41 protein-coding genes are annotated in these 48,942 nt (G+C 47.6%); 11 read left to right on the plus strand and 30 right to left on the minus strand.

What is annotated here, in order from left to right:
* Window positions 1–50: 50 nt before the first annotated feature.
* Window positions 51–1,421 carry a hypothetical protein gene (locus tag C7R93_RS10055; protein WP_106838679.1) on the minus strand — a complete coding sequence of 457 codons (1,371 nt, stop codon included), beginning with the start codon at window positions 1,419–1,421 and terminating at the stop codon, window positions 51–53.
* Window positions 1,422–1,558: 137 nt separating this feature from the next.
* Between C7R93_RS10055 and C7R93_RS10060 the strand changes: the two genes are divergently transcribed.
* From C7R93_RS10060 to C7R93_RS10075, 5 genes are all read left to right on the plus strand, one after another.
* Complete coding sequence (locus tag C7R93_RS10060) at window positions 1,559–2,443, plus strand: glycosyltransferase family 2 protein (RefSeq protein WP_106838680.1); 885 nt, start codon at window positions 1,559–1,561, stop codon at window positions 2,441–2,443.
* A gap of 108 nt (window positions 2,444–2,551) precedes the next feature.
* Window positions 2,552–3,754: a BMQ_0737 family morphogenetic spore coat protein gene (locus C7R93_RS10065; RefSeq protein WP_106838681.1), complete on the plus strand. Its 1,203-nt coding sequence runs from the start codon at window positions 2,552–2,554 to the stop codon at window positions 3,752–3,754.
* A 162-nt stretch (window positions 3,755–3,916) separates the two neighbouring features.
* Entirely contained in the window at window positions 3,917–8,776 is a 4,860-nt protein-coding gene (locus C7R93_RS10070) for a hypothetical protein (protein ID WP_106838682.1), read from the plus strand.
* Between the two features lie 83 nt (window positions 8,777–8,859).
* Window positions 8,860–9,042 carry a hypothetical protein gene (locus C7R93_RS30610; protein WP_244191497.1) on the plus strand — a complete coding sequence of 61 codons (183 nt, stop codon included), beginning with the start codon at window positions 8,860–8,862 and terminating at the stop codon, window positions 9,040–9,042.
* Window positions 9,008–9,454: a M67 family metallopeptidase gene (locus tag C7R93_RS10075; protein ID WP_244191498.1), complete on the plus strand. Its 447-nt coding sequence runs from the start codon at window positions 9,008–9,010 to the stop codon at window positions 9,452–9,454. The genes C7R93_RS30610 and C7R93_RS10075 overlap by 35 nt, the downstream gene beginning before the upstream one ends.
* A gap of 37 nt (window positions 9,455–9,491) precedes the next feature.
* On the opposite strand, the gene C7R93_RS10080 is transcribed toward C7R93_RS10075, so the two are convergent.
* The 6 genes from C7R93_RS10080 to C7R93_RS10105 all read right to left on the minus strand — a co-directional run bounded on the left by C7R93_RS10080 (window position 9,492) and on the right by C7R93_RS10105 (window position 15,591).
* Window positions 9,492–9,680: a hypothetical protein gene (locus tag C7R93_RS10080; protein ID WP_106838714.1), complete on the minus strand. Its 189-nt coding sequence runs from the start codon at window positions 9,678–9,680 to the stop codon at window positions 9,492–9,494.
* A 16-nt stretch (window positions 9,681–9,696) separates the two neighbouring features.
* Entirely contained in the window at window positions 9,697–9,993 is a 297-nt protein-coding gene (locus C7R93_RS10085) for a ferredoxin family protein (RefSeq protein WP_106838684.1), read from the minus strand.
* A complete protein-coding gene (locus tag C7R93_RS10090) occupies window positions 9,993–11,288 on the minus strand; it encodes an FAD-dependent oxidoreductase (protein WP_106838685.1) in 1,296 nt (431 codons plus the stop codon). The genes C7R93_RS10085 and C7R93_RS10090 overlap by 1 nt, the downstream gene beginning before the upstream one ends.
* Entirely contained in the window at window positions 11,281–12,303 is a 1,023-nt protein-coding gene (locus tag C7R93_RS10095) for an electron transfer flavoprotein subunit alpha/FixB family protein (protein ID WP_106838686.1), read from the minus strand. The genes C7R93_RS10090 and C7R93_RS10095 overlap by 8 nt, the downstream gene beginning before the upstream one ends.
* Entirely contained in the window at window positions 12,300–13,130 is an 831-nt protein-coding gene (locus tag C7R93_RS10100) for an electron transfer flavoprotein subunit beta/FixA family protein (RefSeq protein WP_106838687.1), read from the minus strand. The genes C7R93_RS10095 and C7R93_RS10100 overlap by 4 nt, the downstream gene beginning before the upstream one ends.
* 199 nt (window positions 13,131–13,329) lie before the next feature.
* Window positions 13,330–15,591, minus strand: coding sequence for an immune inhibitor A domain-containing protein (locus tag C7R93_RS10105; protein ID WP_106838688.1), 2,262 nt, complete (start codon window positions 15,589–15,591; stop codon window positions 13,330–13,332).
* Between the two features lie 399 nt (window positions 15,592–15,990).
* Here C7R93_RS10105 and C7R93_RS10110 point away from each other — a divergent pair, with 399 nt between their 5' ends.
* Entirely contained in the window at window positions 15,991–16,749 is a 759-nt protein-coding gene (locus tag C7R93_RS10110) for a TrmB family transcriptional regulator (RefSeq protein WP_106838689.1), read from the plus strand.
* A gap of 124 nt (window positions 16,750–16,873) precedes the next feature.
* The gene (locus C7R93_RS10115; protein ID WP_106838690.1) at window positions 16,874–18,061 is read left to right on the plus strand and encodes an MFS transporter; all 1,188 of its coding nucleotides are present in this window, start codon (window positions 16,874–16,876) and stop codon (window positions 18,059–18,061) included.
* A gap of 77 nt (window positions 18,062–18,138) precedes the next feature.
* Here the strand turns inward: C7R93_RS10115 and C7R93_RS10120 are convergent, their stop codons facing one another.
* Window positions 18,139–19,470, minus strand: a complete 1,332-nt coding sequence (locus tag C7R93_RS10120; RefSeq protein WP_208637811.1) for an ATP-binding protein — start codon at window positions 19,468–19,470, stop codon at window positions 18,139–18,141.
* Window positions 19,471–19,680: 210 nt separating this feature from the next.
* Between C7R93_RS10120 and C7R93_RS10125 the strand changes: the two genes are divergently transcribed.
* A complete protein-coding gene (locus C7R93_RS10125; RefSeq protein WP_106838691.1) occupies window positions 19,681–20,865 on the plus strand; it encodes an amidohydrolase in 1,185 nt (394 codons plus the stop codon).
* Between the two features lie 60 nt (window positions 20,866–20,925).
* Here the strand turns inward: C7R93_RS10125 and C7R93_RS10130 are convergent, their stop codons facing one another.
* The 13 genes from C7R93_RS10130 to C7R93_RS10190 all read right to left on the minus strand — a co-directional run bounded on the left by C7R93_RS10130 (window position 20,926) and on the right by C7R93_RS10190 (window position 34,664).
* Window positions 20,926–22,089, minus strand: coding sequence for an FAD-dependent monooxygenase (locus C7R93_RS10130; RefSeq protein WP_106838692.1), 1,164 nt, complete (start codon window positions 22,087–22,089; stop codon window positions 20,926–20,928).
* 14 nt (window positions 22,090–22,103) lie between these two features.
* Complete coding sequence (gene cysK, locus C7R93_RS10135; RefSeq protein WP_106838693.1) at window positions 22,104–23,018, minus strand: cysteine synthase A; 915 nt, start codon at window positions 23,016–23,018, stop codon at window positions 22,104–22,106.
* Window positions 23,019–23,152: 134 nt separating this feature from the next.
* Window positions 23,153–24,205: a hypothetical protein gene (locus C7R93_RS10140; RefSeq protein WP_106838694.1), complete on the minus strand. Its 1,053-nt coding sequence runs from the start codon at window positions 24,203–24,205 to the stop codon at window positions 23,153–23,155.
* Between the two features lie 125 nt (window positions 24,206–24,330).
* A complete protein-coding gene (locus C7R93_RS10145; RefSeq protein ID WP_106838695.1) occupies window positions 24,331–25,119 on the minus strand; it encodes a hypothetical protein in 789 nt (262 codons plus the stop codon).
* A 161-nt stretch (window positions 25,120–25,280) separates the two neighbouring features.
* The gene (locus C7R93_RS10150) at window positions 25,281–26,267 is read right to left on the minus strand and encodes an ROK family protein (RefSeq protein ID WP_106838696.1); all 987 of its coding nucleotides are present in this window, start codon (window positions 26,265–26,267) and stop codon (window positions 25,281–25,283) included.
* A gap of 27 nt (window positions 26,268–26,294) precedes the next feature.
* Window positions 26,295–27,119, minus strand: coding sequence for a sugar phosphate isomerase/epimerase family protein (locus tag C7R93_RS10155; RefSeq protein WP_106838697.1), 825 nt, complete (start codon window positions 27,117–27,119; stop codon window positions 26,295–26,297).
* Window positions 27,120–27,124: 5 nt separating this feature from the next.
* Window positions 27,125–28,099: a Gfo/Idh/MocA family protein gene (locus C7R93_RS10160; RefSeq protein WP_106838698.1), complete on the minus strand. Its 975-nt coding sequence runs from the start codon at window positions 28,097–28,099 to the stop codon at window positions 27,125–27,127.
* Window positions 28,100–28,114: 15 nt separating this feature from the next.
* Window positions 28,115–29,089: a Gfo/Idh/MocA family protein gene (locus tag C7R93_RS10165; protein WP_106838699.1), complete on the minus strand. Its 975-nt coding sequence runs from the start codon at window positions 29,087–29,089 to the stop codon at window positions 28,115–28,117.
* Window positions 29,090–29,102: 13 nt separating this feature from the next.
* Window positions 29,103–30,092: a Gfo/Idh/MocA family protein gene (locus C7R93_RS10170; RefSeq protein WP_106838700.1), complete on the minus strand. Its 990-nt coding sequence runs from the start codon at window positions 30,090–30,092 to the stop codon at window positions 29,103–29,105.
* Window positions 30,093–30,121: 29 nt separating this feature from the next.
* Window positions 30,122–30,964: a carbohydrate ABC transporter permease gene (locus C7R93_RS10175; RefSeq protein WP_106838701.1), complete on the minus strand. Its 843-nt coding sequence runs from the start codon at window positions 30,962–30,964 to the stop codon at window positions 30,122–30,124.
* Between the two features lie 30 nt (window positions 30,965–30,994).
* On the minus strand, window positions 30,995–31,954 hold the full coding sequence (locus C7R93_RS10180) for a carbohydrate ABC transporter permease (protein ID WP_106838702.1): 960 nt from the start codon (window positions 31,952–31,954) through the stop codon (window positions 30,995–30,997).
* Between the two features lie 71 nt (window positions 31,955–32,025).
* Complete coding sequence (locus C7R93_RS10185) at window positions 32,026–33,306, minus strand: ABC transporter substrate-binding protein (RefSeq protein WP_106838703.1); 1,281 nt, start codon at window positions 33,304–33,306, stop codon at window positions 32,026–32,028.
* A gap of 152 nt (window positions 33,307–33,458) precedes the next feature.
* On the minus strand, window positions 33,459–34,664 hold the full coding sequence (locus C7R93_RS10190) for an ROK family transcriptional regulator (protein WP_106838704.1): 1,206 nt from the start codon (window positions 34,662–34,664) through the stop codon (window positions 33,459–33,461).
* A 152-nt stretch (window positions 34,665–34,816) separates the two neighbouring features.
* Between C7R93_RS10190 and C7R93_RS29935 the strand changes: the two genes are divergently transcribed.
* Complete coding sequence (locus tag C7R93_RS29935; protein WP_146142419.1) at window positions 34,817–35,041, plus strand: hypothetical protein; 225 nt, start codon at window positions 34,817–34,819, stop codon at window positions 35,039–35,041.
* A gap of 35 nt (window positions 35,042–35,076) precedes the next feature.
* Here C7R93_RS29935 and C7R93_RS10195 read toward each other — a convergent pair whose 3' ends face one another.
* The gene (locus tag C7R93_RS10195) at window positions 35,077–36,621 is read right to left on the minus strand and encodes a YcdB/YcdC domain-containing protein (RefSeq protein ID WP_146142420.1); all 1,545 of its coding nucleotides are present in this window, start codon (window positions 36,619–36,621) and stop codon (window positions 35,077–35,079) included.
* Window positions 36,622–36,883: 262 nt separating this feature from the next.
* Here C7R93_RS10195 and C7R93_RS10200 point away from each other — a divergent pair, with 262 nt between their 5' ends.
* Window positions 36,884–37,126 carry a hypothetical protein gene (locus C7R93_RS10200; protein WP_106838706.1) on the plus strand — a complete coding sequence of 81 codons (243 nt, stop codon included), beginning with the start codon at window positions 36,884–36,886 and terminating at the stop codon, window positions 37,124–37,126.
* A 249-nt stretch (window positions 37,127–37,375) separates the two neighbouring features.
* Here C7R93_RS10200 and C7R93_RS10205 read toward each other — a convergent pair whose 3' ends face one another.
* The 8 genes from C7R93_RS10205 to C7R93_RS30920 all read right to left on the minus strand — a co-directional run bounded on the left by C7R93_RS10205 (window position 37,376) and on the right by C7R93_RS30920 (window position 48,251).
* Complete coding sequence (locus C7R93_RS10205) at window positions 37,376–39,601, minus strand: glycosyl hydrolase family 18 protein (protein WP_106838707.1); 2,226 nt, start codon at window positions 39,599–39,601, stop codon at window positions 37,376–37,378.
* A 153-nt stretch (window positions 39,602–39,754) separates the two neighbouring features.
* On the minus strand, window positions 39,755–39,976 hold the full coding sequence (locus tag C7R93_RS10210; RefSeq protein ID WP_003387736.1) for a helix-turn-helix domain-containing protein: 222 nt from the start codon (window positions 39,974–39,976) through the stop codon (window positions 39,755–39,757).
* Between the two features lie 422 nt (window positions 39,977–40,398).
* Entirely contained in the window at window positions 40,399–41,322 is a 924-nt protein-coding gene (locus tag C7R93_RS10215; RefSeq protein ID WP_106838708.1) for an ABC transporter permease, read from the minus strand.
* A gap of 59 nt (window positions 41,323–41,381) precedes the next feature.
* Window positions 41,382–42,305: an ABC transporter permease gene (locus tag C7R93_RS10220; RefSeq protein ID WP_106838709.1), complete on the minus strand. Its 924-nt coding sequence runs from the start codon at window positions 42,303–42,305 to the stop codon at window positions 41,382–41,384.
* A 34-nt stretch (window positions 42,306–42,339) separates the two neighbouring features.
* Window positions 42,340–43,203 carry an ABC transporter permease subunit gene (locus C7R93_RS10225; protein ID WP_106838710.1) on the minus strand — a complete coding sequence of 288 codons (864 nt, stop codon included), beginning with the start codon at window positions 43,201–43,203 and terminating at the stop codon, window positions 42,340–42,342.
* 116 nt (window positions 43,204–43,319) lie between these two features.
* Window positions 43,320–43,778, minus strand: coding sequence for a chemotaxis protein CheX (locus C7R93_RS10230; RefSeq protein WP_012685410.1), 459 nt, complete (start codon window positions 43,776–43,778; stop codon window positions 43,320–43,322).
* Window positions 43,779–44,038: 260 nt separating this feature from the next.
* Window positions 44,039–44,437 (minus strand): hypothetical protein, encoded by a 399-nt coding sequence (locus C7R93_RS10235; protein WP_106838711.1) that lies wholly within the window; start codon window positions 44,435–44,437, stop codon window positions 44,039–44,041.
* A gap of 70 nt (window positions 44,438–44,507) precedes the next feature.
* Window positions 44,508–48,251 carry a S8 family serine peptidase gene (locus C7R93_RS30920; protein ID WP_106838712.1) on the minus strand — a complete coding sequence of 1,248 codons (3,744 nt, stop codon included), beginning with the start codon at window positions 48,249–48,251 and terminating at the stop codon, window positions 44,508–44,510.
* Between the two features lie 189 nt (window positions 48,252–48,440).
* Here C7R93_RS30920 and C7R93_RS10245 point away from each other — a divergent pair, with 189 nt between their 5' ends.
* Window positions 48,441–48,881 carry a MarR family winged helix-turn-helix transcriptional regulator gene (locus C7R93_RS10245; protein WP_106838713.1) on the plus strand — a complete coding sequence of 147 codons (441 nt, stop codon included), beginning with the start codon at window positions 48,441–48,443 and terminating at the stop codon, window positions 48,879–48,881.
* The last annotated feature ends 61 nt before the right edge of the window (window positions 48,882–48,942 follow it).

Here is a 48,942-nt window from a genome sequence, read left to right on the forward strand (position 1 = left end):
CGGAACGGAAAAGCCATCATTTCTGCTGAAATGGTGGCTTTTCTTCCATATTAAAAAGACACAGCGATCCGGTTATTGGCTGAAAAGTGTACCGTCTGATCGTTGCACAGCACGACACCCTCAACGACTATCCCCTTCCCCGCTTCTTGTTTCATAAAAGAAATCTGGAAGTTTTGGAACGCTTCCGTCGATTCCGGGGGAATGGATACAGGCTGGATCGGCGCTATCCAGTATTCCCCTCTCTCCATCGCTTGGGCAAACCAATCGTCTTCTAGGTATTTCCATCCTTTTAAGCCCGATGTACCTTGCACGGCCATCGTCTCTACGAGCTTCGGCGGCAATACCTGCCCTCCCATTTTGATCGAATCGACAGGCGAGACGCGCAGGCAAACGATTGGATTGTTCAGTTCAACGTTCCCCGTATTTTTCACCTGAAGTGTACCAATTAACAGGTACGGCTTCTCAATTGATTCGGAGTGAATCAACGTGTAATCAAAATACACTTCTGCCGATGTACGCAAATCAACGTGTTCAGGCACTTCTTCCACCGGATGAATGGTCACTACTTGTTCCAGCAGTTCTTCTTCTGCCAAGATCAACAGCTCTTCCCGTTCACTGTCTGCTTCACTGTTTGCTTCACTGCTTAATTCACTGTTTGAGTCACTTGCCTCATTAGTCGGCTGGTCACTTTCCTGAATCGTGCTTTGTTCCTCTGCCAATGGCTTTTCGTCTGCCACCTGCTTGCTCTCCTTGTCTGAGGTAAGTAGCATAGTGGAATAAAACAGCTTTAAAATGTTGGGGGGTAAAAACGCCATTGGTTGAATGTGTAATCCATTTTGGAAATACTCTAAAACCCCTGACGCTAAGTGGAGGGCAATTTTTTCCGCATAGACCTTACGATTGTTCACATCCGTATAAAGCGGCAACTGCAACTGAATGTGAACAATCGATGGTTGCTTTTGGTTTTTGAGTACTTTATAGTGACACGGGATTCCTGACTGCTGCATTTCTGTCCGCAAACACTTCACCAAATCTTGCCGCTTTTCATCCTCCGACTGAAAGAAAATCAATCTCGGTTTTTCGAGGGTTCGCATTTCCTTCAAACTGAAACGTATGGCGACATCCGTATTTTTAGCCAGAGCTGAATTGTTTTGGCTTAAGACAACCTCCATACCGCTATCAGAGAGAAATTTTTGAACGTTCCCCAATACCTCCCACTCGTATGCGGTCGCTCCTGAAGATATTCCCGTAAAAAGAACGCAAACTTTTCCTTTCAAGCCCGAATCCAGGTCAACTCTTTTATTCGTCGAATCCCAGTTCAATTGAAAGCCATTTTGCTTGCAAAACAAACGAAACGCTGGCAGTGCCGCGTACGGCATGGTCCCGCCACGTTGACCACTGTAATAGACCTCAACATCCATTCCCATCTCTCCTCACGACACTTTCCTTCAGTCCGCGATATTGTATGAATGCCCAGTGTCCAAAGTGAACATTTTTGGCGATGACTGTTCCGAAGAAGCGCTTTGCGCATACGATGGCTACAGAAAGGAGTGGTCATATGCCCACCTCACAAATGCCCCTGATCTCCATTATCATTCCTGTAAAAAATGAGGGGGACAATGTGCGTTCTACCATCACTTCCCTTTTGAATACAAGAACCACGTATCCGTATGAAGTGATTGTAGTCGATGATGCCTCAACTGATAACGGTTGTCATTTTTTACAAGGCCAAGGACAAAATGAAAAAATAAAATTAATCACTACAGAAGGCATTGGTGCAGCAGCAGCACGAAACCTGGGCGTGAATCATGCCCGCGGCAACTACTTCATTTTTTGCGATGCGCATCTGTCTTTTGAAAACTTTTGGATCGATCGCATGATGGAGCTCATTCTTACAAAAAAAGCAGATGGCGTTGCTCCCGGAATTGCTTCCATGACGGAGCCACATAAAATTGGATATGGGCAAAATCTGAATCAAAAGCTCGAGATTACCTGGTATCCAAAGCCATCAGGCCCGGCACCAGTTGCGATATTGCCAGGGGGATGCTTCCTGGTCACCAGAGAGGCTTTTATGAAGGTCGGGGGTTTTGATCGCGGTTTTCGCATATGGGGTTTTGAAGATATCGAGTTTTCCATCAAAATGTGGCTGTTTGGATATACGTGTATGATCCAGCCATCCGTAAAAATTTTGCATTTATTTAGGCAAGCTCACCCTTACACAGTTGCACATGAGCACATTTATTACAATATGCTTCGAATGGCGTACAGCCATTTTAACGAACAGCGGATTGAGGCAGCGAAAAAACTTGTGCTCTACGCAAATGCGAGTGAAATTGCGGATGATGTGCTTACGTGCGGGGCTGCCGCTCAGCGAGTTCGATACAATGCCCAAAGAAAATTCGACGACAATTGGTACTTTCAAAAATTTCAAATTCCGTTCTGATAAGATAGTGACCTAAAAAATAGGCGCATGCTCAACATGCCAAACTCCCGTTGCCCACATAGTATGTAACTGCAAAGCAAACTCCCTAGGAAAGGAAGGATTCTTACGGTGAAACATCACGTGAAGCCCATTATGGGTCGCCAGCTCCCTACACCGACGCCTACAGCAACTCCTCCTATACCGAACAACCTGCAGGAAGAGTGCATTCGCGTCAACAAGGTGTATGACTGGGTAGTATTAGCGAACAGCTACCGAAACAAGATTGCCCTTCCCGACGATTGTCAAGCTCTGGTAGACGCTGCCATTCGTGCAGGGCAAGATATCACGATCTCCTGCGTTGAACCTGTTGCTCCAGGTCCTACTTGCAAAGTCGTCAGTATTCGCCGCGAGAACATTACAGTCAACGGGACCACTGTTCGGGTCGGGGTCGTTCGCTTCGTGTTCGGAGCCACTGTGCTCGTTCGCGTTTTCGCAGATGGAACACCTCTCTGCGAATTCACAACAACAGTGCAATTCGATCAGGAAGTTGTTCTCTGCCTGCCTGAACCACTCGATGAGGACAATATCCTGTGCCGAATCAGTGCTTTCGAGTGCTCACCGACTGGTACCGTTCTCCTCGGTGGCATGGTTCAACTCGACGTCATTGTCTGCGTAGAAATCCAGGTAGAAGCAGAAGTGAAGCTGGAAGTATTGGCAAAATTCTGCGCTCCGCGTCCAAACAATATTCCAATTCCATCGCCAACGCCATCTTTCCGTTGCCCGCCGATCACATTCCCGCCACAATGCCCACCAATCTTCCCAGTACGCAACTGCGATTGCCAGGCGTCCGTCAACGCATTGATACCAAACATCTCTATCTCCATTGGTATCCCACTCACCATTGCCGTCGGTACTATCCAGCTCCTCGCAGATATCTGCCCAAGTTGCGATCCATCCAGCAGCTCGTTTACCTTTAACTTCTTTGATGCTCTCCTGCCTGATGTCCTTGGCGATCAAAGCTTCAGCTTCTCGCCAACGACCATCAGCTCTCCGACATGCATTACCGTACTGCCTATCCTGCCAATCGTGACAGGTCTGATCGTAACAGGTACTGGTGTACGGACATTCACAGCAACAGGTGCACAAGAAACGATGACTTACTCTCTGACACTCGCCGAAACTGGACTCGGCCTGCCAGACGTAATCATTCTGACACTCACCGACGTTAATGGTGTCCTCGTCTTCAGCGCCACAATCACAGTCGTTCCAGACGAACAATTGCTGGTTGCTGATTGCATCACGTTCGGGGATATTGTCATTACCTCTCCGTAATAAAAAAATATTCGTTTCCAATCAGGCGGGAGAAGACCAACACTTCTCCCGTTTTTTCTATCGTTTTTCTATAGATAATCAGTCACGACAATACAGGCACCAATTCCCAACCCGTACATATGTCTATATGGGAATGCCAGACGGAAAAAGGAGGACAACACTGTGTACAAAAGGAGAATCTCCAATGCGAACAAGTCGAAAGAAAACGAGAAGCTCCTCCTGCTAAAAAAACAAGCACACTACTACGAAGAGAAAGCAAACCAACTCATGCAAGAAGTGTGGCACCTACAAAAGCAGATAGAGGAAACGTCCCAAAAAAACGAAGCATACAGAGAGCACCTTGAACACTTGAATCAGACCCTCCACGATTTGGACAGCAAAGGGACAGAATGGAAGCAGCGCTTGAACGATTCACAAGACATGCTACAAAAAATGAAGGGCAAGCTCGACTACTGCGAGCATCTCCTGAAACAGCGCGAAAATGCCATAACCGACCATCAGGAAACAGAGGCAAAACTAAAAAATTCAATCGACAGCTTGCAAACCGAGATCAGAGAGCAACGAAAAGGTCCACGGTTGGAAGAAATCATGTCCAAACATCAAGCGCAGGAATCACACTTACGCGAGCACATTGAATTACTCCAACGTCGAGTACAGAGCTACGAACAAAAAGAGGCACAATGGCAAACAACGTTACACGAGCAAGATCAGCAGCAGCAAAGTCAAATCGAGGAGCTCCTACATGAACGCCAGCAGCATTTAGACAAGATCGCACATCTGGAGCAGCAACAGCTTACGTGGAAAAAAGCTTTGGATAATGTGAATAAAGAGTTTGAGTGTGCGCAGATGAGTCAACAGGAGCAACTATTCAAAATTGAATCTTTGAATCAGCAATTGGATGACGCACGGGCACGAGAAGAGCAGACACTCTCTGACCTACAGCAGTTTTCAGAAGCAAGCGCAAAATGGAATCAGCGGGAGCAAGAACTACAAGTGCGGGAGGAAGAACTACAGGTGCGGGAGCAAAACCTCTACGCATTTGAGCATAGTCTCCAGACGCAGGAGCAGGAACTTCAGGGTATGGAGCAAGAGTTGCAGGGGCAAAGCCAAGAACTGCATTCCCTAGCGTGCAGCCTACGGACGAAAGAACAGGATCTACTCTCTCTCGAACAAGACATCCAGACGCAGGGGCTAGAACTGCAGACTCAGACGCAACACCTTCAAGCACGGGAGCAGGAACTTCAGGGTATTGAGCAAGACCTTCATGGGCAAGGACAGGAACTGCAATCCCAAGTGCATAGCCTGCAAACAAAAGAGCAGGATCTACTCTCTCTTGAACAAGACCTCCAGACAAAGGAGCTAGAGCTGCAGGCTCAGACGCAACACCTACAAAAACGGGAGCAGAACCTTCTCGGTCTTGAACAAGAGCTGCAGACGCAATGGTTAGATCTGCATTCTCAAGCGCATAACCTGCAGACGAAAGAACAAGAGCTGCTCACTCTCAAGCAAGAACTCCAGACGCAGGGGCTGGAAATGCATTCTCAGACACAAGATCTTCAAGCACGGCAGCAGGAGCTTCTCGGTCTTGAGCAAGAGCTACAGGAGCAAGGCCAAGAACTGCATTCCCTAAAACATAACCTGCAGACGAAAGAACAACAGCTGCTTGTTTTCGATCAAAAGCTCCAGGCTAAGGAGCTGGAACTACATTCTCAGACAAAAGACCTTCAAGCTCAGGAGCAGGACCTTCTCGCTCTTGAACAAGCGTTACAAGCGCAAGGACTAGAGCTGCATTCTCAGGCGCAAGACCTCCATGTACGGAAGCAGGATCTACTCGCTCTTGAGCAAGAGTTGCAGTCACAAGGGCAAGAGCTGAAATCCCAAGCGCAGAACCTGCAGACGAAAGAACAACAGCTCTCGTCCAATGAGCTAGAGCTGCAGGCTCAGACGGAAGATCTCAATGCGCGGGAGCAGGACCTTCTCACTCTTGAGCAAGAACTGCAAACGCAAGAGCAAGACCTTCATTCCCTAGCGCAGAACCTACAGACGAAAGAACAACAGCTATCGTCCAAAGAGCTAGAGCTGCAGGCTCAGACACAAGACCTCCATGCACGGGAACTGGAACTTCACGGTCTCGAGCAAGAGCTGCAGACACAAGAGCAAGACCTTCAGTATCTAGTGCATAACCTGCAGACGAAAGAACAACTGCTCTCGTCCAATGAGCTAGAGCTGCAGGCTCAGACGGAAGATCTCAATGCGCGGGAGCAGGACCTTCTCACTCTTGAGCAAGAACTGCAAACGCACGAGCAAGACCTTCAATCCCTAGCGCAGAACCTACAGACGAAAGAACAACTGCTCTCTTCCAAAGAGCTAGAGCTGCAAGCTCAGACGCAAGAACTCCATGCACAGGAACAGGACCTTCACGGTCTCGAACAAGAGCTGCAGACACAAGAGCAAGACCTTCAGTCTCTAGAGCAGAACCTACAGACGAAGGAACAACAGCTCTCTTCCAAAGAGCTAGATCTGCATTCTCAGACACAAGAACTCCATGCACGGGAACAGGACCTTCACGCTCTCGAGCAAGAACTTAAAACACAAGGGCAAGACCTTCAATCCCTAGCTCAAAACCTGCAGACGAAAGAACAACTGCTCTCGTCCAAAGAGCTAGAGCTGCAAGCTCAGACGCAAGACCTCAAAACGCGGGAGCAGGACCTTCTCGATCTCGAGCAAGAACTTAAAACACAAGGGCAAGACCTTCAATCACTAGCTCAAAACCTGCAGACGAAAGAACAACAGCTCTCGTCCAAAGAGTTAGAGCTGCATTCTCAGACGCAAGACCTCCATGTACGGGAGCAGGACCTTCTCGATCTCGAGCAAGAACTGCAGACACAAGGGCATGACCTTCAATCCCTAGCTCAAGACCTGCAGACAAAAGAACAACAGCTCTCTTCCAAAGAGCTAGAGCTGCATTCTCACACGCAAGACCTCCATGCACGGGAGCAGGACCTTCTCACTCTTGAGCAAGAACTGCAAACGCAAGAGCAAGAACTTCAGACACAAGAGCAAGACCTTCAATCCCTAGCTCAAAACCTGCAGACAAAAGAACAACAGCTCACCTCCAAAGAGCTAGAGCTGCATTCTCAGACGAAAGACCTCCATACACGGGAGCAGGACCTTCTCACTCTTGAGCAAGAACTGCAAACGCAAGAGCAAGAACTTCAGACACAAGAGCAAGACCTTCAATCACTAGCTCAAGACCTGCAGACAAAAGAACAACAGCTCTCTTCCAAAGAGCTAGAACTCCATTCTCACACGCAAGACCTCCATGCACGGGAACAGGACCTTTACGCTCTCGAGCAAGAACTTCAAACGCAAGGGCAAGACCTTCAATCCCTAACTCAAAACCTGCAGACAAAAGAGCAAGAGCTAACAACCCTCGAACAAGAGCTTAAAACTCGAGGGCAAGACCTTCTCACTCAGACGCAATACCTTCAAGCGCGAGAGCAGGACCTTTACACTCTCGAGCAAGAGCTGCAAGCGCGAGGGCAAGACCTTCTCTCACAGAATCATAACCTCCATACGAAAGAACACGAGCTGCTCACTTTCGAGCAAGGGCTACAGGCGCGAGATCAAGATCTTCTCTCGCAGACACGAGAACTGCAAGCACGGGAAGAAGAACTTAACGATTATGAACAAGATCTGCAGGCGCAAGGAAAAGAGCTACAGGCTCACTCGCAGGCATTGCAGGTTCAAGAACAAGAGTTCAAGACCCAGGAACAGGAGCTTAGAGAGTGGGAGCAAGCCAACCTCTCTCAAGAGCAAGCACTTCTGACTCATAGCCAGGAACTGCAAGTTCAAGAACAAGGCCTTCAATCCCGAGAACAAGCGCTGCAGGTACGCGGGCAGGAGCTTCTCTCTTATGAGCAGGAAATCCACTCCCACGAGCAAGAGTTACTCACAATGAAGCAAGAGCTGAACGCGCGAGATCAAGAGCTGCAAAACCAAGAACAGGAGCTGCAGACTCAAGAGCATATCCTACACACTCGTGAACAGGAGCTGCTTACTCGGGAGCAAGAGCTAAACACATTGGAACTGGCACTACTCTCTCAGGAGCAAGAAATCCAAGTTCAGAGCCAAGATTTGCAAGCCCGGGAGCAGGAGCTACAAGTCCAAAATCAAGATATTTACACCCGAGAGCAAGAACTCGAAGCGCATAAACAGGATGTACGCACAAAAGAGCAAGAGCTAGAAGTCACTCGCCATGAGATGTTGCAAAAAGCAATAGATCTCGAACAAAGCTGGACAGCAAAGCACGAAGAGATTTCTCAACAATTAACAGAAGCTCTCCTTGAGCTGGAAGCAGTACGGTTAACGAAAAATCAACTCATCGCTGACTATAAAAAGCTGGCCGAATCTCATTCACTTCATGAACAAGAATTGCAGCAAAGCCTACAAAAACGCGACGAAGAAATACAACGAACACAAAACACCGTTAAGAGTCTCCAGTCGGAGTTAAAAGAAACACAGCAGCAAGTAGCAAAGGAACAGGATCGTAATAAAGCTTTTCAGCAACAAGTGAAGGATACCGACGAAAAGCTCGCGAACCTCTCTCTTCAAAAAAATAAATGGAACGAAGCCCTGGAGAAAACAACCCAAAAATATGACTCCTTGTTAACGGAAAAAGAAAAAGCCATTGAGGAGTTTACAACACAGGAACAAGTGTTGAAGAAGACGATAACCGGACTCAAAAACATGGTGAAAGAACTCCAGAACAACGAAGTAAAATACAAACAAATCATTAAAGAATTCACGCAAAAAGAAGCGCGAACGACCAAAGCCTTCAGTCAACTCCAGCAAAATCCCCAATTCCAGCCAAACACCCAATTCCAGCAAAGCTCCCAATTCCAACCAAACACCCACTTCATGCCTAGCTCCGATCCCTCCAGTCAGCAATTATCTTCCACACCAGTAAAAATGCAGATGCCCTATCCCCCAAATGCCAACGCCTTCAACCCGTTTCGATGAAAAAGTGAAAATGTGCGAGCGCCGTTACCATGTGAATCTATCCTGAATACAACATAATACAGTCCAGAAAGGGAGGAAAAACCATGACACCTGAACAAATGCGTGCACTGTATCAACAACGTCAACAGCATCAAGTCCATTCAGCCCAGCGTCCATCGAGAATGCCGCCATCACCATTGCCAAAATCCGGTCCGGTTCACAAAGTCCAACCGTCCGTGCAGACTAGAACAAGTGGAGGTTGCTGCGGCAGGCGTTGGCAGGGCTAATCTTATAGAGACCCCCTTTTCCCTGACCCGTGCAGTCTGGGATGAAATCATCCGAGATTCCCTGGAGAAGAAGCCAAATGAAACGTGCGGATTGCTTTCCGGTAGAAATGGGAGTGCACAGACGGTTTGGCGTATGGAAAATATATTAAAAAGCCCGGTCGCCTTTGCCATGGACCCAAAGCAGATTCAACAGGTTTTCCACAAAATGGCGTTGCGCGGGGAGCATTTGGTCGGGATCTATCACTCCCATCCTACTGCCCCCCCCATACCGTCACCTGAAGATATTGCTTACTGTCATTACCCGGAGGCCGCGTATCTCATCGTATCGCTCGCTTCTCCCCAACCAGTTCTCGGCTGTTTTCGAATCGAGGGGTCTTTTGCTCGGATGCATCCTTATTCAGTCCGTAACTAATGGTCGAATCCAATCAAAACAAAAGAACAGTGGGAATTTACTCCCGCTGTTCTTTCTGTTTTAGGGGATCGCCATGTTCCAATGGGCTGATCAGCAGCCACTCCCTTTTCTCCCAACTGACAAAATCATCTTCCCACTTTACTTGGAAGCGGTCCTCCTCAATATGAATGACGACTCCCTTGGCCCCATCCTTTACATATACGACCAGATCTCCCACTTGTATCACCACTCATCGCCGCCCATTACCCGAGTCTAAAGATGATTCCGTGTCCACCCTTCGGATACACCCATTTGATATTTTCGTACGGGCAACCAATGCGGCAGCTCCCGCACTCGTGACACCCTTCGTAACCGACGTGCATCCGCACTTCTTCCCATTTGTATACTTCCGCAGGACAGAAGATCGTACAGAGCTTATCAGGGCATTGTGTCGCACAAACATCTGCGGAGAGCACATGCAGATGTGACTGCGTATCCGCTTTGAAGCGCACGAGATACTGCTTCTCTTCGATTGATTGCCCCTTCGGTAGATCCTGCATCACTTCATCACCCTCCACGCATTCATCAAATCACGCGCCATTTTCCATTTGTCCTTCGCAGAGCCGAGGCCGTTCCAGATTTTTTTCTGCTTGCTCCATTTCGAGCTGCCATCAACCGTAAACATCTGACTCGCAGCTTTGTTCATCATCGGAATATACTGTTCGAAATACTGTGGGAATTTTTCAAAGTGATGCGTTGCGTCCTTGTACTTTTTCAAATCTTGACCGACAAAGCTGTTCAACAGATTGATTCGGTATCCGTCGAGCATTTTTTCAGAATAGTCCCCCGCCTCTTTTGCCGCTAGGATCGTTTCCGCCGCCATGACACCAGATGCCATTGCCATATTCGAACCCTCTCGATGGATCGCATTGACGAGCTGGGCAGCATCTCCTACGACTAGTACACCATTGCCGACAATTTTGGGAATGGAACGATATCCACCCTCAGGAATCAGGTGCGCCAAGTATTCTTGCTGCTCACAGCCTTGGATATACGGCCGAATCATCGGGTGATTCTTCACATAGTCCAACAACTCATACGGCTTGATCTTATTTTTGATCAGACCCGACAGCATCGTCCCTACGCCAATGTTCAAGCTGTCCTTATTCGTATACAACCAAGCCGTCCCCAAAATCCCTTTGGTCGAATCCCCGAATATTTCAATCGTACACCCGTGATCGCCCTCCAAGTTAAAGCGATCCTCGATTATTTTGCGATCCAGCTTCAGTACTTCCATGACAGCGAGCGCTACTTCATCAGGGCGAAACTCTTTGTGGAAACCTAACGATTTTGCCAACAAGGAGTTGACGCCGTCTGCCAGAACGACAACATCTGCGTATAGATCTCCATCCGGTCGATCTGTTTTTACACCGACTACCTTGCCATTTTCCACAATGCACTGCAAAGCGACTGTCTCATTGAGCAAAAGCGCTCCCTGTTGCACGGCTTTATCTGCAAACCATTGGTCAAATTTTGCCCGTAGCACCGTGAAATTGTTGTAGGGTTCCTGGGCCCACTCCATACCTTTATAGCTGAAATTGATGGCTGATTCCTTATCGAGCATCATGAACCGCTGCTCGACGATCGGCCGTTCAACTGGCGCTTCCTTGTAAAATTCGGGGATGATGTCTTCCATCGTTTTGCGATACAAAACACCTCCCATGACGTTTTTGGAACCCGGATATTCCCCGCGCTCCATCAACAGTACATTTACACCCGCTTTAGCAAGTGTATAAGCACAAGCGGTTCCAGCCGGACCTGCTCCGACAATAATCACATCAAATTTCTCAGCCATACGTTACCTCCTTGTCCGGCTCCTTTTGGAAAGCTTCAATGAGCAATGGCACAATTTCAAAAGCATCACCGACAATACCGTAGTGACAAGATTGGAAGATGAGTGCATTCGGATCTTTATTGATGGCAATGATCAATCCCGAGTTGCGCATGCCGACCAAATGCTGGATCGCTCCCGATATGCCGATAGCAAAGTAAATTTTTGGCGTGACAGTCACTCCCGTCTGACCTACCTGATGCTCATGATCGATCCATCCTGCTTCCACCGCATCTCTGCTGGCTCCGACGGTTGCCCCTATTCGTTCTGCGAAGCGATGAATAAGTGAAAAGCCTTCCTTGCTTCCAAGTCCCTTGCCACCAGCGACGATCACATCCGCCTCATCCAACCGCACCTTTTCCTTCGTCTCCCGGACGATTTTCAGTACTTTTGTGCGTATGTCTTCTTCACGCAGCTCCATGCTTTCTTCGATGATCTCTCCTGTACGTGACTCGTCTGGCTCAATCGCTTTCATGACTTTTGGGCGAACGGTCGCCATTTGCGGCCGATGTTTTTTGCACAAAATGGTCGCCATGATGTTACCGCCAAAAGCTGGACGGCTTGCCTCCAATAAACCTGTCTCCGCGTTCACATCGAGCATGGTTGTATCCGCGGTCAGACCTGTCTCCAAGTCTGTCGCGACAGCGCTCGCCAAATCTTTTCCGGTTGAAGTCGCCCCGTACAAGATGACTTCGGGCTTGTGCTTTTGGACACATTCGATGACTGCCCGCATGTAGGACTCTGTTCGATAATCATGAAAAATCATGTGATCGTATACATACACTTGGTCCGCACCGTATGGAAACGCAGCGTGGGCCAACTCCCTGATTCCATCTCCGATTAATAAACCGGCAAGCGGCACGCCTCGCTTGTCAGCCATTTGTCTTCCCGCCCCCAGCAACTCGAGTGATACAGGCGCGATACAACCGTCACTCACCTCTAAATACACCCAGATGCCACGAAAATCATCTAGATTCATATCTGCTCCTCCTTCACCCGAAACAGTCGCTGTTTATCGTGCAAAATTTCCATCAAGCGTGCGATTTGCTCGCTGACACTACCTTCGAGCATTTCGCCACCCTTTGGCTTATCTGGGGGCCAAACTTTTGCGACGATGGTAGGAGAGCCCTTCAGACCTAACTGCGTTCGATCGATATCCCCCAAGTCATCGACGGACCAGACGACGGGATTATATCTAGCAGCTCGAAGCATGTTTGGTAACGGAGAATAAGGCACCTCGTTAATCTCCTTCTCCACAGAAAACAAACAAGGCAAGGTCGACTGAATGACTTCATAACCATCCTCCAGCTTTCGATGCACGATGGCGAAACCTTGCTCTTTGTTTATCTCCACTACTTTTTTCACACATGTAAGCGGTGGAATATCCAACCGTCTTGCGACACCCGGTCCTACTTGTCCCGTATCACCGTCGATGGTCATCTTCCCGCAAATGACGAGGTCGACTGGCTGGCTTTCTGCAATCTTCTCAATGGCTTTGGTAATCGCATAGCTGGTTGCCAATGTGTCTGCTCCGGCAAATGCACGGTCCGTTACCAGATAGCCGGCGTCTGCTCCGATTTCGATACATTTTCGAATGGCCTTCACCGCTGGCGGCGGTCCCATCGTGACGACCGAGACTACACCCCCATATCGATTTTTCAACCGAACGGCTTCCTCCACCGCATGTGCATCATACGGGTTGAGAATGGCTGGCGCACTGGCGCGGTCCATCGTATTTGTCTTCGGATTCATCTTGATGATTTTGGTGTCCGGCACTTGCTTAATGCAAGCAACAATATGCAGCATGATTGATCCCCCCTTGCTGCCGGGCGCGATTCCTATGCCTGTACAAAAGGTTGTCTTTCTTACGCGCAATTACCACAGGCAGCTTGTCGTTCATTGTTATAGCCTATTGCGATGTAGCCGAGCTTAGACCAGTAATCATAGAAACGAAAAAGACGCCAAGCATCAGCTTGGCGCTGTGTGGCGTCTTTTGGCTTATGAATTAATCTTTATCAATGGAGAACTCAACAGAAGCATCCGTGAACTTTTTGTTTACTCTTTTCAGCTTAATTTGCAAACCGATTTGCGGCAGGATTTTTCCGATTTCCGGTACTTCCGGCATTGAGTAGTCCTCACTGTCTTTAAACTCCTTAACGCCTTTCAACGGCTCGTATTTCATCGTTCCTATAATGTAATCCAGATCCATTCCGGATGTTTTGTTTGGACTAAACGCAGCATCGTTCACCTGATAGCGGGAGTCTGCAATTGCCTTCTTGTTACCCTCATCATTGTTCCAGTAACGTACTTCCTGATGGGCATCTACTACACCGAGCAAGCCGTAACCTGGATGTTGGCTCGTATTGTTGTCACGGGTTCTTTCGAAGCGACCATCAAAGTACCAGATCACCATACCTGGATCATACGTGAAGAAAGAGTCGTTGCGGCGGAAGTACTTCAGTCCAGCGTCAATTCCTTCGTGAGAGCGCAGCTCAACCAGGTAGTACGCATCGTACATTTTCCCTTTTCCATCGAAGTGGCTGAAGCCGTCCAATTTGAACTTCTTCTCACCCTCTGCATCATCCGCAAAGATGACTTGTCCATCTGCCACTACTTCAAAATTATCGAGATAGAAGCCATCCAACACGTAAGCAACATCCGTTACATAGTTAAACTCGACTTGCACTTTTTTTCCAGCAAACTCATTCAGGCTGATTTCTTCTTTGTCCCAGCCTTTTGTTACGTCATCGAATTTCTGCACTTCTTTTTTCTCACCAGTATCCGCATCGATCACATTGACGTACAGGTAGTCATAACCTGTCTCAATGCTTCTCCACGAATCGAATTTCATTGTTGCGGAGCTGACCCCTGTCAAATCGATCACATCAGAAGTCATTTTTGTGTTCAGTTTGTTTCCTTCATCCGAGAAGTACGAGTATCCACCATCTTTTGGCTCAACCGGCGGTTTCTTTTCCACTTTCGGCATATTCAGCTTGACGACTTTTCCGCTTTTCTCGATGCTGCTCGCATCAATGAGCGAAACCGTTTTCTTGCGCTTTTCTAAATCTTTGTAGTCTACAACAGTCGGAGAAATCCAGTTGCCGCCAAACATTTGTTGTAGAACCATTTTGGACCAAGGATCAAGGCCAGTTGGTTCCGTTTGGAAAACTTTACCTGTATGGCTACCAGACGACATGAGGGACCAAGCACCTACTGGCGAATCTTTTCCAGCTCTTGATGTGTCATACAAGTCTGGCAAACCGAGATTGTGTCCGTATTCGTGTGTGAATACACCTGGTGCACCATCTTCAGGCTGGATCATGTAATCAAACGCTTTGAGGCTTGTGCCTGGAATATCCACTGGTTTTTTCAAGGTCCAACGGTGAGACCAGATCGCATCTGGGTCTTCTCCTGTCTCTTCCCCGATCCCTGCATGAACGAGCATGAGGTTGTCCAGATTGCCATCCGGCTCCATCAGGTCTCCATCGCCATCAAAGTCATAGGGATCGCGTTGATCGTACAATTCCTCTTTCCCAGAAATGGATTCCCCAACTGCCGCAAGTGTCTCGATTACCAGATCGCGCGGATTGGAATCGTCACCGGCCTTGGAGTTTTCTCCATAATACTTGTAGCTATTCTCTGCCATTTGCCACGGCGTTACCACACCATCAACCGTCCACGTTCTTCCCGATTGCAGATAGAAGTATTTCGACATCGTTGTCATGCTAATTCCTTCAGGAGTTTTGTATCCATTCTGATCAAACAGCATCTCTTTATAATGCTTTTCGTTGAAGTCTTCCGTCCAAAGCGAGTCACTCACTTTTGGCAACTGGTTATGCTCCCGATCAGGGAACTCGATAAGAGCAACAACGATGTTATCGGTATGTAGTCGTTTGGAAGAACGCAATTCATCGCCGTCCTCCATCTCTGCCACTTTTTGCACAGCGTCAGCCAATGCTGCTTGCTGACCTCTGCTGGCTTCCTTACCGTAAGAGGAGGATTCGTCAATGCCGTGCGGTACTTTTTTGTCTTCCAAGTACTCGAGCAACGCCTCGTCAATCTCTTCCTGATCGGCATCTTCATCAATGATACCTTGTTCGATTAACCCCTTAATCAGCCTTTCGAGGTTAACAGTGGACAAATCTACATGCAGGTCATGCTTGTCCTCTTTTGATTTGGCCAAACCCGTTGCTGGAACAGCCACGAAAGAACTGAGCACGAGTGAGGAAGAAAATAAAACGGATAAGAACTTCTTGCTTTTCTTCACTACGGTTCACCCTCTTTTTCTATCTATTTGTGATGCATCGGAAAAATTAAACCCCCAATTCCGACTATTCATAATTATTACGTGATACGTAATCTTTGCCAAATTTTTTCCTTCGACAAAAAAACCTTCCCGTTCAAAAGAAATTGCTCACTAAGGCTATCGACCTACTTGCAACAAGTGCCGAATTTTCGGCTAATCATTTATACATAGGGTCTCTATTTGATATATGCTTGTTGTGTCTACTGTCTAAAGACCCACAAAAAACATAGCGAGTTTTGTCGAAAAAACTCGATATTTTTCGGTAAATGATTCCTTTCGTCTCCTCCTCTTTCTTGCAAAACAACTCGATTATCGGTACGATCGAATAAAAATGCTCGTGTTTTCCCATGGAGGATTTTGATGCTGCAAACATTTGGTTTTTCTCTGTATGAGAGTAAAGTTTATGAAGCGTTGGCGTCTAGCGGCGAGCCTCTCGATGCGGCAATGGTCGTGAAGCATTCGGGGGTGCCGAAGGCGAAAATTTACGAGGTGTTGAATCGTCTGGTTGAGAAGGGGATGGTCCTTGACACCGTTTCGGAAAAGAAAAAGCGGTATACGGCCCTTCCTCTGGACAGCCTGGTAGAAAAGCTGACCCGACAATTTCAAACGGACGTCAAAAAATTGACCAGCTCCCTTTCTCATAAAACCGTACGCGATGACCGAGTCTGGAGCCTGAAGGTTGACGAATCGATACGCGCGGAATGCAAACAATTGATCCAACGAGCAACACGGGCTATTCGTATCTCTGCCTGGGCCGATGATTTTTTTGAATATGTACCTCTACTGGAGATGAAAGAAAAGGAAGGGGTGGAGATCGAAGCCTTAGTGATCGGGCAGATTAACACCAAGCTTTCCTGTGTTCATTCCTTTATCCCTGTGCAAGAGCATCAAGGATTGGAGCGCTATCAGCTAATCGTAGCGGACCAAGATGAAATGATTTTTGCCGGCGAGGAAGACACGGGCTGGCATGCGATCAAGACACGCGGTCAACCGTTCGTCAAATTTTTTGCCGATTCTTTTTACCATGATGTCGCACTGACAAAAATCACCCAAAAATATGTGGATCAACTGTTTGACGATGAAGAAATCCGTGAGATGATCATCCGTCTCCGTTACTGACAATACCTGGACTTTGGCTTTTGGCCAGAGTCTTTTCTATTTGTATGGAGAAATTTCTAGTTGCACAAGGCGAAAAAGGTTACTATTATGGTAGTAACCTTTTTAATTGAGAGGAGCTATTGTTATGAATCCACGTGTCTTCATCCTAGCGATTGCTACCTTTGTCGTAGGTACGGTGGAATTGATTATCGGTGGTACCCTCGATCTGATTGCTCGTGATCTTCAGGTGTCGATTAGCGCTGCCGGACAATTAATCACCATTTTCTCGCTTGCATTTGCTGTTGCCGCTCCTCTGCTCCTGCATGCTACACGGCGTGTCGAGCGCAAAAAGCTATATTTATATGCATTAGCCGCCTTTTTCTTGAGTAATGTGCTCGCAGCACTTAGTCCGGGCTACGCTGTATTAATGACGGCGCGCATCTTAAGTGCAGCAAGCAGTTCCATCCTGATAGTGCTGTCGATTACCATTGCGACGAGTCTTGTGGAACCTGCCTATCGCGGCCGTGCCATTGGCGTTATTTTCATGGGGATCAGCGGTTCACTCGTTCTCGGCGTCCCTGTCGGACTGGCTCTGGGCAATGCCTTCGGATGGCGTGCCCCGTTTTGGCTGATTGCGGCTCTTAGTGTCATCGCGATGATTTTTATTCTCTTGTTTTTGCCAAAAGTTCAAACTGCACCGCCGATTCCGCTGCGTGATCAAATCACTACCCTCCGTAGCAGCAAGCTATTCAGCGCATTGTTTATCGTCTTGTTAATGCTGACAGGTCACTTGACGCTGTATGCATACTTTACCCCTTATTTGCAAACGACGATGAATGTGGACGGAACTACACTGAGCTGGATTTATCTCTTGTTCGGGATTGCTGCCGTTGCAGGCGGTGGTATTGGCGGTTGGATTTCAGACAAATGGGGAGCAACCAAGAGCATCCTGTTCATCATTCCAGTATTTGGCTTGATCATGTGTATCTTGCCGTTTTTTACAGGTTCGCTGTATTTGTTCTTGCCCATCATGGTCATTTGGAGCGCGCTTAGCTGGGCTATCTCGCCAGCACAGCAAAACTATTTGATCTCCTGCTCACCTGCTACCGCAGACATTCAATTAAGCTTGAACACTTCTGCCCAGCATTTAGGTATCGCCCTTGGCTCTCTGGCTGGCGGTCTCGTCGTCGAGCGGTCATCTGTCATCTACACGCCATGGGTTGGAGCAGTGTTCGTCCTACTTTCGTTCGGGTTTGCCTTTTACTCGATCTCACGTCCATTTCAAGCACAGGAAAGCCAAGTAGCGCAGCCTACGCCAGGACAAAATGCATAGCGACTCACAAAAGCAAAAAGCCGTCAAATCATTGACGGCTTTTTCTTTATCATCCTAGAATCGTTTTCGTTACTTGCCTATTTCACTGGTAACCAGACGGTAAATCTCGTGATTCCCCGCTCCGACCCAACCTCAATTTTCCCCTTGTACTTGTGAACAACTGCGTCTACGATCGTCAGACCCGTGCCGCGCGCGCCGCATTTTTTCTCTGTTTTCGTTGTAAAACCATTCTCGAAAATGCGTGCACGTTGTTCTGGTGATATTTCCGGTCCTGTATTTTCAACACGGAAAATAACCTGTTCTTCATCACAGCAAAAATAAATGCTGACTCGCTTTTCCCCATCCGCTAAATCAGCCGCTTCAATCGCATTATCAATCAGATTCGATAAAATTTTGATCAAATCAATGGAAGAAATGCTATCGATTGGATCAGAACACTCTTCAAATTGCATCACGATTTGTTTGGATTTGGCCTGCTCCCATTTGGTGTGAAGCAATACCATTAAGGCAGGATTCGCAAACCTCACGGTGAGGTCCAGAAGCTTGGTTTCTTTTAGCAGCGACTGCACGTAATCTCGTGCTTTTGGATAATATCCGCATTCGATCAATCCGTACAGCACTTGCATGTGATTGACGAAATCATGGCGTATGGAGCGCATCGAACAAATGACTGAGCGCAATTCATCCTGATAGGTTTCTTCCGTCTCGCCAACCGCTGCCTTGATGGCGCGTTGGTACCAGCGTTCCATGCAAAGAACCAGGAAGATCAGTATGACGACAAACAAACCTTGAATCGCAAAAACAGGAATGCTGTTACGAACGACATCATCTCCAATGTCCTCGACGATGGCTACGTCCGTATCTACTCCGATGATTCCGATGATTCTTCCTTCTCTATCTCTCAGCGGCGCACCTGCAGACATGTAGACCCCGTAATCTGGATCTCTGATAATCTCTGAGTAGTACGTTGATGATCCTTCGTAAATCGTTTGAATGTGCTCAGGAGATAGAACAATAGGAATACCAATATCAAAATTTTGCTTCGCATTTGGAGGCCTTGCGACGATCATCGCGCGACCACTCTGCCTGTCTTCACTGAGTTGAATCGTGTATAAATACAGTAGACCGAACTGCTCACGCGCTTGATTCAATTGCTGTTCGATTCGTTGATAGGCGGGGGTCTCTTTTACCGGATTTCGTAAAAACTCCTGGTACGCGTCAACATCTAGACTGTCTGCTACTGTAGAAGCAGCTTTCATGCTTTGATTCGCAATGGAGAGTCGGACGGATTGAATCGTATTGAAATAGGAAATCGCGATGCTTACACAAGTCAAGATCAAAACAAGGATGCCAGAAATGAGCATAATGATTAGTACTCTAGGATTTTTTGGTTGTGTTGGACTCGTCATAATCTCCTCAATCCATCTGTTCAAAAAACACGACTTTTTGAACATGTCTCTCTAATATTCTAGAGATTTCTACTGGAAATGTCTACATAATATGAATTTCGCTTCATTATAGTTCTCGAAATCATACATTGAATTATGATTCGGAATATTTTTATAATAAGACGAATACGAAATACCAATCTCTTTCCCTAGGAAAAAGGAGTGGGTTCGATGGAAGAAAAATGGTTTGCCCGACTGCAGGAGATTTATCCAGAGCTTGTTTCATTCAGACGTGATTTGCATATGTATCCCGAGCTTTCCTTTCAGGAGGAAAACACAGCGAAGAAAGTTGCGGACAAGCTGGCTTCTTTTGGTATAGAAGTACAAACGGGTGTCGGCGGCATGGGTGTTGTCGGTCTCCTGAGGGGTGGAAAGCCAGGAAAGACAGTTGCGTTGCGTGCTGACTTCGACGCCTTGCCCATTCAAGATGAAAAAGAAGTACCGTATAAGTCCCGCATTCCAGGCGTTATGCACGCTTGCGGTCACGATATACATACCTCAGGACTTTTGGGAGTCGCACAAGTATTGAGCGAGTTTCGCGATGAGCTCCCAGGAAATGTGGTATTCCTGCATCAGTTCGCAGAAGAGTTGCCACCTGGTGGCGCCAAAGCCATGGTAGAGGCGGGTTGCCTCGAAGGAGTCGATGTCGTGTATGGCGCGCACGTTGCCTCAGAGCTTCCCGTAGGCATTGTCGGGATCGGTCATGGCTACATTACGGCAGCAGCAGACAGCTTCGAGATCGTCTTGTATGGAAAAGGCGGACACGGTGCTTATCCTCATACCTCCGTTGATCCAATCGTATTGGGCAGTCAGGTTGTCATGAATTTGCAGCAGATTGCCAGCCGTCAGGTAGATCCGCTGAAACAAGTTGTCCTGTCTGTTTGCTCCTTCGTGGGCGGTGGCGAAGCGTTCAACGTCATTCCTGATCAAGTAAGGCTAAAGGGAACCGTCCGCACATATGACGAGGAAGTGAGAGTCGCTGTCGAGCAATCTCTGAAACGTATCGTGGAAGCCAGCTGCCAGGCAGTCGGCGCTACTTGCGAAATCATGTACCAACGCGGCTACCCAGCTTCTTGGAACGATGAGACAGAGACTCCACTACTTGTAGCAGAAGCCAATCGTATTTTTGGTGAGGAGCGCGTACTAAAAATCCCACCAGGCATGGGCGGAGAAGATTTTGCTTACTTTGCCCAAGAGCGCCCCGCTACCTTCTTCATGGTCGGTGGACGCAACCCGGAGATTCAGGCGACGTATCCGCATCATCATCCCAAATTCGATGTCGATGAGCGCTCCATGATTCAAACTGGTCAGTTATTCATTGCAGCGTTACTTGCCTATCAGGCACGTCATCAATAAGCGATCAAAGTTAAAAGGCAAGGGCCTTAAGCTCCTTGCCTTTTTTTGCAGCCTCCGTACTCACACCTCATGACCGACAATCCAGTCCAGTCTTCTGCTATGGATACGGGCAGGAATCGATTTTAGCATGAAATGACGAGCAGCGATGGCCAGTGGATTTTCCCATTGGGTGACTGCCCCCATCAATCGGGAACCTTTCACAATCGCATTCGCCCGCTTCTTCCGTAGCTCTTCATACATGCGCAAAGCGTGAGCCGGGTCCTTGTCGAATTCTTCCAAGCATCTGGCCAGCACGAGTGCGTCTTCCATTCCCTGCCCCGCCCCTTGCCCCAGGTTCGGCAGCATCGGATGTGCCGCATCGCCTACTAATGTAACGCGGCCCTCACTCCACTTACTGAGTGGTGTACGGTCGTAAATATCATGCCGCAAGATGGCTGCATCCTCTGTTGCCTCAATCACTGCACGTACTGGCTCATACCAGCCGTCCAATCGCTGCAAAGTCTCTCGCTTCCGGCCCAGCGGTCCATCTTTTTCTCCCTCAGGTGCATTGATAGCGGCAAACCAATGAATTCGATTGTTGCCGATATGGGAAAACCCGAAGCGAATCCCCCTGCCCCATGCTTCAAAGCCTCCTCCTGATTCCAGTGGATAACGAGGGTCTTGGTAAGTAGCGATCCCGCGAATCGCAGTGTACCCTGAGTATCTCATCGACTCTTCACCGAACAGCTTCTTCCGAACATGAGAGTGTATGCCGTCCGCTCCGATCAGAATCGCCCCATGTGTACTTGACCCATCTGCAAAAACGGCTTGAACCCCTTCCTCATCTTGAGAAAAAGAAATGAGCTGCTTGCCCAGAGCCAATTCCTGCGTCGAGATTTTTGCCAATAGAGTCTGCTGTAAATCCGCGCGATGAATCAAGTAGCTGTCAGCCCCGTACCGCTCTCTTTGTTCCGCAACAGGCAGCTCGACTAACAAATTACCCTTCCAGTCGCGAATTCGTGCGGAGCGGACAGCTGCCCCAAGCTCGCGTACTTCCTGTCCAACTCCCAGCTTATCCAATACCTTCATAGCATTGGCAGCCAAAACGATTCCAGCACCGATGCCTTTATGCTCCTTTGCCTGCTCATAAAGCGTCACTTGCCAGCCCATTTGCTTCAAGGCAAGCGCTGATGCGAGCCCGCTCAACCCAGCCCCGATGATCAGCGCGTTTTTTTCTTTGCTCATCGCCTTTTCTCCTATTAGAAAAGATTCATACTCAAATACCGCTCGCCTGTATCAGGCGCAATGCAAACGACCCGCTTCCCCACTCCCAATCTTTTTGCAATCGTGATGGCAGCAGAGACCGAGGCACCCGATGAAGGACCGACAAGAATCCCTTCCAACGCTGCAAGCTGCCGCATGCTTTGTAGGGCGTCTTCGTCTGCGATTTGAATGATTTCATTATAGATGCTTGTATTGAGGATTTGTGGGACAAAACCAGGGCTCGTGCCTACCAGTTTATGTGGACCAGGCTTTCCGCCTGACAGAACCGGGGAGCCTTTTGGTTCGACGACTGCGATATACAGCTCCGGGAGCTTTTCGCGCAATGCTTCACCTGTTCCGGTAATCGTTCCACCTGTCCCAGCTGTGGCAACAAACGCATCTAGTTGACCATTCGTTTGCGCAAAAATTTCCTCTGCCGTCGTCGTTCGATGGATGTCCGGGTTCGCCTGATTCTCGAATTGCTGAGGAATAAAGCTGCGTGGAATCTCTTTTTGCAGCTCCTGCGCTTTGGCAATCGCTCCCGGCATTCTCAGCTCGCTCGGTGTCAAAACAACCTCTGCCCCATACGCTTTCAAAATATTGATCCGTTCCTTCGACATATTGTCAGGCATGACCAAAATCGCGCGATAGCCTTTTGCTGCGGCATTCATCGCCAAGCCGATTCCGGTATTGCCGCTCGTCGGCTCTATGATCGTATCCCCCGGTTGGATCAGTCCCGCTTGCTCAGCCGTCAAAATCAGATTGTAGGCAGCGCGGTCCTTCACACTCCCGGACGGATTGAATTTCTCCAACTTCACAAAAACTTCTGCTGCTCCTTCAGGAACCATGCGCCTCAGTCGAACCATCGGCGTATTTCCAATCAATTCGGTAATGTTCTGGTAGACGCTCATTGTACTCCTCCTGGAAAATTTGCCTTAATGACTATCTCTTAGTAATACTATAAGAATAATACAATTTTTCCGACCTGAAAACGATAAGGGTGCTCAAATGGGAAAAAGCTCCCGAATGAGAGCCTTTTTCCTGTCTAAAAACCATACTTTGCTTTTGTCTGATTCAGGACATCCGCTGCTTGTTGATACAGACTGTTCGCCGATGCTTTCACTTTTGCTTGCCCGCTTTTGTCCACCGAGCCTTGGCGCTGCTTCGCCTGAACGATGGAATCAGTCGCCGTCTTGACTGCCGCATTGATCGCTTTTTCCCGCTTCTCGGCACCCGGCACGCTCGCTTTGACTTCCGCCCAAATCGTTTGGATATCCTTCATGTCGGTCTCCATGATAGCGATCATTTCCTGCATGTTTTTATTTTTATCCTGGATCGAGCCATCCATGGTGTTCATCCCATCGACCAGCACCTTCATACTGCCCAGCGTTCCTTGCATGACCTCGAATTCCATCTTGCTCAAGCCTGGCTGCTTCGAATAAGTACGAATCTCGTCCAAAAGTCTTTGCAGCTCCGCTATTTGATCGTTTGAAAACTGCGCTTCATCCGTAAATTGTAGCTCGTCCAAATACTTTGCCGTTTCAATCAGATCAGCCTCTAGCTTTCCTGTCTGTTCTATTTTTTTGGCGAAGTCGACACGTGCCGCTTCTTTGACTCTTTGTTCTGCTACTTCTTTCTTTTTTACTTCCGCTTCTTCGTTGGTCCGCTTGGTTAATGTCGCCAATTTGCTTTCGTACGCGCTTTTGTTTGTGGCAACAAGACTCGTCAGTCCCTTATTCTCTTCCATAAGCAGCCCGTCAAATTGGAGCTCGTCACCCTTCACTGTGCCGATGATATCCTGACCAGTTGCCGGATTTTTGAGAGTCAGCTGCTTACCATCCAGCGTTCCTTCCAACAAGATCGACTCAGTTTTCAGAACAGGGATACTGTCTTCCGTTTCGACGATGGAATCCGTCATTTCAACGTTTACTTTCTCGTTATTCACCTTGACACTCGTGTATAGCATGCGTGAATCGTCCTCGTACAAATACCCTTCCGCCAGTGTCACAGGACCAAAGAAACGATAGCCTTCGTATCCCAGCAATGCGACGATGACCAGAGCCATGACGATCATGATGCTTTTGTTTTTTCCCTTCATGCTGCGACCCCTTTACCCACATTTTCTATTACGTTTGACCTGTTTTTCCTGCCAAAACGTGCCATAGTTTTATGATACATGAATCGCGGGGGAAAACCCTATGAGTCTAAAGGCCAAAACACTCATTAAAAGTACGTGTTCCCAAAATCGTGACTAAGATCGAGTGTTTGACCTTCTTCGATTGTAATGGTAGAGACCTGATATTTCTTATCCATTAGACTCATTGATAAAAATGCATCCCATTTTTGTATGTATGGTTTCAATTTTGTTATGGGATATTCATCCACAGGCAAGTCAATGTTACGAGTAGTTTGTTCGGATACAACCAAGACGTGGTATTCTCCAATCGGCAAGTTACCAATCTCGTAGTTTCCATACCCATTTGCTTTTACTGCAAATAATCCCGAGTTTTTTGGAGCTAAACCTATTGCAAATACCCCCTCCTCTACATCGGTAATCGTATTTTTATCAAAATCTGTACGAATGAGCAGAATCCTTGCATTCACATCCGGCTTCGTCCCAACAAAATCATTGTACTGCCACGTAATTGTACCCTTGAGTGATCCCTTTTGGGTAGGAAGTGCTGGTTGTTCTACTTGTCCTATGGCATTACTTTGTTGGCCTTGCGTTTCCACAGGATAAGCCGCTGGCATCGCCACGTCTGTTGCAGCATTTGACTGCTGATTTGTGCCCGCTTCCTGACCTGTAGACACCGGGCTTACGGGTGCAGGATGATTCGTTTCCTTTTTCGCTACGGGTCGCGCCCCTAGTAGATCATCAAGATTTTTCCCAGATAAATAGAAAATAGCGCCGCTGGCAATTCCGAGGATGATGGCAACTACCAATAAAAAAGTAAGAAGTTCTTTGAAAAATCCGGGCTTCTTCGCTGCTTTTGCTGTTTTGGCATCTGCCATGGTACCCCTCCGTCAGTCTCTCTATCAAGTTATGTGAAGATTTTCCAATCAATATTTTACCAATAGATAGATTCTAGGTCTAGGCTCCTATGACTCGCATTGCACAGGGAACAGGAAAAAGCCGATGTCTACCAAACATCGGCTTCTCGCACTCTCAATTCTTATACCTCAACCATTTCACGCTCGGACGGATAATACATGCCTGCTGCACCGAGCACTCCTGCTTCCGCTCCAATGGTGGTCAACTGGATGCTCGCTTGGTTTGCCATCCGGGAGATGGAGCGCTCGCGAATGACATTCTTCGCTTCATCTAATAACAACTGCCCATTCTTCATCACACCGCCACCAATGACGATCACCTGCGGATTGAACAGATGGATCAGATTGGTCAATCCGACCCCGAGATAATAACCAGCTTCCTTCATCAAAGTCATGCTGAGCAAATCTCCCCGAACCGCTGCCTCTCCGACCTCTCTAGCCGTTATCCTGCTCAGGTCATTCCCATTTTCCACGAGCAACGAGCTTGTAACGCCATGTAGGAGCTGCTCTCTTGCTCTGCTTGCCAAAGCCAGTCCAGACGTGTAATTTTCCAGGCAACCTCTATTCCCGCACACGCACAGCGGACCTTCCGGATCCAGCGAAATATGCCCGAACTCCCCGGCACTATCGCCAACACCTGTAATCAGCCGTCCTCCACTAATAATGCCAGCACCCACACCCGTACTGACCGTTACATAGATCAAGTCTTTCGTACCTCGTGCACTTCCAAACGCCCATTCAGCTACCGCTGCTGCATTGGCATCATTGATCAATTGCACAGCTACGCCGAATCGTTCTTGGAGCATCGCGCCGATCGGCACATCGCTCCAATTCAAATTGCTCGCAAAAATGACCATTTGACGCTGGGTATCAATAATGCCCGCAGTTGCAATTCCGATCCCGCGAATGCGAGAGAGATGGATGCCACTATCGTCTAGAACGTTTTGCACCAAATCACCGATGCGTCCGATGACTGCTGCCGCTGCCTCTTCTGTTTGTGTCGCTGCGCTCGCCTGACTGAGGATATTACCATGCTGGTCGACGATCGCGGCGATGATCTTCGTGCCTCCCAGATCAATCCCGATGGCATATGGTTTGTTTGGATTCATCTTACGCTTCACATCCTTGCTGTCCATTCACGATTGAAAAATGGCGTCCAACGCTTGGGACGTATGCGCGATCAATTGCTCAGGCAACTGGCTGTAAGGTGAGATTTCCGGGATGATGTAGCCCTCGTACCCAATCTCACGCAATGCTTCCACCACTCGGTTCCATGGAATATCGCCAGCGAGCAGTGGCACGAATCCGGTGATGTTGCCTGTCGACGTCTTGAAATCCTTCACGTGAATCGCTTGGATTCTCTTGCCCAAAATGCGAATCCATTGCTCAGGAAAACCGAATTGCAGCACGTTGCCTACATCAAAATAAGCGCCTACCCAAGGACTGACTACTTCATCGATCAAGCGGGCCATCTCCAGCGGACTGAGCAAAAACTTGTTCCATACGTTTTCTACCCCGATGTATACCTGATGCTGCTCCGCCTTTCTTGCCAAGCGCTGCAATGCTTCACGCGCCCGCTCATAGGCCGTATCATACGGCACCTCAGCCGTTACGAGACCTGGGACGACGAGGACGGTCCGTGAGCCAAAAATGCTTGCCGCCTCTATCATTTTCTCGACAACAAGAATGCCTTTCTCACGGATCGCTTCCTCATTGTGTGTCAACGGATATTTCCATAAGAGGGCAGTAGAGACGCTTGGCAGCTCCAATCCTAGTCCGCGAGCCTCGTCCGCCAGGCCTTTCAATTCCTGCTCTGTCATCTCTAGATGAAAGGGAGCATCTCCCTCGTCCAAATTCAGTTCTACGCCTCGGTAGCCATGTGCTTTCGCCTGGCGAAACATTTCTTGCACGCTCGTTTCCTTTGGGAAGCACCAAGCATTGATTCCCTTTTGAAAAGCCATGCACCTCACTCCCCTTTTCCCAAAATTCTAACCGGCTTCCCTTCTTGTGCCGATTGATTCGCTGCCAACGTTACTTCTAGCGTCTTTCTCGCTGATTCATACGGCGACAAAATCAAGCTGCGATCCCCTGTCACAATCGCTGTGATAAACGCCCGATCTTGCTCCACGTACATATCCACCGTGCTCTCTGAAGTCCGAGTTCCCTGTTCATCCATGATCGCTAATTGCTTTCCATCAATCATGACGCGAAAATCTTTGCCCAAGATTTCTACATTTGTACGGTGATCCTGCTGGATAAAGCACGTATCCAGATGTCCTAGCGCCCCCGACTCAAACGCCATACTGATAGAAGACACGTCTGGAATATCGATGTTTGGAATGTCACGCGAGACGAGCAATGCCATCTGCGCATAGACCTTCTCGATATCTCCCGCCAAAAAACGCATCAGGTCCAAAGTGTGCGTCGCCTGCTCCACAAGCTGTCCGCCTGACTTGCCCATTTCCCTCCACCAAGGTGTCGTGACGAACTTGGTCAAATAATGACCGCGTACAAGGGCAATCGACTTGCCTTCCAGGTACGCTTTCGCTTCCTGCACGATATCGAGATAACGCAGGCAATAACCTGTCGCGGTGATAATCCCTGCCTTTTCAATCGCTGCCTGCTTTTCGCTCACTTTCTGTATATCCAGCCCAATTGGCTTTTCCACAAACAGATGAATCCCTTTCGCAGCCGCCGTTTCCTCAATCTCTTCATGCGCAAAAGGAGGGACGCACACAAACAAAGCATCCAGCTTTTCTGCCTCTAATAGCTCGCGCCAAGAGGTGTAGCCATGTGCACCAATGCGCTCAGCAGTCTCTGCAGCCGCCTCTTGGTTCACGTCGCACACTGCAACGACCTGTACCCTTTCGTCCGCTAGCAAGCCTTTCAGATGATGCTGCCCGATTCCACCTACGCCGATCATGCCTACGCGTACACTCATGCCACATTCACCGTCCTAGCGTAATACAACTGGTTGCTTCTGTTCAGCGGATTGATAAGCTGCGAGTGCTACTTCCACAGCCCGCAAGCCGTCTTCACCCGTAATCGACGGCGCTTTCTTTTCACGCACGCTGGTGACGAAATCTTTGACCAATTGACTGTCCATGTCATCGCCCCAGTTGACCCACTTCAAGCCTTTTTCATTGGAATAGACGTCCAGCTTCTGAGAAAAAGCGTCGAGCGAGATCGTGCCTTCTGTCCCGATAATTTCCATCGTCACATCGCCCCAAGTTGGGAAGGTCTTGTTGCGAGACCAGCTGCAATCGAGTGTGGCGAATACACCGTTCTCAAATTCCATGGTCAAAATACCGCAATCGTCAATCGGTGTATCGGAAAACTTGCTGTCTACTTCCGCGTAGACCTCACGTACCTCTGAGCCCATAAACCAGCGCATCAAATCAACCACGTGAACCGTATGATCGATCACTGCACCGCCGCCGGATTTCGCCGGATCGACGAACCAACCGCCAGGATTTTGGCCACGATTCGTGCCGCGGATCGCCATGATACGTCCCACCTTGCCTTGCTCCACCAGTTGCTTTGCTCGGACGACAGCCGGATGGAAACGGACAGGGAATGCCGTCTGCAAAATGACTCCCTGTTCGCGGCAAAAGTCGATCATCTCTTGAGCAGCCTCTGCTGTTGTAGCCAGTGGTTTTTCACACAAGATGTGCTTGCCTGCCTTCGCTGCCGCTAACGTATGCTCTTGGTGCTTGGCGTTTTCCGAGGTGACAATGACCGCATCGACATCCGTAGCGAGCAGTTCATGATAATCCGAGAAAAACGGAACGCCAAACTTCTCAGCTGCTGTCTTTCCGCGTACTTCATCCTCGTCTGCTACACCAACCAATTGAACCCCTTCCAAATTCGCAACCGCATTTGCGTAGCTGTATGCATGCATATGTGCAACACTGATGATTCCGAGTTTCATGTCCAGTCCCCTCCTACACCAAAGTTACGGGTTTGCCCGTTTCGATCGACACAAGCGCAGCACGAGCGATTTCTACCGCTTTCACGGCGTCTTCTGCCGTCACGATTGGCTCCAAATCACGGTCGATGCATTCGATGAAATGCTTCAGCTCTCTGAAATACGGGTTTTCACGCAACGGACTCTCCGGAACTGCAACTCCGCTCATGCCTGCTTGCTTCGAGCGATTGACGGCCACTAGTGGTTTTTCCTTCGAGCTGTCGTAGGAAATGACGCCTTCCTTGCCTGCCAGCTCCATTTTCATCGCGAAGCCTTCATGTGCCCATGAGCCTTCCACATGTGCAATCATGCCGTTCTTGAAGCGAAGCGTAACCAGTGCGTAATCCATCCGGGCAAAGCCTCGACCAAGCAAGCCTTTCGCGTACACACGCTCCACATCCCCAAAGCACCAGCGCAAAAAGTCAAAATCGTGAATGATCATATCTAAAACAAGGCTGCCACTGTTTTTGTAGTCCGCGTACCAGTCGTTCCACGCTGTCGGGAAGATACCACCACGGAACGTACGCGCCACTCCGACGTTGCCAATCGCACCATCATTGACCAGCTGACGGGACTTTTCGTATTCAGGGAAAAAGCGCAGGACGTGTCCGACGAACAGCTTGACGTTCTTCTCCCGGCAATAATCCACGATAAAACGAGCTTCTTCTTTATCACGAGCCAACGGCTTTTCACATATGACATGCTTGCCTGCGTCCGCGGCCTTTTTCACATAGGTTTTATGAAGGTACGTAGGCAAACACACGTCTACGATGTCGACCTGCTCCAGTTTTTCCATGGCCTCTTCATAGCTCTCGAACCATTCCGTTTTTGTTTCGGCTGCCAGCTCTTTTCCGCGCTCGCTGCGGATATCGACGATTCCAACCAGCTTGACTCCTTCCATGGCAGCATACGATTTCGCGTGAACAGTCCCCATGGTGCCTGCTCCGATTACCAGAACATGATGCATAATGGTTTCACTCCTTTTTTCGAAAATGACTATTTGGACCCAGTTAGGGTAATTCCCTCAACAAAATGCTTCTGCAAGAAAATAAAGACGATGATCATCGGCCAAATGGCAAGAACGGAGCCCGCCATCAAAATCGGGTAGTTCGTCAAGTTTGTGTGCTCACCAGTCAAGTACGCCAAGCCAGCGGAGAGCGGCATTTTATCAGGCGTGCTGTTGACGATTAGCGGCCACATCAGGTCGTTCCAAGACCACAACGCTACGAAAATGGCGAGTGCGATCAAGCCGGGCTTCGCCAGCGGCAGCATAATTCTCCAGTAAATCTGAAAATGGTTGCAGCCATCGAGCTTCGCCGCTTCTTCCAATTCTTTTGGTAGCGACATGAAAAACTGGCGCAGAAGAAACGTACCGAATGCACTGAACAATCCCGGTACAATCAATGCTGTCAAAGTATTCAGCCAGCCAAGCTCTTTCATGATCATAAATTGCGGGAGTAGAAACACCTGGCCTGGAACCATCAAAACGGTCAAGAACAGGATGAACAAGGCGTTGCGCCCTGGAAACTCAATTCGCGCGAATGCGTACGCCGCAAGCGAGCAGAGGAATACTTGTCCGATTACCTTCGCCACGGTTGTGATCACGGTATTCCAATAAAAGTCCAAGAAGGGCAGCATCTCAAAAATATGGGTGTAATTCTCCCATTGATACTTAGTCGGCAAAATGACCGGAGGTACCTGCGTCGATTCGCCAAGTGACTTGAGAGAAGTGAGAACCATCCAGACGAACGGTGCAACCATCACGAGAGCACCCACAATCAACATCAGATGAACCAGCAAATTCTTGGCCGTTTTATTCAGACTCGTATAAGCACTCATTTCATATCCCTCCCATCTGTCCAGTATCGATTAATCATAGTGAACCCATTTTTTCTGCAATTTCATTTGAATAGCGGTGACGATCAGAATCATGACCAGAAGCACGACGGCAACTGCGGCCGCATAGCCACCGTTCCCCGATTCGAATCCATTCGTAAAGAACAAGTACGCCATCGTTTGTGTCTGCTCTGTTGCCGGGTTGCCCATTTTGCTTCCGAGCATCAGATAAATCAGGTCAAATACTTGAAACGCCCCAATCAAGGAAGTGATACTGACGAAAAAGATCGAAGGGGTCAACAGCGGCAGGGTAATCTTGAAAAACATGCGAATCGGACCCGCTCCGTCAATTTCTGCTGCTTCGTAATAGCTTCTCGGTATGCCTTGGAGTCCAGCCAGAAAAATCACCATGTTGTATCCGATAGAACTCCAAACGGCTACGATAATTACCGCATACAAAGCAATAGCGGGATCAGATATCCAGCGTGGGCCCTCAATGCCCACCAAGCCCAGTAAATAATTGATCAGACCGTAATCAGCGTTGTACAACCATCTCCACACCATCGCCACCGCAGCTGCCATCGTCACAACGGGCAGGAAGTACAGGGTGCGATAAATCGTAATGCCCTTAATTTTCTGATTAAGCAGCACAGCGATAAAAATGGAGATGGCGATACCTACTGGAACTGCGACCACTGTATAAATCAGCGTGTTCTTCAGCGCGATCCACAAGTAAGGGTCCTTGAACAACAACTCGTAATTATGTAAGCCAGCCCACTTGTACTTGCCGAATCCTCCCCATTTGGTAAAGCTCAAATATATGGTTTGTACGATTGGCCATAAGTAGAAGACACCCAACCCGATCAGTGTGGGAGCAATCATGAGATACGCCCAGAACCAATCACTTCTCTTCATGCGATTCAACGATTTTTTCGTTTTTGGCTGGACGGCGGCGTGCATTTCAGGCTGCAACTGGCTGCTCATCGCATTCATTCCCTCCTTACATCAGCTTTTCAAAAAAGGATGGCCTCGTCCATGATACGAAGCCATCCATCATGGACCTTTTATTCTTGACTCAGCATTTCGTTCATTTTTTGCGCGAGCTCCTTGGAAGCATCCTCTACGCTCATTTGACCAGCCCATGCCTTGGTCATGAGCTCGGTTTCCAGCTTGGCCCACTTCGCCGTGTCTTTCGAAATCGGATACGGTTTCGCTACAGCTGCCTGATCAATAAAAATTTTCAGATTAAAGTTTGGCATGGATTGCATCCATGTATCTTGTGTTCCGTTAAACGCTGGAATCGCAGCACCCGATTTTGCCAGGATTTCTGCCCCTTCTTTAGAGCCCAAAAATTTCACGAATTCCCATGCTTCCTTTGGATGCTTGGTATTGGCCGCAATCACATTGCCCAGGCCGTGAATGACGCTTGTGTTCTCTTTCCCTTTTGGAAGATACGTCACGTCTACTTTGTCCTTTGTATACTCATTCTTATTAAAAGCGGATGCCATCCATGATCCGTTGTACATCATCGCGATCTTACCTGATTCAAACAGCTGTGTTGCCTCTGTTTCGGACAATTGCGCTGCGGTTGGCGATGCTTTTTCGTTGATCAGGTCTGTCCAAAACTTGAGACCTTCGATTGTTTCCGGTTTGTCATAGCCGGACGTTTTCTTGTCTTCCGAAATGATATAGCCACCATTTTGATAGATGGTGTTATAGAAGCCGTCCTGTCCATAAGGAGGTGCTGCAATTCCCCAAACGCCTTTTTTCTCATCCGTCAGTTGTTTTGCTACTTCCTTCAGCTTGTTCCAATCCCAGGTTTCGTCTGGATACGGTACTTTTGCATCGTCAAGCAGTTTCTTGTTGTACCAAAGGCCAATGGTGTCGAAATCTTTCGGTAGCGCGTAGTTTTGTCCATCGTAGGTGTAGAGATCAACGAGAGCTTTTGGATAATTGTTCAGATCGATGCCATCTGCCTTGATTTGATCTGTAATCGGCAAGAGCATGTCATTCGCTGCGTATTTAATGATACGCGGACCATTAATCCAAAAAATGTCCGGCAAGGTGCCACCCGTTGCGGCTGCCTCCATCTTTGTCCAATATTGTTTGTTAGGCGTTAGCTCGATCTTGATGTCCACGTTCGGGTTTTTTTCGTTAAACTTTTTCGCCATTTCCTCTATCGCTGGCATTTGGTTTTTGTCCCACAGCGCGTACGTGAGCGTTACCTTTTCGCCTGAAGCAGCACTGCCAGTCGTTCCAGCTGGCGCTGAGCTCTGCCCGCCGCCCGAACATCCTGCCACTGCTACCAAGAGAGCAGCCATTGCAATCGAAACCAACTTCTTCATCAGAAATCCCTCCTCGATTTACGTTCTCCTCTTTTACCCCCAGAATATAGCCAAACCCGACACGCTTCCCTTTTCGACTCGCCCCCTTTCAACGATTTTTTATGGTTCAACTTTCTTTTTCCAGTGATCAAATAAAGTATGCAAAAAAGATGTTACAAGCTGAAGTGAAAAACATCTTGTAACAAAACAGCAGCAGCAGCCTTGACCTCGAAATCAGCCCCCAATACAGTTGGACGGAATTCCAGGCCTTCAACCATCGTCCCCATCGCTTGAACCATCACTTGCTTTTGGATGCGCTCAAACAACACTTGGTTGTCCCGTATCATTTCTCCACCGAGAATAATCAAGCTCGGGTTGAACAAATTCACCAGGTTCACAATACCGATCGACAAGTACGAAGCGATCTCGTCGACGATATCTTGGCATACTTGATCCCCTTGATGCAGGGCTTGGCGGAAGACATCAAACGTGATTCTTGTCATGTCTCCGTCAGCCAAATCCATGACGAGCGTTTCTTTTCCGCGTGTAACGGCGGACAGTAAGCCTGAGTAAATGGCCGGCCACGCCACGTAATTTTCCAAACAGCCGACGTTTCCACAATCACAGCGCATCCCACTTCGATCGACTGTCGTATGCCCGAATTCACCTGCTCCACCACGGCTTCCGCGGAAGATGGAACCGTTTACAACAAGTCCTGAACCAACCCCTTCTCCTACGGTAACAAACAGGAGATTATCAGCATTCATTCCACCACCGAAGTTTTTTTCTGCCAGCGCGATTGCATTGGCATCATTGTCGAGCCATGTTTTTAGCCCAAAGCGCTCTTCCGCCATGTCCTTTAGCGGAACATCATGCAAACGCAACTTGGAGTTGAAGCGGATGACCCCACTGGCTGCATCGACAATCCCTGGTGCGATGATGGAAATGCCTAGACATCGACTGACATCATCCACCGACTGGAGAAAGTCCTCAATCGAATCCAGCACATACTGGATGATCAGGTCACTCACTAGACCAGCTTTCACCGGATAGATTTTCTTTTGCTTTGTAGTCGCTTCCAAATTCATTTCGGCAATCGTAATCGCTGTATTCGTAATGGAGACGCCAATCAAAAACTTCCCGTCTGGACAGAAGCGAACCATAATCGGCTTGCGGCCACCCTTTGACTCACCTGTTCCATCTTCTGCAACCATACCGTCCCGGATCAGCTCATTGACTGCCGAGGTGACCGTTGTTGGACTGATGCCCTGCTTTTTGGCGATATCACTTCGCGAGATAGGCCCAAACTGGCGAATGGTGTCGAGTATAATAAAGCGATTAAGCTCTTGGATTAGTTTCAGATCTCCAGTTCTGCGCATCGTATTCGTTCATCCTTTGTTTTTCCAATGACTTTATAAAGTGATCATACTGAAATTTTTATTTTGTGTCAATTTTGTTTTTTCTTAGATTTCAATTAATTTTTCTTGATCGACTATCACCTAGACCTCCGACCCCAGACAAGCTGATATACTTGAATTACCAAAACTTGTTTGAGGTGACCACACGCGTATTTGCAAAAAACGTTGCCCTAACAAATGGCACTGCCAAGTTCGGTTACAATTGCCCATTAGCCACTCTCATCTGGAAGCACGGCTCCACCCACTATGAACTAACGTATCATTTTTATTATGAGGAGGATGTGGAAGCCAAACTGGTGGATATCGCCAATACTTACAACCAAAAGAACCTCCCTTAAACCGTTGGAAAAGGAGGTTCTTCTTGCATGTGCTCTTATTCTGTGGGACCGTAGGTATAAAACTCACCCGTCAACGCATCTATTTTTGCATCGAATAAACTAGGTAATGTATAAACGAGAGAAGCTTTGCCTTCCTCTTGCAAGATATACTGTAGCTGCAACGGATATTTCTTGAGTAAAGCGGCTGCCGCTTTTTCCTGGGAGATTGCCTTCTTCGGATCAAGCATCACTCCATTGACCTTTTCATTGAGATCGATCCCCATAACTTTCCCGTTGCTGCCGTTGATCAAGATACGCGTCCGCCAATCCTCTACAGGAATCCCTTGCTCTTGCTTCACAAAATGAAAGGAGTATTGATTTGTACTTTCATCATATTCTCCGGGCTGAAGTAGCAGCAGCTCGCCTGTATCAGCAGGAACGATCTCTGCTAATTCATTTATGGCAAATTGCAAAGCCTGCTCTTGCGTCAATTTTTTGGTAGATGCCTTTGACACACTTGTATCTACGACACGATAGTACACGATTGAACCTGTTTTCGGCTCGATTAACATGCTCCCAATCCATCCGTCTTCAGTCCTCCACGAATAATTCGTACGCCCCTCCCATTTGTGTGTTTTCCAGAAATAATCGATAATCACGGGTTTTTCACCAGTCAAATCTTCAAAAAAGGCATTCCCTTTCGAGAAATCATAACCGGTACGCTGAGTCAGATATACTTGTGCTTCTGTTCGGGATTTCACTACGGCCTGGCTGGTACCCTTTGGTTTCACATTCACTTTACTATGATACGGCATATTCACGCTGTCTTTGCCGGACACGGCATCCAACTTCCCGGAGAAAGCAGGGACGTAGAGGAGCTTGTATGTTTTTCCATCTTGATCGAGGGAATACCATAATTTCATATAGGTGGACAGCTGATTCTCGGCTTTTTCTTTGGAAAGGATCTGATCCAATTTCGCGAAGGAGATTTTTCCGATAGATTTGCCAAGGGATTTTCCTATGATTTGTCCCTCGTGATCAACTTGTACCTGAATGATATCGTCTGTAAAAGGAACACCGTTGACCATACGTACAAACTGAATGGTATTTGTTTGTCCATCGAAAACCTTCGCAACCCCGTCCCCATCCAGTTGGTATCCTGCCATGTCTTCTCCATACAACTTTTTCATAAACGACACGGCTATTTCTTTCGATTTGTCGATAGGGTATAGCGTTTGGCTTTTTTTGTTATATGCTTCATGTTTACCAAACTCAAGTAGATCCCCCGTATTTTTATCGAGGACTAAGTAAACGAGATCGGCTCTGTTTTCTTTGGACTTGTACTTATTCACGATCAGATACGCGTTTTCTTTCAATACCACTTCCGTAGCTGGATAATCTTTCAGATAAGGGAGGAGGCTAGCTGCTTTCTTTACTCCTTTTTCTACCAGCTTGTTTATTTCGGGTGTCACTTGCTCTACTTTTCCTTTTTCTGAAGTAGAAGTTATCGAGTTCTCTCCTGCCAATGCACCACTAGGAGATGACATTGCAATACTTGCAGCCATCAGGAGGAACACAGCGTGCGTCACTTTTTTCATCATTTCTCTTCCTCTCGTCTGTTCATTTTTGCTTTCTCCCATTCATTATTCGAACCGCAATCTGTTTTGTTTCAATTTTCCTGAAAAATTCACACAAAAAAGTATTCCTCCGATGAATCGAAGAAACGATGGACGTATTTGCCTGCTACTCCCGATTCTGGTAAGCAACGAGGTTGCAGTGATCCAATCGGAACGCTGAGCCTTATGGCTTGGCTTATTTCTTATGTATGTTAAAATTTACAAAAAAGGGAAACGAGGCGTTAGTATGAGTGAGCAGCCCTTTTGGTTTAAAGCGATAGCAACGATTGTTGTTGTCATTGGAATTTTAGCACTACTGACAAGTGTCGCTTTCTTTCAGCTATTAGCATTAGTAGGCCTTGTCGTTATCTGTGCGTCGAAAGGCGTATTGGAATGGAAAAAGAACAGAGACTGGGCTGTTATTATTTTTGGACTTACTGCAATCCAAATCGTTATTTTTATCAATGCATGTTATCACTTTTTCACATAAGCCACAGGCCCAGTCAGCACAAAAGGAAAATATTTCTTGATAACTATTATGAACATTAATATAATAATAGTGAATTTGGAATTTTAAGGAGGGGCTTCTATGAATACTGCAATTGCGATTCTTACTTTTATTGGAGATCTCATTCCATTAGTCCTCCAACTGTTAAAAGCCTTTGCTTAATTTCCAAACGAGCAAATAGGGGCTGTTCCTCCGTCATTTTCATGACTGGAGGGACAGCCCCTTCCTTACTTACTGCGTATCTGCATTTCCTTCTGTTTCTGGTGTTTGTTCTGTTTCTTCAGTTCCTTCTGTTTCTTCTGTTTCCTCCACAACTGGCTCATCTACATAACCCTCGACGCCTTCAACTGCCGCTTGTTGTTGAACCTGCCACAGAGCTGCTACATTTGGTGGCTCCCACCCTACGAGGGAAGTGTGTGGTTGCAGACATTTGTATACCTTGCCTTGATAGCTGACCAAATCACCAGCTACGTAGTTTACATTTGGCGCCCATGCTGGCGCTCCCGGATTTGTAGCGTCTGTTACGCCAACGACCTCAACGCTCTTCTGTGAAGAATTACCTGCTGCATCCTTTGCTACCACAGAGAAGGTATAAGAAGTGTTAGGCGTGAGTCCTGTGACAGTTGCATTCGTAGTCGTTACATCCACAGCCAATGCTGTTCCGTTGTAAACCTCGTAATTCGTCACCGCGATATTATCCGTAGAAGCAGCCCAACCGAGACTGATACTCGTACCTGTTTTCCCTGTTATAACTAGATTGCTAGGTGTGCTTGGCGGTTGATTGTCTGGTTGAATTGTATCCGTCGTAACCGCTACCTCATTGCTTGCTACGGAGGAATTACCTGCTGCATCTTTCGCCTTCACAGTGAATTGGTAAGCGGTTCCAGAAGTAAGTCCGCTAATCGTCGTAGTTGTACCGGTTACCGTTTTTGCAAGCTGAGTGCCATTGTATACCTCATAGCCAGTAACCCCTACATTGTCGGTAGCAGCTCCCCAACTCAGGCTAACACTGGTCGCTGTTTTTGCAGTCGATTGGAGATTAGCTGGCGCTGTCGGGGGTACGTTGTCGATGGGAGCTGTCCCGCCCAGAAGATCGCCATACACTTTATCTAGCAGTGCTTTGTTACGGTCTCCGCTAAATTCCCAGAACATCGCGCCTGCCAGACCTTTGGATGTAATATAAGAAGTTTTGTGTCCGATTGAAGTCACGTCGTCATAGCTAATATATGTTTTCGAAGCCGGGTTGAAGAGATAGGGCACTTTTGCCGCGTCATTCCAGTGGCGTGTGAAGCCATTTTTGTTCACATAATTATTTTGGATATCCGTGAAGTCAAGCATGCCAGGTTCCCATGTTCCTGTTGAAGGCCCAGTGCAATTTTGATATTCTCCATTGTTAGACGTTCCGCAACCCGACCAGCCTCTCCCGTAAAACGGAAGCCCGAGCACGAGCTTGCTGGCAGGAACACCATCACGGAGATGACCCTCTACTGCCGTTTGAACATTGTAGGTTTGAGCATTTGGCAAACCTGCTGCTCCTGCTGCTGGATCATAGGCCAACGGCGCGTTATGTCCAGTCTGATTTTGGAAGGCTCCATAGAAGTCATAGGTCATAATATTGATCCAATCCACAATTCGGGCAATATTTCCAAGCTCTGTATTAGCGGCATAGCTAGGGCTGGCACCAGAGGCAATCGTCAAATAGTACTCTTTGCCATCTGTTACCTCAGCCGCATCGAGCTTATCTCTGACAGCCTTTAGCAACAACGTATAATTTTGTTTATCTTCTGGACGTTTGCTGTTTCCAGCCAACCCTCCACTAACCGGGTACTCCCAATCGAGATCGACTCCATCCATCTGATACTTCCGGATAAAATCTACCGAGGATTGTGCAAATGCTTGGCGTGCAGCCGGATCTGCTGCTACATCAGAGAAGCGATTGGACCATGTCCACCCCCCGATCGATATCAATGTCTTCAATTGAGGGTTTTTTTGCTTTAATTTTGCCAATTGATTCAGATTTCCGCGAATCGGCTGATCCCATTTATCGCCTGGAAAGGATTTTTGCACATCAATCCATGGATCTCCGAGAACGACTGTACCATTCGGAGCGTTAATATTGCCTACTTCATCCTGGCAAGCCCAAGTTTGTGGATTAGGCCCCGTTGGATCTGAGTTGCCGTGTCTGCCATTCCAGCAAATATCCGCAAATGCGTAGTTAATATGCGTTACTTTATTGGGATCGATATCCGTTACATTGTAGTTTCGTCCGTAAGCTGCCCATGAGGGATAATAGCCAATAATTTTGGAATTGGATACCGCTGTCGCCTCCGCTTGATATTCCTCTGCTTGCGCCGACTGTGCCACCATGGGCAATACGGAGGTGACAAGCAGGGCACCTACCATTAGTACATTCCTAACACATTTCTTAAATTTCATAGTATCCCTCTCGATCTTCATGGATTTTGTTACAAATCCATCTTATTACGACTTATATCACGATATGCTAATACATTTACATAAATGGTAATAAAAGGGTGTTTAAGCGCAAATGAACATAAAAAACCCTCCCTTCCGACCAAGGGAAGAAAAGGGAGGCTGGGTGGACTGGGTTCAAATCTCTAGTTCACCAAGTCGAACGAGTTCGACTACTGCCTGAGATCGACCTTTGACACCTAATTTTTGCATAACATTACTAATGTGATTGCGCACAGTCTTTTCGCTGATGAAGAGTTGTCCGGCAATCTCTTTGGTTGTCTTATCTTGGACCAAGAGTTCAAACACTTCTCTTTCGCGATTCGTTAACAACGGCTTGGTTTGGTCGCTACCCTTCAATCGTGCCACCCCTCCTTGTGGGCTCTACAGGAACAAGGTTGAGGGATTACAGAGTCACCTTATCCTATGATGGGGGGTGGGTGATGGTGCCGGAATTTCAAGGATTTTAGGCTTTTGCCTTACATCCTATTCAGAAAATGGGCAATGGGTTCCGAACACCGCTGAGAAACCTCTTCGACATCCGCCGTGAATTTTTCCGTTCGAGACGGCGATGGCCACCAGTTGTCCCCCGTTCAGATCGCGACGAGTTCGCCTCGCCTGCTGAGATTGCCGTCGAAACCCAAGGCCAACACCGCCCCCGACACTCCAGTCTATTCACCCAACACACATACTGCTCCCTTCTTTTCGACTTCCTTTCCCTTGTTTTTAACTGGATCGACCAAAAAAGGCCCTTGATCCGAAAAAATCAAGGGCACTCGCCATCAAATGAACGGTGTACGATTATACGTTTGCTCGAACTTATCACGCAATCCTTTGGCCAACAAGCTAAACGATCCAATGGCGATCATGAATGCCCCCAGTGGTACGAGAAAAATCCACGTATAGTTACTGTAAATAAAGCCTCGGTAAGACCCAAGCAGTCCTGCCCATTCATGTGTGATCGAATGATACAGTAGGGGATCAAAGGTCATTTTCGTACCACCTACAAACAGGTCAAATATGCCAAGAAGGCCCATCAATGTCATGACAGCGATCATTTCGGTCACCATCATGATGATGAGTTGCTCCTTCAAATGTGGCAAGATGTGGCGAAAAACGATTTGGTTTCGGCCAGCTCCCAGTGCAATGGCAGCCAAAACGTATTGAGATTCTTTAATTTGTTCAGCCTTTTGACGTACAGAAGAGGCTACGGAAGGTATTCCAAGTACAGAGACAAGCCCAATGAAAAGCAGCACGAGCGTGAATGTCGGCAGCTCGGAATTGATATTGATGCCTTTCAAAAGAAAATACACGGGGATAAATACAGGCATATAGCTCCATGCATTTTCAATAGCCATCCACCAACGCTGCTCTTTATCTTGAATGCCGATATAGAGTCCAATCCATGTACCAAGTAGCACGCGAATAAATGCGACCGCAAGAGTAATAAAAACAGTGTATGGCGCTCCATGTAGCAAAAGGGTCAGTAAATCATAGCCCCATTTGTCGGTGCCGAGCAAATGATCCTCTGACGGCGGAAATGGTGGTGAGACCATGCTTTGTTTGCCATTTATCTCCTCATGACGTAGCTTCGCTTGATATTCCAAGTCATAAGGAGCCAAATAAGGCCCCGCCACAGCGATTACGATCAAAAGGAACACGAAAATACTCCCTAGCCATAAAGACAAATTGAATCGTTTTTTCATCCAAAAACCTCACTTATTGCCATCGAAGTCACAAGCCCTCATGCTGCCCAGACTAATTCTTAAATGAATGGCGTCCGACTATAAGTCTGTTCAAACTTCTCACGCAATCCCTTTGCCAACAGACTAAAGGAACCAATTGCAATCATATAAGCAGCAAGTGGGATCAAGAAAATCCACGTGTAATTCGTGTAGACAAAGTTTCGGTAAGTCCCGAGCAATCCTGCCCATTCATGCGTGATCGAGTGATACTCAACAGGGTCGTAGTACATCGTTGTCCCGCCTACAAAAAGTCCAAATATCCCTAGAAGACCCATCAACGTCATGACAGCGATCATCTCTGTCACCAGGACAATAACCAAATGCTCCTTCATATGCGGCAAGATGTGGCGAAAAATGATCTGATCCCGCCCAGCACCCAGCGATGTCGCAGCTAAAACGTACTGGGATTCCTTGATTTGCTCCGTTTTTTGACGGATGGACGCAGCTACCGAAGGCGTCCCTAGCACTGCGACAACCAATATAAAAAACAACACGAGCGTAAACGTTGGCAATTCGGGATTGATATTGATTCCTTTCAATAAAAAATAGACAGGAATAAATATCGGCATGTACCCCCAGGCGTTCTCAATCGCAATCCACCAACGCTGCTGCTTGTCCAATATTCCAATATACAGTCCGATCCATGCTCCAATCAATAATCGCAATAACGCAATCAAGAGTGTAATAAAAATCGTGTAGGGTGCCCCGTGAAGCAGCAAGGTAAGCAAATCATAGCCCCATTTATCCGTACCCAACAGGTGCTCGCCTGACGGTGCCAAAGGCGGTGAAATGATCACTTGCTTCCCGTTCACCATCTCATTGCGCACTTTCACCTGGTAATCGATGTCATAGGGGGCCAAATAAGGTCCGGCTACACCAATAACCATTAGAAATAATACCAGGCTACAGCCTAGCCATAAAGCCCAATTGAACCTCTTCCTCATACCATAACCTCACTCATTCCAAAAGAAGTCTGTGTTATTTATACACAACCGCGCGTTCAATCACATACAGAATGAGACGAATCAATAAATAGACCAAAATGGATAGCAAAATAATACCTAACAGCCCCATGACAGCAGCATTGAATTCGTAACCGCCATCTTTGCTGAAAATAAAGCGGGTCAATCCTACGACGTTTAATAAGTACTCGACAATAAACAAGTTGGCTACCGTAATCGCAATCGTCTTCTTTAAATCAGCAATGAGAAACGGCTTGATATTTTTATAGACGTGATGAATGAGAACATGCCAAATCCCCATCCCCTTGGCAAGTGCTGTTTTAATGTAGTCTTCGCCACCGATTTGTGCATACTTCAGGCTGACTACCTTCATGAGGAAGATCGTTGGTCCAATCGACAGCAGCGTGATCGGAAACCAAGTACTCTCAGAGTCACTTACGGGTGACAAGGTGATTATTCGAATGTTCGTCAGCTTGTAAAATCCGACCGCACCCACAATAGAAACGACAATCAGGATAAAATCAGGAATCGTGGCAAGCAGATTCAAAACCTTTTGAAATTGACGTACGATCCGAAATCGCTGCAAGAGCAATCCAAAAATAATACTCGCAACGACTGCGACACTAACACTTGCGAACAGTAGTTCAAAAGAGCTAATTGCAAATGGGAGGATATCCTCTGCGATGCTCCTTTCCGTTTGCCCCGAATAATAGGTTCCGAGGGAGCCCTCTGCAATCTGCTGAATCAGATATACCGTATGAACGATGATATTTCCCGGCTCGAACACAATTTCTTCCTTTTGCGTATATAGCATGAACGGCCCACCGCAAACGGCGATGACTAGGAAAAACATCCCAAGTAATTGCTTCACATAGGTCAATCTCTCATACCCCCTTACTATTTCCAACAATACACTATCTATTAAAAATCATCCAGACAATAGAAAATATTTTATTTTTTTATTCTATTCACAAAAAAGACGGCCATTAGCCGCCTCTATCTTATCACAATAATTTGAATATCCAGTCTGCCCATGTCGTGAAGATCGAGTGGTGCTATCAATGCTGTTCCTGCCATGTCTTTCAAGTCATGCTGGTGTAAAAATAAGGGCGGGGTTATGTCTACAATAACACCTCGATTGGACAAAAGCGTACTCGCATTCCCGGAAATCATGTTCCCCAACTCGGAAATGGCACTTTTTCCGAGCTCATCCATCTCTTGCACGGGATAACCGCCCATCATGGCCGAGACAATGCGCAAAGCCAATTCCTCTTGCAGACCGAAAAAGACCTCACCTTGTAATTGACCTGTCATTCCGATTCGAATCCATGTATGGCCTTCTACATGGCTCCATTCTCTTTCAGCTAACTCTCCACGCGAAATGTCGACATTGCATACTTGTTGAATCACGGACGAAGCTGATTCAAGAAATGGATCAAGGTATTGGACTATCATCTGCGTTCTCTTCCTTTCCCGGGCAATTCACTCTTAGAGGTTGTTCAAAAAGTCGTCTTTTGATCACGTAGTAGTACTGGAAGCCTATTCGACATCGAAAGAGGTTTTCACCTTCAACGTCCGGTGCTCATGTAGGTTCCCTACACTCCGCTCCTCCTTTTTCAGGTTCTCACCACTTTCTCGGTGCTGAAAAGACGACTTTTTGAACACGCACTCGTATAGGACTATCATAATGTCGATTTTTGGCAGATGCAATAGGATTACGAAAACTTCATAGGCATAAGGTCACGAAAACAAGGTGTGCTGGGAAAATAACCCTCTACTTTTGTCTCATGACGAATGGTATAGATAGCCGTGCACGTTCGCAAGTCTAATATTTCTACCCCAATCTCATGCTTACTCAATTGCCACATCGGAAGCTGGACTCGATCGAAAGCAAAAACAGTATCTCCAAATGCCAAGCATTCCTGTATACAGCGTACAGCATCGTAATGCTCATCGGCCTCAAGCAAATGAACTGGCTCCAAACCGAATTGTTCGATCAGATGAATGCGATCCCATAATTGCTCTGCCCCACGCTTCCTCCTCGCGGTCCTTCTCGGTGATAGCACAGGGTACTCTCTCGTAACATATTCCCACATGATCCCGTGATAAAACATCGAATGGAATCCTCCCACAAAAATTTGGCCCGGCACTAGCCTTTTAGCTGCTAATGCCGGGCCCGCTCGCCTATTTTTTCTTTCCGACGACGTTCACCTCAGCTCGGACTTCCCTACCCAGCGCATCAGTGGCGACAACCGTCAGTTTTTGCTTGCCTTCCTCTACCTCATGTAGCACCAAGCGAAATAGCCCACGATCATTCGCGTTGGTCTGAAAGCTCTTTGAACCATAGTTGATCTGGAGGTTAACAGCACCAGCACCCGTCACTTTTCCTTCGATGGGCAGTGCTTCACCCTCCTGCCCTTCTAGCTGTTTGTTTGGTAGCTGTATCGTCGGAGCTGGCACTGTTCGTGCCTTGTAGGATATACGCTGCTCCCCATTGCTTATGACGACCGACCCTGCATTGGCATCGACATACGCATAAACCAGCAGCATACTTTGATTGCCTGCACCATCTTTCCCTTCAAGCAAAATGCGATTTTCTCCCTGCTTCATACTCAAAATTTGCGTTACGTATTTTTGCGCAGGGATTTCCAATTGCTCTTCTTCAAAGGAGGACACGATTTGCCCATTAATACTTACCTGCCCTTTATAGGTTTGATCTCTGTACATAAAGCGGACCGGAACCAGTATGTTCTTCGTTGCTGGATCGAACTGTACGTCTTCGCTGCCATCATTTAGCAATTGCAGCGTCGGCGGACTCGTATCGACGATGACCCGCTGCGTGAATTGGCGCTTGTTTCCATACATATCCATTGCACTGTACATCACATAGTTGAGGCCTTCCGTTAATCGCAGGATGGTTTCAAATGATCCATCCGTCGCCAGCTTTACAGGCGTTTTGTTAATCGACAAGCGGACTCTGTCCATCATATCCTCGCCTGTTACTTTGCCCCTGAAGGCCACATCCGGCTGCTTGGATATTTTCAGATAAGGAAACAAATCATCCGGGAACTCCACAAATGGCGGAGTGCTGTCACTTTTCCCGTTAATATGCGCCACACTGATATTCCCTGCGTAATCATACGCTGCCACACTCATTTTTTTATCCGGCTGATTAATAAGTGTACTCGTCACTTTTGGAGAATAGGGTCCTCCTACCCTTTTGCCATTTACATAGAGAAAATAGGCCTGGATATCTTTATCGCGGCTGCTCCACTGAACCCGGTTTCCTGACACAGATGCTGTAATAACAGGAGCTTTTGTATCCACGCGGATGGGGAGCGTCATCGATTGCCAATTGGCATTGCGTCCGTCTATTTTGGCCTTGATGGAAAATTGGTACTGTCCATCAGGCGCCTGTATATATGCGCCTTTTTGCGGTGAAAAGATCTTTCCGTCCCAGCTCCACGCTTCCTTTTCCGTATAATAGTATGGCGTCCCCAGCTTGGATTGGTCGTACTTGCTCACCTTTTCATCGCGCACAAGCGTGCGAACCGGCTTGCCTGACTGGTCTAATACTTCGACGATAATATGGCGGGCATTGCGCAAAAATGTAATCGAAGGAGCTGCGACATCGTAATGCCCGTCCCCGTTTGGCGAAAAGGCAATCTGATTGGGATCGATTTTCGCACCGCCATCCGATTTGACACCTGTAACACCTAGATAATCCCGATAGCGCCATTTGTCGTTGCGTTTATCGTGATACCAGCTCGTCTTGACACCCGTTCGGTTTTCCTGGCTTTCTGCCTCCCATACGGGCTGATCCATAATCCTCGGTTCATCCCAATCGCCGTAGAAGCCATAAAACGGCGTACGTAACGTAGGCAACTCCTTATCATCTGGTTGAAAGGAAATAAAGCCTTCTGCAAATTGATTGCGTGCCGAGCTTGGCGGAATCGTGAGCGTTACCTTCACTTCCTCTAACTTCCCCGGCTCAACTGTAACCTTAGGAGCGGAAAATTGCAGTTCTGCCCCCTCGAAATGGGTATTTGTCAGCATGTTAAGCCCATTCTTGCGCAAGTCAGTCATGACACCAAACTCATTTTGCAGCTGATACGTAATCGGCTTTTTGCCAAACTTGTTATTAACAAGCAGAGAAAAGGTCGTTGAATTCCCGATCTCTCCTAATGAGACACCTGCTTTTCCTTTTGCAGTCACAACGATGGCTGGCGTCTTGATCGCCTTAGCAATTTGCATCAAACCTGCCCCTTGAACCCGTGGGCTGTAAGGTACTTTTTTTGCTTTCTCTTTATCCGTTGCCGGGATGCTGATTTGTGGATCGATAATCGGTTCTGCTGTATTCATCGCCGCAGCCTTTAAGGTATCAACAAGCGATCTGCCTTGCAGGTTCCGCCCTTGCTTGAGATAGCCTTGCTTCAGTAAAGCCATCCCCCCTGCCACATGTGGCGTCGCCATGGACGTACCACTTTTCACGGCATATTCAGACTCTCGTGTGAGTGACAAGATGCCCCCACCTGGAGCCGCAATCTCCGGCTTGAATTGCAAATCGGGTGTTGGTCCCCATGATGAAAAAGCCGAGATCGTTCCTCCGTCTGGATAAGGCATTGAGTTTTGTCCATATTCGCCGTTAAATGAGATCGTCACTTTCTTGCCTTTTTTAATCGCTTGCGCCATTTGCTCGCCCATGTGCTTCAAGATAGAAACGGCCGGGATTTGTTTCGCATGCTCCGCACTGATAATGAGTGGTCCCATTTCATTGTTGTAGATGACAGCACCGACTGCTCCTGCTTCTTTGGCGAGGCGCAGCTTTTCGTCGAATGAAATGTCGCCTCGCTCGAGCAATACCACTTTATCTTTTACGGAAACATTGTAGTCTTCCTTCTTCCCTTTCCCCATATAGACAAGCGGATACGGCTTCATCAGCGTCATGACTGGGTTTATCGCACCCCCGCCTTCCACATATCCCGATAAATACACGACTTTCTCCATACCGGGTACCCCTTGCACCGTGAAGCTATAGCCAGCAAGTGCAGTAGCGTTGACAGAGGCAACGGAAAGCGCATCAGGACTCAATCCCGGAGAACCGATCATGGCGATATCCGGATTCTGTGCTCGTACCTTATCACTGCCGAAATACGCATCATTGCCGGCCGCTGCCACTACTATGATCCCATTGTCGACTGCTTTCTTTACAGCCATTTGCTCCACATTTGTTTCATCCACGTAGCCCGCAGAGGAGCCGAGACTCAAGTTGATGACATCTGCTTTTTTCGTAATGGAATCATTGATCGCAAATAAAATCGATTCCCCCAGCCCAGGTACCTCGCTTTGATAATTGGAGAATACTTTTTGACTGATAAGTTGGGCCTCAGGAGCTACACCTTTTACTTTTCCGTTCGCACCAATAATTCCCGCCACATGGATACCATGCTGAGATTCCGATACGTCTTCAGTTGTTTGCGTACGGTCAGCCCAGTTAAAGCCAGGGATCACCTTCTGGGAAGAACCTGACTTTTGCATGGCTGAACGCTTATCATGCGGGGCAGGCAAATCAGGGTGGCTCGGATTGACTCCCGTATCGATCACGGAAACGAGCATCCCTTCCCCTTTTACCCCTGCTTCCTCCCAAGCCCGAATCGCCTCAATCATTTCCAGCGAATGAACAGGGGCAGTTTTTAATTGCTCGCCTCGTAGCTGCAATTCTTGTGGCTGCCATTCATCTGCCTTCGTTCTAATTAGCCCATCACTGTGTTTTTCGATCGCCTTGCCTGTATGTAATGGCTGCATTTCCGTAAGATCCTGCAATATCTGCGTACGAATGGTCGCTGATCCTTCAAACGCCGTTGTGCTGACAGTCGTTGCGGGAAGCAAAGCCAATATCAATCCAATGCTGCATACCTTTTTCTTCATCGTTTGCCCCCTTGCTGGAAGTCATTCCATTATGTTTTCAGTTTTCACTAGGAATCGCTTGGGTATTCCCTTCTTTTCGCGAAGGTTGACAAACGAAGTATTTTCAGCCTATATTTAAGTGCGTTAAATATTACATATTAAATATTCCAAATAACGAAGCAATAGATTAAATAAGGAGATGATACGAGCATGCCCTCCCCTTCAACAGATACGCTTGAGCGCCTACAGGAGGCGTTTCGTACCATTATGCGCACGATGGGAACGCAATTAGCCGAACCTGTCTCTGGTTTAACTGGCCCGCAATTCTACATTCTTCATCAGTTGGAACAGAAGGAAAAATGCACCGTAGGAGAATTGGCTGAATCAATGGGGGTCAAACCAAGTGCAATCACAGCAATGGTCGACCGTTTGGATAAACACGGCTTCGTCGCCCGTGATCGTGATGAGGAAGATCGCCGAGTGGTTTACATCAGCTTGCGTGATTCTGGCAAACATATTTTGAAAGTTGCCAAGCAGAATCGGAGAGAAAAGCTAAATAAAATGTTCTCTCACCTCACCGAAGATGAACTCCAGCACTTCGTCAGCATTTTTGAAAAGCTGGCGGTGGCGGCGGTCATCGAGGCGAATTGAAAAAACTCGTTGTATGTTGCTGGTGTGGTGGGGAGGAAACAGGAGAAAACGCTCAGCTTCT

Source organism: Brevibacillus fortis (assembly GCF_003013395.1).
GTDB lineage: Bacteria > Bacillota > Bacilli > Brevibacillales > Brevibacillaceae > Brevibacillus > Brevibacillus fortis.

What these genes read in the sequence shown, in the direction of transcription:
- C7R93_RS10115 (WP_106838690.1), top strand. Translation starts at nt 16,874, where the DNA reads ATGAATCCACGTGTCTTCATCCTAGCGATTGCTACCTTTGTCGTAGGT.
- C7R93_RS10110 (WP_106838689.1), top strand. Translation starts at nt 15,991, where the DNA reads ATGCTGCAAACATTTGGTTTTTCTCTGTATGAGAGTAAAGTTTATGAA.
- C7R93_RS10145 (WP_106838695.1), bottom strand. Translation starts at nt 25,119, where the DNA reads ATGGCAGATGCCAAAACAGCAAAAGCAGCGAAGAAGCCCGGATTTTTC.
- C7R93_RS10175 (WP_106838701.1), bottom strand. Translation starts at nt 30,964, where the DNA reads ATGAGTGCTTATACGAGTCTGAATAAAACGGCCAAGAATTTGCTGGTT.
- C7R93_RS10215 (WP_106838708.1), bottom strand. Translation starts at nt 41,322, where the DNA reads ATGAAAAAACGATTCAATTTGTCTTTATGGCTAGGGAGTATTTTCGTG.
- C7R93_RS10180 (WP_106838702.1), bottom strand. Translation starts at nt 31,954, where the DNA reads ATGAATGCGATGAGCAGCCAGTTGCAGCCTGAAATGCACGCCGCCGTC.
- C7R93_RS10195 (WP_146142420.1), bottom strand. Translation starts at nt 36,621, where the DNA reads ATGATGAAAAAAGTGACGCACGCTGTGTTCCTCCTGATGGCTGCAAGT.
- C7R93_RS10185 (WP_106838703.1), bottom strand. Translation starts at nt 33,306, where the DNA reads ATGAAGAAGTTGGTTTCGATTGCAATGGCTGCTCTCTTGGTAGCAGTG.
- C7R93_RS10230 (WP_012685410.1), bottom strand. Translation starts at nt 43,778, where the DNA reads ATGATAGTCCAATACCTTGATCCATTTCTTGAATCAGCTTCGTCCGTG.
- C7R93_RS10100 (WP_106838687.1), bottom strand. Translation starts at nt 13,130, where the DNA reads ATGCTGCATATTGTTGCTTGCATTAAGCAAGTGCCGGACACCAAAATC.
- C7R93_RS10130 (WP_106838692.1), bottom strand. Translation starts at nt 22,089, where the DNA reads ATGAGCAAAGAAAAAAACGCGCTGATCATCGGGGCTGGGTTGAGCGGG.
- C7R93_RS10140 (WP_106838694.1), bottom strand. Translation starts at nt 24,205, where the DNA reads ATGAAGGGAAAAAACAAAAGCATCATGATCGTCATGGCTCTGGTCATC.
- C7R93_RS10205 (WP_106838707.1), bottom strand. Translation starts at nt 39,601, where the DNA reads ATGAAGATCGAGAGGGATACTATGAAATTTAAGAAATGTGTTAGGAAT.
- C7R93_RS10055 (WP_106838679.1), bottom strand. Translation starts at nt 1,421, where the DNA reads ATGGATGTTGAGGTCTATTACAGTGGTCAACGTGGCGGGACCATGCCG.
- cysK (WP_106838693.1), bottom strand. Translation starts at nt 23,018, where the DNA reads ATGAGCGTCTACCAGAACATTACCGAATTGATTGGAAATACGCCGATG.
- C7R93_RS10190 (WP_106838704.1), bottom strand. Translation starts at nt 34,664, where the DNA reads ATGCGCAGAACTGGAGATCTGAAACTAATCCAAGAGCTTAATCGCTTT.
- C7R93_RS10220 (WP_106838709.1), bottom strand. Translation starts at nt 42,305, where the DNA reads ATGAGGAAGAGGTTCAATTGGGCTTTATGGCTAGGCTGTAGCCTGGTA.
- C7R93_RS10165 (WP_106838699.1), bottom strand. Translation starts at nt 29,089, where the DNA reads ATGAAACTCGGAATCATCAGTGTTGCACATATGCATGCATACAGCTAC.
- C7R93_RS10150 (WP_106838696.1), bottom strand. Translation starts at nt 26,267, where the DNA reads ATGAATCCAAACAAACCATATGCCATCGGGATTGATCTGGGAGGCACG.
- C7R93_RS10160 (WP_106838698.1), bottom strand. Translation starts at nt 28,099, where the DNA reads ATGAGTGTACGCGTAGGCATGATCGGCGTAGGTGGAATCGGGCAGCAT.
- C7R93_RS10245 (WP_106838713.1), top strand. Translation starts at nt 48,441, where the DNA reads ATGCCCTCCCCTTCAACAGATACGCTTGAGCGCCTACAGGAGGCGTTT.
- C7R93_RS10125 (WP_106838691.1), top strand. Translation starts at nt 19,681, where the DNA reads ATGGAAGAAAAATGGTTTGCCCGACTGCAGGAGATTTATCCAGAGCTT.
- C7R93_RS10090 (WP_106838685.1), bottom strand. Translation starts at nt 11,288, where the DNA reads ATGGCTGAGAAATTTGATGTGATTATTGTCGGAGCAGGTCCGGCTGGA.
- C7R93_RS10155 (WP_106838697.1), bottom strand. Translation starts at nt 27,119, where the DNA reads ATGGCTTTTCAAAAGGGAATCAATGCTTGGTGCTTCCCAAAGGAAACG.
- C7R93_RS10095 (WP_106838686.1), bottom strand. Translation starts at nt 12,303, where the DNA reads ATGAATCTAGATGATTTTCGTGGCATCTGGGTGTATTTAGAGGTGAGT.
- C7R93_RS30610 (WP_244191497.1), top strand. Translation starts at nt 8,860, where the DNA reads ATGACACCTGAACAAATGCGTGCACTGTATCAACAACGTCAACAGCAT.
- C7R93_RS10120 (WP_208637811.1), bottom strand. Translation starts at nt 19,470, where the DNA reads ATGACGAGTCCAACACAACCAAAAAATCCTAGAGTACTAATCATTATG.
- C7R93_RS10200 (WP_106838706.1), top strand. Translation starts at nt 36,884, where the DNA reads ATGAGTGAGCAGCCCTTTTGGTTTAAAGCGATAGCAACGATTGTTGTT.
- C7R93_RS10235 (WP_106838711.1), bottom strand. Translation starts at nt 44,437, where the DNA reads ATGTTTTATCACGGGATCATGTGGGAATATGTTACGAGAGAGTACCCT.
- C7R93_RS10170 (WP_106838700.1), bottom strand. Translation starts at nt 30,092, where the DNA reads ATGCATCATGTTCTGGTAATCGGAGCAGGCACCATGGGGACTGTTCAC.
- C7R93_RS30920 (WP_106838712.1), bottom strand. Translation starts at nt 48,251, where the DNA reads ATGAAGAAAAAGGTATGCAGCATTGGATTGATATTGGCTTTGCTTCCC.
- C7R93_RS10085 (WP_106838684.1), bottom strand. Translation starts at nt 9,993, where the DNA reads ATGCAGGATCTACCGAAGGGGCAATCAATCGAAGAGAAGCAGTATCTC.
- C7R93_RS10060 (WP_106838680.1), top strand. Translation starts at nt 1,559, where the DNA reads ATGCCCACCTCACAAATGCCCCTGATCTCCATTATCATTCCTGTAAAA.